Source organism: Enterobacter sp. LM3 (genome assembly GCF_046622475.1).
Lineage (GTDB): Bacteria > Pseudomonadota > Gammaproteobacteria > Enterobacterales > Enterobacteriaceae > Enterobacter > Enterobacter cloacae_P.
This window is the reverse complement of record NZ_JBJURN010000008.1, coordinates 1-57,671: the sequence shown is the minus strand read 5'-3', so window position 1 is coordinate 57,671 and position 57,671 is coordinate 1. Positions and strand designations below refer to the sequence as shown.

Here is a 57,671-nt window from a genome sequence, read left to right as displayed (position 1 = left end):
TTGAACAGACTTTATCCCTTGCGGGATTAGCGAAAAATGGGCAAAAATGAAAATGACTATTTACACATAGAAATAATCAGAGGGGAAAAGCGTGGATCAGTTAATGGCGATGCGCGCGTTTACACGCGTAGTGGAATCCGGGAGTTTTACCCGGGCAGCAGATTCCCTGAACATGCCGATAGCCACCCTGAGCAAACTGGTGAAATCGCTTGAAATTCATCTGGAGATAAGGCTATTACACCGAACCACCCGCCGCGTGGTCACGACGACGGAGGGCGCGGAATACTATGAAAAAGCGCTGCGCGTGCTGATTGACATCGAGGAAATTGATACCTCGTTTCGCGTATCGCGCAGTACACCAAAAGGTCATTTGCGCGTTGATGTTGGTGGCTCAACCGCCCGTGATGTGTTGATCCCTCTGCTCCCGGACTTTATGCAGCGTTATCCGGATATCCGCATTGATCTCGGCGTGGCCGACCGCCCCGTTGATTTGATCAGCGGTAATGTGGACTGCGTGATCCGTGGAGGTCCCCTTGATGACTCAACCCTTATTGCCCGACACATTGGTGACGCCGAAATGGTCACCTGTGCAACACTGGAATATCTGAAAAATCACGGCGTTCCGGCTTATCCACAGGAGCTACGCAACGGTCATAAGCTCGTTAGCTACCTTTCACCTGTGACAGGACGCGCTTTTCCTTTTCGCTTCAGAGAAAATGGCGAAGAACAGGAGATCCGTGTACCACACTATCTTGGCGTGAACGAAAGTAATGCCCACCTGGCTGCGGCGGTGGCGGGGTTAGGCATTATTCAGACGTTTGGTTACTCAATCCAGCACCACTTAACCGCAGGAACATTGGTTGAGATCCTTCATGACTGGCGTCCGAAGGCATACCCTTTTCATGTGGTCTATCCGCAGAACCGGCACCTGACGCATCGCCTGAGGGTGTTTATTGCATGGCTTGGAGAGGTATTCCCTGCCGGGCTTACACCCGGCGCTTGATGAGAGTCGCCCCTCATGGATCCGCCAGGTTACGGGCCAGTTCGTCAAGAAATACGCGCAGCGCGGCGGGCTGATATTCACGGGATTGATAAATACCATAAATAGCAAGGGACTTAGGTCTTAACGTCGTCAGCACGGGCACCAGTTCCCCTCGTTCAAGTGCAGTCTGTGCTTCCCGTTCCGGGAGCATGGCTATCCCGCAGTGATTCACCGCCGCCTCCATCAATAACGACGAGATACTGGCGCTGAGATTGCCACTCACGGCCACGCTCAGGTTCTCGCCCTCCGGCGTCAGGAAATGCCAGGACTGTCCGGCAAAAAAGCTGTAATGCAGGCAATTATGTTGCGCCAGATCGTCAGCACTGTCGGGGATACCGTGCGTTGCCAGATACGCAGGTGAGGCACACAAAACGGAGCGGCACTCCCCCAGCCTGCGGGCAATCATGCCGGGTTCCGGGTTATCGGTGATGCGAATCGCCACATCAATACGCTCGCCCACCAGGCTTACCGGATGGTTATTCACATCCAGCTCTACACGCAACTGCGGGTATCTGGAAAGCAGACCGGGCAGCACCGGGGCAATCATATGCATGGCAGTAAAATGCGCGCAGGCCACCCGCAGCGTGCCGGAGGGTAAATCTTTCGCCGACTGATCTTCAATTTCCTGCGAGATTTGTGAAAGCGTGCGTGTTTTTTGCAGCACTTTTTCCCCTGCGGCGGTCAGCGTCAGCTTGCGCGTCGAGCGGTTGACCAGCCGCGTCCCCGCCCACTTTTCCATTTGTTCCAGATAGCGACTGACCATTGGACGGGAGATCCCCAGCGCACGCGCGGCGGCACTCAAACTCCCCAGCTCACAAATACGGTTGTAGACCTGAGCGGCAATAACGCGATCCATATAAAGCTCCATTTGCTCGATTTATGAAACAAAGCATGTCTTGTTTCAGGAATTCTGGCAAATGAAGAGATCGGTACAATAGAGACTTTCCTGAAGAACAGAGACAACAGAATGAAAATCACCCGCCTTGCAGTGCTGTGTACCCTTTTTACCCCAGCCGTTTTTGCTGCACCGTTAACCATTGATACCTATAACCCACAGGAGAAAGGCATTTTTGCTGTCTCTTCCACGCTGGTTTCCGGGCCGAAAGAAGCCGTTCTGTTTGACGCGCAGTTCAGCGTAAAGGATGGTGAAGCGCTGGTGGAAAAAATCCGCCACAGCGGTAAAACGCTGAATAAGATTGTGATCACCTCCGGCGATCCAGATTTTTATTTTGGCCTGCAGCCACTGGTCAAAGCGTTCCCGAATGCCAAAGTCGTGGCCACTCAGCCGGTGGTTGACCACATCAAGGCCACCAAAGACGCCAAACTCGCATTCTGGGGACCGCAGATGAAAGACGGTGCGCCAACGGAGCTGGTTGTGCCGCAGGTTCTGGCCTCCACAACGTTCATGGTTGATGGCGAGAAAATTGATATCGAACAGGCGAACAGCTACGCCGCATACGTGTGGATCCCGTCGGCAAAAACAATCCTCGGCGGCACCGGCGTCTCCTGGGGTATTCACGTCTGGACGGCGGATACCCAGACCCAGGCAAGCCGCAAGCAGTGGCAGCAAACGCTGGATGACATGGCAGCCCACCAGCCAGAGCGCGTGATCCCGGGCCATTATCTCGGTACACCTCCGGCAGGAACCGGCGCTATCGACTTTACCCGCCAGTATCTGCAGCAGTTCGAACACGCGCTGGCTGAACATAAAGATTCTGCAGGGGTGATCGCCAGCATGAAAAAACAGTGGCCTAACCTTGCTGAAGCCAGCTCGCTGGAGCTGAGCGCCAAAGTGAATACCGGTGAAATGAAATGGTAAGCTGAAAACCTGCTACGCTTGATGGGCAACCTAAGGGGTTACATTTCGTTCACGAAAGTGAACTTGTCCTTAAAACTATCAACAGGATTGAGGAGTTAACATGAAATCGAACCGTCAGGCACGCCATATTCTGGGGCTGAACTACAAGCTTTCAAACCAGCGCAAAGTGGTGATTGAGGGCGACATCGAAACGCAGGTCACCCACGCTACCGGCAGAAAACGCCACGCAGGCAAGTAAGTTCCAGTAAAAGATCTGCAACACCATCGGCAAAACCGATGGTGTTTTTTTTATGTGTTGCGGTAATTAACATTTAGCTCCTTTATAATACCTCCCGACCGAACCCCGCAGCACAGGCCAGAAAGATGACAAACAGCAGTGTCAGGGACGGATCTTCAAAAAAAGAGTGAGTGACATGGACAACAAACTGAAAAAACATCGTTCCTTATATATCCCGTATGCCGGGCCGGTTTTACTTGAATTCCCCCTGCTGAACAAAGGCAGTGCCTTTAGCATGGAAGAGCGCAGCAGCTTTAACCTGCTTGGCCTGCTGCCAGAAGTGGTTGAAACCATCGAAGAACAGGCAGAACGAGCCTGGATCCAGTATCAGGGTTTCAAAACTGAAATCGATAAGCACATCTACCTGCGTAACATCCAGGACACCAACGAAACCCTCTTCTACCGCCTGGTGCAAAACCATCTCGAAGAGATGATGCCGGTGATCTACACCCCGACGGTCGGTGCGGCCTGTGAGCGTTTCTCTGAGATTTATCGTCGTTCCCGTGGCGTGTTCATCTCTTATCAGAACCGTCACAACATGGACGATATTCTGCAGAACGTGCCAAATCACAACATTAAAGTGATCGTGGTGACTGACGGCGAACGTATTCTGGGTCTCGGTGACCAGGGCATTGGCGGGATGGGGATCCCCATCGGTAAGCTTTCCCTCTACACCGCCTGCGGCGGTATCAGCCCGGCGTACACCCTGCCAGTGGTACTGGATGTTGGCACGAACAACCAACAGTTGCTGAACGATCCGCTGTACATGGGCTGGCGTCATCCGCGTATTACCGACGACGAGTACTATCAGTTTGTCGACGATTTCATTCAGGCCGTGAAACAGCGCTGGCCAGACGTGTTGCTGCAGTTTGAAGACTTTGCGCAGAAGAACGCGATGCCGCTGCTGAACCGCTATCGCGATGAGATCTGCTCGTTCAATGACGATATCCAGGGCACTGCAGCCGTGACGGTCGGTACGCTGATCGCTGCCAGCCGTGCGGCAGGTAGCCAGTTGAGCTACCAAAAAATCGTCTTCCTCGGTGCAGGCTCTGCGGGTTGCGGTATTGCCGAGCAGATTATTGCCCAGACGCAGCGCGAAGGCCTGAGCGAAGAACTGGCCCGCTCCCGCGTCTTTATGGTTGACCGTTTCGGTCTGTTGACCGACGGCATGCCAAATCTGCTGCCGTTCCAGACTAAGCTGGTGCAAAAGCGCGACAACCTGAAAAACTGGGATACCGACAACGAGGTGCTCTCCCTGCTGGACGTGGTGCGCAACGTGAAGCCGGATATTCTGATCGGCGTTTCCGGGCAGACCGGTCTCTTCACCGAAGAGATTATTCGCGAAATGCACAAGCACTGCGAACGCCCTATCGTGATGCCGCTGTCTAACCCAACCTCCCGCGTGGAAGCCACGCCGCAGGACATCATCGCCTGGACCGAAGGTAACGCGCTGGTTGCCACCGGCAGTCCGTTTGATCCGGTGGTGTGGAAAGACAAGACCTACCCCATTGCCCAGTGCAACAACTCCTATATCTTCCCGGGTATTGGACTGGGTGTTATCGCTTCCGGGGCGTCACGCATTACCGACGAAATGCTGATGTCCGCGAGTGAAACGCTGGCGAAATACTCTCCGTTGGTTAACAACGGTGAAGGTCTGGTATTGCCGGAGCTGAAGGACATCCACAAAGTGTCTCGCGCTATTGCGTTTGCAGTAGGCAAGATGGCGCAACAGCAAGGTGTGGCAATCAAAACCTCTGCCGATGCATTGCAGCAAGCCATTGATGATAACTTCTGGATGCCGGAATACCGCAGCTATCGTCGTACCTCGATTTAACTACGGTTACGGACGGCCCTCTCTCCGGGTTCCCCACAAATTACAGATTGGCACAGAATACCCCCTCTCCCTTGAGGGAGAGGGCTGGGGTGAGGGGGAACATAAGGCAGCGGTGGTCATTCCGTTCACTTTATGTTGATTGCTGCTCTGTAACGACGACACAGGTGAACGTGCCAGGGCGGTTCACCGCCACCGCCCTGGCAACCCGGGCTCCCGGCAAGAAAATCGCCGCTGCGCTATGGCTTGCATAAGAATTGCAAATGTCGCCATTTGTGGGGGCATCTTACGTCCGTGAATGAGTCGATCATCAACACGGCAATGAACCCTGTTTACCATCAATATATCCTTATTTATGTAGATTAATCTCTCTTGAAACGTTCAAACATTTCAATAATTAGAATATAGACATCCAATTTAATGTTCGTGACAGAGTTCAATAAGTAAATTATCAGAATGAGTGATATTTGTTGAGGGAATGATACTTTTTAGGATAAAAACAAGCCCACCAAGGGCTTGTTTTTATTATTTTAGAGATATTTTCAATATATTCATAGGTTAATATGATGAATAATTTTCATTAAAGCCAAACCCACAACTATAAGAATTGCTCCAATTATTGCAAGATAATGCTCTATTAAGAATGGTCTAATAAGATGTTTGGGTAATCCACGGATAAATTCTTTATCAACATCTGGCATGTGAATTGAATTCTTATTACTTAAGATTGGCATCATTATAAATTGTCTTTTTACTGCATATCCATAATTAAAATATAGTATATTCAACATGTTTTTATCAGAGTCTTTGAAAAGCGTAATAGCCTCTGGCAAACTACCGTGTTTTTCTTTATATAAAATACAAATTTCGTCATATCTTTTCCGATTCAATGCAGATAAGATAAAACTACAACAAATAAGAAAAAAGCCTAGTAAACTGAAGGTGATAAATATCAAATCGCTTACTTTAATCATCGTTTGTGATCTCATAAAGTCGTTTGCCTAATTTTTCTCCATCAGAGGATAAAACCGCCTCACTCCCCCAACCTATACCCCCTGCAACACCAATAGTACAGAGTAAAGCCCCTGCACCTCCAGCTTCAAACGTAGCTGCACCTAACACAAGGGAGCATATTGCTCCTGATGCCCCTCTTTCTACTATTTGTTCAGCTATGTATCCTCCAGCCAGGCTACCGGAAAATTCCCCAATAGATGTAAAGGCAGTTTTAGCACAATCTTTGCCCAGGGCACAGGCTTCTGTAATTTTCGATGCTGTATCTAATGCAGCCAGGCCAACGCCAATCTTCCCGGCAGTTTCCATTAACTTGACATACTTCGCCAGCTTCTCGATGTGAGTCGCATAACCTTCGATATCGCTTACCCCTGTTTCATTCCAGCGATGGGTAATTGCATGGGTTGAGAGTCCAAGTGATTTTTTGAGGTCGGTATATTCATTGAACATGAAACGGTGCTTTGAGAACATTTTAAGGACGCTATCAAGCTGACCAAGCAACTGACGGCGCTCAACGTAAAACTGCTCACTGATCAACGCGCCGCTGGTGATGTAGTGGTTTTGATAGGATTTCTCGATACTGACAAGGATATTTTCAACCTGCTGGAAATATCCCTTTGCTGCTTCTGTGACCTGTCCTGAGTACCCGTAAATTTCGCTGGTTTTACTGGCAGCGGCTGCAAACATTTCAATGGTATCTTTATTTTTAAACAGAAATCGCGCTTGCTGATGTGAAAGCGGGGCCAGGGCTGTATCAATTCGTTCCTTCGCAGCTTGCAAGTGCGCTATTTGTTTCTCGTCCTGCTTCTCCGGGTCAACAATGAGCAGGATAGAACCGGCTTTATACTGTTTATCTTCACCGTTCAATGAAAGATACAGTTCGCGCACGCCATTTGGTGGATTTAGAAACAGATAGGGGTCATATGCTCGGGTGTGGCTTCCATATGGGAGTATACAATACCCGGCATCTACTGATTCGCGCTGTTCTTTCTCTTTCATTGGCACAGGGGAAATTGGTTTTGGAGGTGTGGCTGCTGGTGGCTGAGGAGAGAAAGTTGGTTCTGACGTCGGTTTTGGTGCTATCGGGGTTGGTATGGACGATTGAAGTCTTTGAGGTCTGGATACAGGCTCATCACCATAGGACATCGAATAATCAGAGGGGATAAATTCACATTTACAATCACAACTTCCCCGACTATGCAAAGTACCTGCTGCTGCTACACCATCTATAGAATAGAACGGAATTCCGCCCAAAATGGTATGAACTTGTTTATCAACTCCACATATGTATTTATCTCCATTTCTGGCTGTACGTTGCCCTGATAATGAATGTCCCGCATAACCTGTAATGATTGAGCCACCACATGTTGTTTGACAGCCCACAGTCAAAAAATATCCTCTCGCCATGATATCATCCTTAATTAACAGTATTATTTAAATTTGACATTCTCCATGTATTCAATTCCCGTTAGCTGAGCCGCTAATAATTAAGTGCCATTTTAACTGTAAGATAATATACATTTTACATAAGAGAATTGAGGGGTGGATCACATTTATTGCGTGGGGAAAAGTAACGAAAAATTAAATTATCATCACCAGGAATTATATGTTGCATATCATTCTTGGTGATGATGATTACTGTTGAATAACTGATTTAGAACTTCATTAACTCATGTGGTTTATTTTCCCATTTAAAAAGCGCTTATTTTTTGCAAAACCAGTATTTCACAAGGACACTGCCCCCCGCAGAAAAAGATTAGCTGTATGAAAACAGCTACATCGGGATGAAAAAACATTCTGAGTTTCTTTCAACAGAAAAGCCAGTTCATCAAAACTAAGAAATCGTTCGCCTATATATGCTTCATCTTCTGAAATCTCTAACACCGGAATTGAAATCAACGTGTTTATACTTAAATTATCTCACTCTTTGTTCAATTTTTTTGACTTCCTCCCCTGTGGGAGAGGGTTGGAGTGAGGGCACCAGACTGCACCGTCTGGCCTTCTCCCTCTGGCTAAATCCTCTTTCCCCCGCTACACTCCTTTCATCCATTAACCCACTGAATATATAAGGAGGCCAATTATGCTGTACTGTGAAATTTTCAATGTTTCACATACACTTGGTGATCGCACCTGCTCAGGCGTTATCGATATCGTGCTGCGATAACTTCGGCTTGAGCGAAGACACCAACCCCTGAAATCCCTTCTCTCGGGCTTACTGAGTTATCGTCAGCGATGTTTGACGAGGCATAAACATGCCTGTAACTCCTGGGTAAGCAATAATGAGCACTTTACTCACTGCACAATCTTTACGTGTTGATACGGCGTTTGGCACGCTCTTCGACGCCCTCTCCTTTACGCTGAAAAAAGGCGACCGCATTGGTCTGCTGGGTGATAACGGCTGCGGTAAAAGTACGCTGTTAAAGATCCTGGACGGCACAAACTCGCCTGCTGCCGGAACGGTGGCGCTGGCCGGGCACTGCCTGATGGCGCGCGTTGAGCAACATCTGCCGGACACCATTTATCCACTGACCATGCTCGATGCCGTGCTGGCACAACTGCCCTCTGCTGAACGTGACAGCCTGCGCTGGAAAGCAGAAACACTGTTGGCGAGTATGGGCTTCACGCCGCAGGATATGGCTCTGCATTCCGCCACGCTCAGCGGCGGCCAGCACACGCGTCTGCTGCTGGCGAGGGCGCTTATTAGCGATCCCGATCTGCTCCTGCTTGATGAGCCGAGCAACCACCTCGATTTGCCAACGATGCTCTGGCTGGAACAGTTTTTACAGAACTGGTCTGGCAGCTTTGTGCTGGTCTCGCACGACAGACAACTGCTGGACGCCGTCACTAACGGTAGCTGGATCCTGCGCGATAAGACGCTGCACTACTTTGCGCTTCCCTGCTCGGCGGCGCGCAAGGCGCTGGTCGCAAAAGACGAAAGCGATGCGCAACGCCATAAGGCTGAACAAAAGGAAATCGACCGCATCACGACCAGCGCCAAACGGCTGGCAACCTGGGGCAAGGTCTACGACAACGAAGATCTGGCCCGCAAAGCCAAACAGATGGAAAAACAGGTCGAGCGGCTGAAAGAGAACCAGACGGAAGTCACCGTAGGCAGTCAGTGGACATTAACCCTGCGGGGCGACGCGCTGCGGGCCGACCGTCTGCTGGAGATGGAACGTCTCGGTGTTCCGCCCGCTCCTGGGCTACCGGATCTGTTTAATGTCGACATTGCCAGGCTGAAAAGTGGCGATCGGGTGGCGATCGTCGGGCGTAACGGCTGCGGTAAATCGTCGTTGATGAAACTTATCTGGCGACATTTTACCGATGCGCTAACGGACGCCAGGCTGAAAATCCATCCGCGTGTCTCGCCAGGTTATTACGATCAGACGCTGAACCAGCTGCCGGACGATACCTCGCTGTTTGATGCACTGGAGCCTTTTGCACCCGATCCGCAGAATCGCAAGATGGCGCTGATCGGTGCCGGGTTCCCGTGGGCGCGTCACGGACAAAAGGTCAACACGCTCAGCGGCGGCGAGCGTTCTCGCCTGCTGTTTGTTGGGCTGACGCTTGCCCGTTATAGCCTGCTGATGCTGGATGAACCGACCAACCATCTGGATATGGAGGGCAAAGAAGCGCTGGCCGACACTCTGCAACAGTTTGAAGGTGGTGTGCTGCTGGTCAGCCACGATCGTCAGTTGATTAGCCAAAGCTGTAACCGCTTCTGGTTGATTGAGGATGGCATGCTGAGCGAGTGGCATGATGCCGAAGCCGTATTCGAAAGGCTGCGTGAAAGTGCAGGCCTGACATACCAGGCTGAGTCATCACCGCCGGTGGAAAACGCCCCGGCACTGTCGGACGATCTGCTTGAACGGCTGATTGCACTGGAAACGCTGCTTGCGGAGGATGTCGCGCGTAAGCCGAAACATCAAAAGCCGCAGCTGCAGGCGCAATGGCGTAAAGAGATTGAGGCAATAGAAGCACAGCTTTAACGTCTGCGCCCGGCGGCAGTCTCCGCCGGGCCAGATCAGGCTAGCGCACGCGCGTTGGCCTGACGTTTTCTGGCGCTCAAATGGCCGTAAATCAACAGCGAAGTCATGGCGGAGAAAGACAAAATGGCCGCCGGTAACGTGATATAACTCCAGCTATATCCGAGCGTAATCATCATCCCGCCAAAATACGCGCCAATCGCACTGCCCAGATTAAACGCCATCTGTCCCCCGGCAGCTCCCAGCATCTCGCCCCCTTTGGCATTTTGCAGTAGCAAAATTTGCAGCGGTGCGGAGAGTGCAAACAGCCCGGCGCAGCAGATAAACCCCATCACCAGTGAGGCGGTTTTCTGTTCGCCAAAGGCGAAAAGCGACAACAGTGAGGCCACAATCACCAGATCGGTCGTTGCCGCAATGCGCAGTGGGCTAAAACGGCCAGACAATTTGCCGCTCAGCAGGTTACCCAGCACCATCCCGAGGCCCATCAGCATCATAATGACGGTCATCACCCCTTCGGAGAAACCAGAGACGTTAACCATAAACGGCTTAACGAAACTGAACCACGCAAACACACCGGCATTGCCAAACATGGTGGCGGCGAAAATCAGCCAGGGTTCCGGTTTCGTCAGAAAATGGAACTGCTCGGTCAATTTGGTTTCTGATTTATCGTGAATTTTCGGCACCCACATCAGCACCGAAAAGATCACCAGCGCATCAAATATGGCAATCAGCATAAAGGTATAGCGCCAGTTGAACTCATGCCCCAGCCACGTCCCCAGCGGAACACCCACCAGATTGGCTACGGTCATACCGGCAATCATGCCCGCAACGGCGACCGTTACCTTACCCGGCGGTGCAATTTTGGAAAGAATGATCGCCCCGACGCCAAAAATGGCTCCGTGCGGAAAACCCGAAATCAAACGTCCTGTTGCCAGCCAGAGATACGATGATGAGAAGGTAAAAATCGCATTTCCGACCGCGCACATGGCCACCAGGAACAGCAGCGTCGATTTTAGTGAGAACTTACTGGAAAACAGCGCCACAACCGGCGCACCTATTACGACACCGAAGGCGTAAAACGAAATCATATTCCCGGCGGAGGGAATTGAAATCCCGGTATCATGCGCCAGTTCCGTCAACACACCCATAATGCCAAATTCAGCCATCCCCAGGCCAAATGTGCCAAGTGCCAACGAAAAAATTGTCTTTTTCATACAACAACCACTTGTTAAACGTTCGCAACAGCCATTATTGAATAATCTTGTATGGTGAGCCAGTTCAAATCGCCTCTCTGACACGTTAATCCATTAATACAGATAGATTACACTTCAAATACAGCTCCTTCCCCGCGGCAGGACAACAAGAGGATGACAATTATGGTCAGTAAGAAGAAAGCCAGTGTCGTTGCTGATGTCGTTAAAAATGCCCCCCTGAAAACAAAAGTGTATGAGCAAGAGTTGCGCCGTCTTCATGTTGAACTGGTTAAGCTTCAGCAGTGGGTGGTCGCTAAAGGTTTGAAAGTGTGTATTGTGTTCGAAGGGCGTGACGGAGCCGGTAAAGGCGGAACCATCAAAGCGATAACCGAGCGTGTCAGCCCGCGCGTATTTCGCGTTGTGGCACTCCCCGCGCCCACCGAGAAAGAGAAAACCCAGCTCTATTTCCAGCGCTACGTTCCCCACCTGCCTGCAGCGGGAGAGATCGTCATTTTCGACCGCAGCTGGTACAACCGTGCAGGCGTCGAGCGGGTCATGGGATTCTGTACCCCGGAGCAGGTAGAAAAATTTCTCGACGGTACGCCTGTTATGGAGAAAGCAATGGTCGATGCGGGGATCATCCTGGTGAAGTACTGGCTTGAGGTCACGCCGAAAGAGCAGGAACGCCGACTGCGCGATCGTATCAACGACGGACGCAAAATCTGGAAACTGTCCCCGATGGACATTAAGTCTTTCAACATGTGGGACGAATATACCGTGGCACGAGACGCGATGTTTTCCGCCACTGACACCGCATGGGCACCGTGGTTTGTGGCGCGCTCGGAAGATAAAAAACGTGTGCGGCTGAATATTATCTCTCACCTGCTCACGCAGATCCCCTATAAAGCGATGCACGTTGAGCCCGTTGAATTACCGAAGCGAAAAATTGGCAAGGTAAAACCTACAAAATATCCGTTCCGCTATGTTGACGAGCGGTTCTGATATGGCCGGGAGTCTGCTGTATTGACGCGTTAATGGCCCACGCAAGCGAAGCGCCGTCGGTCAACGCCGACGGCGCAGGGCTTACTTTATACCTTCCGTACTGTCTTGTTTCGCTTCAAGACGTTCAACATCACGGTACCAGCGTGGATGGTGTTTCTGCGCCCAGCGGCGGCTCACCTTTCCTTCAATCATCCCTTTAATCGATCCTTTCACCCAGAACGCCATATACATATGGATCAGGATGGCGTGGATCAGAATAATGGCCGACGTCGCGTGGATCAGCAGCGCATAACGAATCACCTGAATCGGGAAATAGTGCGCAAAGTACGGACGCCAGATAATCACCCCGGTCACCAGCAGCACAAAAATCATGCTCATGATGCTCCAGAACATCATCTTCTGCCCGGCGTTGTATTTGCCCACTTTCGCAACGTTATGTTCGTTCCCTTTCAGGACTTCGACGATGCCTTTGACCCACGGAATATCCTGCTTATCCGGGATGTTGTGGTGCACGAAGCGCACAAACATAAACATCAGCACCACGAAAATCAGTACACCGAAGAACGGGTGCAGAATTCGTCCCATTTGCGGCGTACCAAACGTTTCAGTCAGCCACTGCAGCGTCGGGAAGAAGAACGAAATCCCCGAAACCGCCACCAGAAAGAAGCAGATCACCACCGTCCAGTGACAGGCGCGGTCGATAAACTTCGTGCGCACAATCATCTTCGACTTACTCATGATGCTCCTCCTCGTCGTCATCTACCTCTTTGTTTGGCCCGATACCGATGTAGTGATAAATCAACCCGGCAAAGGTGGCGATAAAGCCCGCCGCAGAGAGCGGTTTAAGCGCCCCTTTCCACAGGTTGATCGAGGTATCGATCGCCGGATCTTTCGGCAGATTGTGGTACAACTCCGGCTGGTCGTTATGGTGCAGTACATACATCACGTGCGTACCGCCCACGCCCTGCGGGTTATAAATGCCTGCATTTTCGTAACCGCGTGCTTTCAGTTTATCCACGCGCTGCTGCGCCACCTCCAGCATCTCCCTTTTGGTGCCGAAGTGAATGGCCCCGGTCGGACAGGTCTTCACACAGGCAGGCTCCTGTCCCACGCTGACGCGATCCACACACAGGGTGCATTTGTATACCCGGTTATCCTCTTTATTGAGTCGCGGAATGTTAAACGGACAGCCCGCGATGCAGTAGCCGCAGCCAATACAGTTGTCCTGCTGAAAATCGACAATCCCGTTGGCGTACTGAATAATTGCCCCGGCAGACGGACATGCCTTGAGGCAACCCGGGTCTTCACAGTGCATACAGCCGTCTTTGCGGATCAGCCATTCCAGCTTGCCGTTCTGGTCGGTTTCGCTAAAGCGCATCACCGTCCAGGATTTGGCGCTCAGATCCGCCGGGTTATCGTAAACCCCCACGCAGTGCCCCACGTCGTCGCGGATGTCATTCCACTCAGAACAGGCCACCTGGCAGGCCTTGCAGCCCACGCAGGAAGAGACATCGATTAGCTTTGCGACTTCAGCCTTGTCATCCCGCACACGAGGTGCGGGCGTGATCGGATTGGTCGCGGAGCGCTTAATAATGTCTTGTGTTTCCATCGCCATTTATTCGCTCCTTACGCTTTCTCGATGTTGACCAGAAACGCTTTATACTCCGGCGTCTGCGAGTTGGAATCGCCGACGTTTGGCGTCAGGGTATTGGCGATGTAGCCTTTCTGCGCCACACCTTCAAAGCCCCAGTGCAGCGGAATACCCACCGTTTCCACCTGCTGACCATGAACGTTCAGCGACTGCAGACGGCGGGTCACTACCGCAACCGCGCGAATAAAGCCGCGCTTGCTGCTGACCTTCACGCGGTCGCCGTTAGCAATCCCTTTCGCTTTCGCCAGCGTTTCGCTGATTTCCACAAACTGTTCCGGCTGGGCGATGGCGTTAAGCCGCGCGTGCTTGGTCCAGGTGTGGAAATGCTCGGTCAGGCGATAGGTCGTCCCCACATACGGGAACTTATCCTTCTTGCCTAAACGCAGCACGTCGTCCTCGTAGATACGCACCACCGGGCTGGAGATCACGTTCGGGTGCAGCGGGTTAGTGCCCAGTGGCGTTTCCATCGGTTCGTAGTGTTCCGGGAATGGCCCTTCCGCCAGCTTATCGAGAGCAAACAGACGCCCCAGCCCTTCCGGCTGCATGATAAACGGCCCGGTCGCACTGCCCGGCGCGGCGGTGTTGAAGTCCGGGATATCGTTACCCGCCCACTTCGACCCGTTCCACTGGATCAACATGCGTTTCGGATCCCACGGCTTACCGTTGATATCCGCTGAGGCGCGGTTGTACAGCACGCGGCGGTTCAGCGGCCACGCCCATGCCCAGCCCAGCGTATTGCCCAGACCTGACGGGTCAGCGTTGTCGCGGTTGGCCATCTGGTTACCCTGCTCCGTCCAGCTACCGGCGTAGATCCAGCAGGAAGACGCCGTCGTACCGTCATCGCGCAGCAGCGCGAAGCTGCTCAGCAACTGGCCTTTTTTCGCCACAAGGTTACCGCTGGCATCATAGAGATCCGCCAGCGCCACGCCGTTGTTCTCTTTGGCCACCTCTTCGGACTCCGGGTGATCAGGCTGTTTGTAGTCCCAGCTCATCTTCAGCAGTGGTTCAGCACCTTTGCCGCCTTCGGTGCGGTACATCTCGCGCAGACAATGGTAAATCCCGGCCAGGATCTCGCCGTCGTTACGCGCTTCACCCGGTGCATCCTGACCTTTCCAGTGCCACTGCAGCCAACGGCCAGAGTTAGCAATAGAACCGTCTTCTTCGGCAAAACAGGTCGACGGCAGACGGAACACTTCGGTCTGAATCGATGCCGGATCGACATCGTTTGATTCACCGTGGTTCTGCCAGAACGTGGAGGTTTCAGTCACCAGCGGGTCGATAACCACCATGTACTTCAGCTGACTCAGGCTGCGCACCACCTTGTTTTTGTCCGGGAACGAGGCCACCGGGTTAAAGCCCTGGCAGATATAGCCCGTGACGTTACCCTTATCCATCATGTTGAAATACTTGATGACGTCGTAAGACTGATCCCATTTTGGCAACCACTCAAAGCCCCAGTCGTTCTCTTTGCGCGCATCATCGCCGTAGAAAGATTTCATCAGGCTGACGGCGAACTTCGGATAGTTACTCCAGTAGTTCACCTGATCGGCCAGCGTGGCTTTTGGCGTATTCGCCGTGAGCCAGGTCTGGAAATCAGTCTGTTTTTCTGACGGCAGCGTCAGATAACCCGGCAAACTGGTGGAAAGCAGCCCCAGATCGGTCAATCCCTGGATGTTGGAGTGACCACGCAGCGCATTCACGCCACCACCCGCCATACCCATGTTGCCAAGCAGTAACTGGATCATCGCCATCGTACGGATGTTCTGCGCGCCCACGGTGTGCTGCGTCCAGCCCAGCGCATACAGGAACGTGGTGGTTCTGTCCGCCGCACTGGTGGAAGCCAGCACTTCACACACTTTGAGGAAGTCCGCTTTCGGCGTACCGCAGATGTTCTCCACCACATCCGGCGTGTAGCGGGAAACGTGCTGTTTCAGCAGGTTCCACACGCAGCGCGGATCGGTCAGGGTTTCATCGCGTTTCGCATAGCCGTTCTCATCGAACTGATAGTTCCAGGACGATTTATCGTACTGACGTTTTTGTGCGTCATAACCGCTGAACAGACCGTCATCGAAGGCAAAGTCATCCCGCACCAGCAGATTCGCGTTGGTGTAGTGTTTAACGTATTCCGCGTTAATTTTGTTATTTTCGATCAGGTACAACAACACGCCAGACAGGAACGTTATGTCCGTACCGGAGCGGATTGGTGCATAGATATCGGCCACCGATGCCGTACGCGTAAAGCGCGGATCGACGACGATAAGCGTCGCATCGTTGTTGTTTTTCGCTTCCATCGCCCAGCGGAATCCCACCGGATGTGCTTCAGCGGCGTTGCCGCCCATCACCATCACGACGTTGGCATTTTTGATATCAACCCAGTGGTTGGTCATCGCACCGCGACCAAATGTTGGAGCAAGACTTGCTACCGTTGGTCCGTGTCAGACGCGTGCCTGGTTGTCTACCGCCAGCATGCCGAGTGAGCGCACAAATTTTTGCGTCAGCATGCCGGTTTCATTACTTGCCGCAGAGGCACAGAGCATCCCGGTGGAAAGCCAGCGGTTAACCGTCACGCCCTGGGCGTTCTTCTCCATAAAGTTGGCATCGCGGTCGGCCTTCATCAGTTTGGCTATCCGGGAGAACGCGTCGTCCCAGGAGATTCGCTGCCACTTGTCAGAACCTGGCGCACGGTATTCCGGGTAACGCAGACGGTTTTCACTGTGGACGTAGTCCAGCAAACCGGCTCCTTTCGGGCATAACGCCCCACGGCTCACCGGATGATCCGGATCCCCTTCGATATGATAAATCGCTTCTCTGGCGTTCTTCGCGCCATCGCCCAGGCTATACATTAAAAGCCCACAACCTACGGAGCAGTATGTGCAGGTGTTACGGATCTCTTTGGCTCGCAGCAGTTTATAGTTGCGCGCCTGAGCCAGCGCCATTTTGGGAGCAAATCCCAGCATCGCGGCTGTGGTTCCGGCCATACCGCCCGCGCAGATTTTAAAAAATTGTCTGCGGCTGACGTCCATTGTTGTCCTCGTTATCTGATAAGACTTCGCGCCGCAAACTAACAGCAAAGCCCCTGATTTTTTTGCGTCAAATCAAGGTCGCCAGTCTTCGCCCCCTTAATAGTCACCCCTGGTGAATTTAAATACCCCTTTATGATTAAGCGGTTAACGGAATAATTCGCGATACATGGCGGATTAATGCTATACATTTTCCCTTTGATATTGATGGTGATGGCAAGGTAATGGACAGAAAAAGAGCAACGCTCATTGGTCTGGCAGCAATCCTGTTATGGAGCACAATGGTTGGACTCATTCGCAGCGTGAGTGAGGGACTGGGGCCAGTGGGCGGCGCGGCGATGATATACACCCTGAGCGGGTTATTGTGTCTGGTAACGGTTGGTTTTCCTGATATTCGACGTTTCTCTCCACGTTATCTTATTGCGGGTAGCGTCTTGTTTGTCACCTACGAAATTTGCCTTGCGCTGTCACTCGGATATGCCGCAACGCGTTCTCAGGCCATTGAGGTCGGGATGGTTAATTATCTGTGGCCTAGCCTGACCATTGTGTTTGCGATTTTGTTCAACGGTCAAAAATCAACCCTGTGGGTGATCCCCGGATTAGCTATCTCGCTACTTGGGGTGGGCTGGGTATTAGGGGGGGAGAACGGGCTCCACGTGGATGAAATAGTCCGCAACGTTATCTCTAATCCGCTCAGTTATGCGCTGGCGTTTGCCGGTGCATTTATCTGGGCGGCCTACTGCACCGTGACCAGCAAATTTGCCAAAGGGCAAAACGGTATCACCCTCTTTGTTTTGCTTACGGCGCTCAGTCTGTGGGTGAAATACGCGGTGAGCGATCAACCTGAAATGGTGTTCAGTATCCCGGTGGTTGTGAAGTTATTCATGTGTGGTGTGGCACTGGGGTTTGGCTATGCCTCGTGGAATATCGGTATTCTCCACGGCAACGTTACTGTACTGGCTGCTGTTTCTTATTTTACCCCGGTATTATCGGCCGCGCTGGCGAGTGTATTACTGAGCGCCCCACTGTCATTCGCCTTCTGGCAAGGTGCTCTGATGGTCTGCGCCGGGTCACTGCTGTGCTGGTTTGCCACGCGAAAATAACCCGTGCCGGGCGTGTTTCTGCCCGGCAAAAACTAACCTAAATTTAAAGTGTGATCGGGCGTCAGAATATTTATCAGGACGATGGAGGACGCCGGAAAATTTTGTTTATATTCCCTTGTCACGTAAATTCTGAAATGCATTAATTGACATAAATTGACAACGGAATGTGACTACTTCCCTGCAAATATTTACGATGTATATAGCACTTATTGCAATAGTTTATTTCTGGATATTTCAGTAAATCCGGAGAAGAATTACCCCGAAGATCACCGTAACACACTGTTTTAACGTCATCATTCTCATCTCAGCTATCACAAACCCCACGAAAACAACAATAATTACAAAGAAAAACTAAACCACTAAAAAACTATATTTTCATTAATTGTCATGTCTGTAAAACAATCATTATTTGGTTAAATGATAACCAAATCAGTGCATTTTTCGGCAATTTTTTCGATCCCGATCACACTAATTGAAATTATTGCTAATATTTTGAAACTTATTATTGAAAGGGAGATACAAGATTTTTAAAAATAGCATGCCATTGACGAACGGCCTCGTTTAAAAATCGTTCAATAATGGTTCAGGAATACCTAAAGAAAATTATAAGGATTATTTAAGATGAAACTTAAATTAGTTGCAGTGGCAGTAACTTCTATGCTGGCAGCTGGCGTTGTAAACGCTGCTGAAGTATTTAACAAAGACGGTAACAAGCTGGATCTGTACGGTAAAGTAACTGGTCTGCACTATTTCTCTGATGATGCTGACAAAGACGGCGACAAAACTTATGTTCGTCTGGGCTTCAAAGGTGAAACTCAGATCAACGACCAGATGACCGGTTACGGCCAGTGGGAATATGAGTTCAAAGGCAACCGTTCTGAATCTCAGGGTGCTGACGGCAACAAAACTCGTCTGGCATTCGCGGGTCTGAAATTCAACGAATTCGGTTCTATCGACTACGGTCGTAACTACGGTGTGGCTTACGACATCGGCGCATGGACTGACGTTCTGCCAGAATTCGGTGGCGATACCTGGACCCAGTCTGACGCCTTCATGACTCAGCGTACCACTGGCGTTGCAACCTACCGTAACAGCGATTTCTTCGGTCTGGTTGACGGTCTGAACATTGCCGCTCAGTACCAGGGTAAAAACGACCGTGGTAATGACATCACCGAATCGAACGGCGACGGCTGGGGTCTGTCTTCTACCTACGAAATGAACGGTTTCGGCGTGGGTGCAACCTATGCGAAATCTGACCGTACTGACAAGCAGGTTAGTGCTGGTCGCGTAGTTGACACCATGAACGCTGGTGGTGAGAACGCTGAAGTGTGGGCAACGGGCCTGAAATATGATGCGAACAGCATCTACCTGGCAACCACCTACTCTGAAACCCGCAACATGACCAACTTCGGTGACGGTTATATCGCGAACAAAGCTCAGAACTTCGAAGTGGTTGCACAGTACCAGTTCGACTTCGGTCTGCGTCCATCCATCGCTTACCTGAAATCCAAAGGTAAAGACATCGGTACTTACGGCGACCAGGATCTGGTTGAGTACATCGATCTGGGCACGACTTACTACTTCAACAAAAACATGTCCACCTATGTTGATTACAAAATCAACCTGCTTGATGACAACAAATTCACCAAAGCTGCTGGCGTGACTACCGACAACATCGTAGCTGTAGGCCTGACCTACCAGTTCTAAGATTTGTCAGTCTGAAAAGGCCAGCCCTCGTGGCTGGCTTTTTTTATACCAGTTTTACTGGCGTAATAAAGGAGAACGCCATGCATATTTTTAAAGGACGCTGCTTATGTGGGATGAGTCAGTTCAGCGTAAGCCTCAATGATTTCGACGTCTACGCCTGTCACTGCACGCTGTGCCAGAAATGGTCTGGTGGTATCGGTATGTACCTGGAAGCACAGGGAAAACCCCTTGTTGAGCAAGGCTCCATCGCACCTTCCCATTTCTCGTCATCCGCACGCGGTGAACGCTGGTTTTGCCCGGGATGTGGTTGCCCTTTGTGGCTCGAACTGACTTCAACGGCGCGGTACTTTATTCCCTGGACGTTGCTGGAAATGAGCGAAGATGAGAGACGACGTCTGGTACTGGCCGCTGAAATTTACACCGAAACGCAACCCGCGTTCTGGCGCTTGACCGGACAATATGCCCGTTTCAGCGGCACTGAGATTGAAGCGCTGGATAAAGGCTGCCTGCTTGCGTCGTAGGCAGTTATCCCTTTGCATGCGGCGTAGCCCGTTTTCAAAGGGCTCGTCGCCGGGCTTGTCTTTACTGCTTAGCCACTTTTGCCAGGCTAAACCAAATTCCGACCGCCAGTATCAACAACATGCCCCCTGCACTGCCCAACGCAATGCTGTGTGACGTGATAAACGCGGATTTTGCCGCCGCGATCAGTGCGTCTGCCGTGTCTGGAGCAAGATCCTGCGCCACCTTCACCGCTTCACCAATTGATGAGGACGCCTGGTCGACCAGCGATGTATCCAGCCCCTGTGGCAGCGCAATCGACGCTGAGAAACTGCGGGTTAACAGCAGACCGAAAATGGCGATCCCAAGCCCTGCCCCCAGCTCATAAGACATGGTTTCAATTGCCCCTGCGGCAGCGGCCTTCTCTTTTGGTGCGGCCGCCATAATTGCCGAGGTGGATGCCAGCAGCGCGCTGGCGGCGCTAAAGCCGAGCAGCACCATCAGGCTCCACGCCTGCCACTGTTGGGTGCTGAAATCGAGCATCGACAGCCCAATAAAGCTCACGGCACTCAGTCCCATCCCCCCGGCAGCGACGGTGCGCAACCCCAGATGCCCGACCAGCGCGCCAGCAATTGGGCCACTGAACCCACTCGCAACCATCAATGGCAACATAAACATCCCGGCTTCAAACGGCGTGAAACCATGAACGAACTGCAGCTCTTGTGCCATCAGCAGCTCAAACCCAACCAGCGCAATCATCGCGGTCATCGCCATCACCACGCCGCTTAAAATAATACGGTGACAGAACAGGCGCATATCGATCATCGGCACGCGGGCACGCAGTTGAATGCGCACGAAGATAAACAGCATCACCGCACCGGTGAGCAGCGTCCCCACCACCAGCCACGGAGAAAGTGCCCCCTTCAGCGCCGTTTTTGCGCTGTAGACCAGCAGCAAAATGGCCACAATCAGCATGATTGCATGGCTAATATTCAGTGGCTGTTCAGGCCGTCCTTGCTGGCGCGGAACAAAACGCGCGGCCAGCGAGACAACGACCAGTACGATCGGTACGTTGATCAAAAATACCGATCCCCAGTAAAAATGCTCCAGCAGCATACCGCCAATCAATGGACCAAAAGCAGCGCCACCAGAACCCACCGCCGCCCAGACGCCGAGCGCGATATTGCGATCCCGGGCGTTGACGAACAAGGTGCGGATCCCCGCAAGCGTAGCCGGGATGATCATGGCCGCACCAATCGCCAGCGAGGCGCGCGCCGCAATAAGCCAGCCCGCCGAGGGCGCTAATGCTGCCGCCAGCGATGATACGCCAAACAACGTGCTGCCAATCATTAACAGCCGCTTAAAACCAATGCGGTCGCCCAGCGCGCCCATTGGCAGCACCATTCCGGCCATGACCAGCGAATAAATATCGATGATCCACAATAATTCGTTACCGCTGGCTCCCAGCGTCATACTCAATGTCGGCACAGCAACATGCAGTACCGTCGCGTCAATCGCCACCGGAATATAAACCAGCACGATAATCACTAACGCTAACCACTGACGAAACATAAATTTCCTTTTCACTCAAACCTGGACACACGTCCAGAATGCGATCCTACGCGATGTTGAACACGTGTCCAGCTTTTTGTTACACTTGTTTCACCCCCATTGAGAGTGAGTAAAAATGCGTTATCTGAGCAAGGATGAGCGGCGGGAAGAGATCTTACAGGCGGCCATGCGCGTGGCACTGGTCGAAGGGCTGTCGGCAATGACGGTACGCCGCATTGCTGCCGAAGCGGGTGTCGCGACCGGGCAAGTCCACCACCATTTTACTTCCGGTGGCGAGTTAAAATCACTGGCCTTTGTCCGGTTGATCCGCGAACTGCTTGATGCCGAAGTGACCGGTGAAAACGTCAGCTGGCGGGAGCGCCTGCGTGCCATGCTTGGCAGCGATGAGGGTGGGTTTGAACCTTATATTCGCCTGTGGCGGGAGGCTCAAATTCTGGCGAGCCGGGATCATGACATTAAGGGTGCCTATGTGCTGACGATGGAAATGTGGCACCAGGAGACCGTCACGATTATCTGCGCAGGCAGAGAGGCCGGTGAGTTCACCCATACTGACCGGGCAGAAAATGTTGCGTGGCGGTTGATCGGGCTGGTGTGTGGCCTTGACGGAATTTATATTTTAAATATGCCCGAAATGGACGATGCGGCGTTTAATAAACATCTCGACAAGCTCATCTCACTGGAATTGTTTTAATACCTCCTACGGAGTATTAACTCCCGTCAAAAGTTACACTTAGTAACACATTAAGCGAATCCATGTTTCCACTCCACACTCGGGGGTTCGCTTTTTTATCTATCCTTTCAATGGTATCCCAAAACACCTAATAACTTTAACAATATTCAGGCAGTTATCTATCTGTTTTAACTTCACTTTTCTCTTTACCTGGTTAAGCAAGAGGGCGATATGTCACAACAAAGTGAGAAAAACAATCATCATCTGTTGAGTAACTGGAAACCGGAAAACGCCGACTTTTGGGAGAATAAAGGAAAACATATCGCACGACGAAATCTTTTGATTTCTGTGGCTTGTCTGCTACTGGCTTTTTGCGTATGGATGTTATTTAGTGCCATTACGGTCAATCTCAATAAAGTCGGATTTCATTTCACCACTGACCAGCTTTTTATGCTGACCGCATTGCCCTCTCTTTCCGGTGCGATATTGCGTGTCCCCTACTCTTTCATGGTACCGATATTTGGTGGGCGCTACTGGACGGTATTAAGTACGGTGATCCTGATTATTCCTTGCGTCTGGCTGGGGATCGCCATTCAGAATACGGCCACGCCGTACTGGGTATTTATCATCATCGCGCTGCTGTGCGGATTTGCCGGAGCCAACTTCGCCTCCAGCATGGGTAATATCAGCTTCTTTTTCCCGAAAGCAAAACAGGGCAGCGCGCTGGGCATCAACGGCGGGCTGGGCAATCTGGGCGTCAGCGTGATGCAGCTGGTTGCGCCACTGGTGATATTCCTGCCGATGTTTACCTTCCTCGGCGTAAAAGGCGTACCGCAGGAGGATGGCTCGTCAATGTGGCTGGCAAATGCGGCCTGGTTCTGGGCACCGCTTCTGCTGCTGGCGACCATTGCGGCCTTTTTTGGCATGAACGATATTGCCAGCTCAAAAGCCTCCATTGCCAGTCAGCTCCCGGTACTGAAGCGTTTTCATCTCTGGCTACTCAGCCTGCTCTATCTGGCAACATTCGGTTCTTTTATCGGTTTCTCGGCAGGTTTTGCCATGCTGTCGAAAACCCAGTTTCCTGACGTCAATATTCTCCATCTCGCCTTCTTTGGCCCGTTGATTGGTGCGCTGGCGCGTTCCGCTGGCGGGATGATCTCAGACAAGCTCGGCGGTGTGCGCGTCACGCTGATCAACTTTATCTTTATGGCCGTCTTCAGCGCCCTGCTTTTCCTGACGCTCCCCGGCTCCGGTTCAGGCAACTTTATCGCCTTCTATCTGGTCTTTATGGGGTTATTCCTCACCGCCGGACTGGGCAGTGGTTCCACCTTCCAGATGATTGCCATCATTTTCCGTCAGATAACCATTACCCGCGTGAAACAGCGCGGAGGAACCGACGAGCAGGCGCAGCATGAAGCGGTGACCGAAACCGCCGCCGCGCTCGGCTTTATCTCGGCGATTGGTGCCGTCGGCGGGTTCTTTATCCCAAAAGCCTTTGGCACCTCGCTGGCGATGACCGGCTCACCGGTTGGTGCGATGAAAGTTTTCCTCGTGTTTTACATCATCTGCGTGTTCGTCACCTGGCTGACGTATGGCCGTAAATCCTCACAAAAATAACGCATCGTCTTTCGCCGGATAGCGGTGCATCGCCGTCCGGCAATGTTATCGGAGCAGGAGAAATGTCATGAGTAAACTGTTGGATCGCTTCCGCTATTTCAAACAAAAGGGCGACAGTTTCGCCAATGGACACGGGCAGGTGTATAACACCAACCGTGACTGGGAGGACAGCTACCGTCAGCGCTGGCAGTTTGACAAGATTGTGCGCTCCACCCACGGCGTGAACTGTACCGGCTCCTGCAGCTGGAAGATTTATGTCAAAAACGGGCTAGTGACCTGGGAAACCCAACAGACCGACTACCCGCGCACCCGCCCTGACCTGCCCAACCATGAACCGCGCGGCTGCCCGCGTGGCGCGAGTTACTCCTGGTACCTCTACAGTGCCAACCGTCTGAAATACCCGCTGGTGCGCCGTAAACTGATTGAGCTGTGGCGCGAGGCACTGGCACAGCACAACGACCCGGTGCTGGCCTGGGACGCGATTCAGGGCGATCCGCAAAAGAGCCAAAGCTACAAGCAGGCGCGCGGGCGTGGCGGGTTTATCCGCTCCAGCTGGAAAGAGCTGAATCAGCTGATTGCCGCCGCCAACGTCTGGACTATCAAGAACTATGGCCCGGATCGCGTGGCCGGTTTCTCGCCTATTCCGGCGATGTCGATGGTTTCCTACGCCGCCGGTACGCGTTATCTCTCCCTGCTCGGCGGTACCTGCCTGAGCTTCTATGACTGGTACTGTGACTTACCCCCGGCTTCACCAATGACCTGGGGCGAACAGACCGACGTGCCGGAGTCTGCCGACTGGTACAACTCCAGTTACATCATTGCCTGGGGCTCGAACGTACCGCAGACGCGTACGCCCGACGCCCACTTCTTTACTGAAGTGCGTTACAAAGGCACCAAAACCGTCGCCATCACCCCGGATTTCTCCGAAGTGGCAAAGCTGAGTGACCAGTGGCTCGCGCCGAAACAAGGCACCGACAGCGCGCTGGCGATGGCCATGGGCCATGTGATCCTCAAAGAGTTCCACCTTGATAACCCAAGCGACTATTTCCTCAACTACTGCCGCCGCTACACTGACATGCCGATGCTGGTACTTCTCGACGAGCAAGAGGATGGCCGCGTGGTACCGGGGCGTATGCTACGCGCCTCGGACCTGGCCGAGGGTCTTGGCGAAACCAATAACCCGGAATGGAAAACCATCGCCTTTGATATCGCCGGTAATCTGGTGGTGCCAAATGGTTCTATTGGTTTCCGCTGGGGCGAAAAAGGAAAATGGAACCTTGAGCCACTGGCAGCAGGCCATGAAACCGAGCTGACGCTCTCTTTGCTGATTACGCATGACAACGTCGCTGACGTGGCCTTCCCTTACTTTGGCGGTAACGAAAACCCGCACTTCCGCAGTGTGAAACAGGAGCCGGTGCTGTATCGCCGCGTCCCGAGCAAAACCCTGACGCTTGCTGACGGTAGCCAAAAGCGTGTCGCCAGCGTGTACGATCTGATACTGGCTAATTACGGTCTCGATCGCGGTCTGGAAGACAGTAACGCGGCAGGAAGTTACGGCGAAATCAAAGCCTACACCCCGGCCTGGGGCGAGCAAATTACCGGCGTGCCTGCTTTTCTTATCGAAAAAATCGCCCGGGAGTTTGCCGACACCGCCCACAAAACTCACGGTCGTTCGATGATCATCCTCGGTGCCGGTGTGAACCACTGGTACCACATGGATATGAACTACCGTGGGATGATCAACATGCTGGTCTTCTGCGGTTGCGTCGGGCAAAGCGGCGGCGGCTGGTCGCACTATGTCGGCCAGGAGAAATTGCGCCCACAAACCGGCTGGCTGCCGCTGGCTTTCGCGCTGGACTGGAACCGTCCACCGCGTCAGATGAACAGCACCTCATACTTCTATAACCACGCCAGCCAGTGGCGTTACGAAAAACTGACGGCGCAGGAGTTGCTCTCCCCGCTGGCGGACGCCTCGAAATTCACCGGACATCTGATCGACTTTAACGTCCGCGCCGAACGCATGGGCTGGCTGCCTTCCGCTCCGCAGCTCAACCTCAATCCGCTGCACGTGAAAGCACGCGCCGACGCGGCAGGCATGACGCCGCAGGAGTACACCGTTCAGGCATTAAAATCGGGCGATATCCGCTTTGCCTGTGAACAACCGGACAACGGCAAAAACCACCCGCGTAACCTGTTTGTCTGGCGCTCGAACCTGCTCGGATCCTCCGGTAAAGGCCATGAATATATGCTGAAGTACCTGCTGGGTACCGAGAGCGGCATTCAGGGCGAGGATCTCGGTTCGACCGATGACGTCAAGCCTGAAGAAGTGGAGTGGCAGACCAAAGCCATTGAGGGCAAGCTCGACCTGCTGGTCACGCTGGATTTCCGCATGTCCAGCACCTGCCTGTTCTCCGATATCGTCCTGCCAACGGCCACCTGGTATGAAAAAGACGACATGAATACCTCGGATATGCATCCGTTTATTCACCCACTTTCTGCCGCCGTTGACCCGGCGTGGGAATCCCGCAGCGACTGGGAAATCTACAAAGAGATCGCCAAAGTGTTCTCGGAAGTGTGCGTCGGCCACCTGGGCACAGAAACGGACGTGGTGCTGCAGCCGTTACAGCATGACTCCCCGGGCGAGCTGTCGCAGCCGTTTGATATCCAGGACTGGCGCAAAGGTGAATGCGATTTAATCCCCGGCAAAACGGCTCCCAACATTGCCGTTGTCGAGCGTAACTATCCCGAAACCTGGGAGCGCTTCACGTCGCTTGGCCCGCTGATGGACAAACTCGGCAACGGCGGAAAAGGCATTTCGTGGAACACGCAGAACGAGGTCGATTTCCTCGGCAAGCTGAACTACGTCAAGCGTGATGGCCCGGCGAAAGGCCGACCGTTGATTGAAACGGCGATTGATGCGTCGGAAGTGATCCTCGCCCTTGCGCCGGAAACCAACGGCCAGGTGGCGGTAAAAGCCTGGGAGGCGCTCGGGCAACTGACCGGGCGCGACCATACCCACCTGGCGCTGAACAAAGAAGACGAGAAAATTCGTTTCCGCGATATCCAGGCCCAACCGCGAAAAATCATCTCCAGCCCGACCTGGTCCGGTCTTGAGAGCGAACATGTCTCCTACAACGCCGGGTACACCAACGTGCACGAGCTGATCCCGTGGCGCACGGTTTCTGGTCGCCAGCAGCTGTATCAGGATCACCCGTGGATGCGCGCTTTCGGGGAGAGCCTGGTGGCCTACCGTCCGCCGATTGATACCCGTAGCGTCACCCATATGCGGGAAATTCCGCCGAACGGTTTCCCGGAGAAAGCGCTCAACTTCCTGACACCGCACCAGAAATGGGGCATTCACTCCACCTACAGCGAAAACCTGCTGATGCAGACGCTGTCGCGCGGCGGGCCGATTGTCTGGATCAGCGAAGCCGATGCCAAAGAGCTCGGCATTGAGGACAACGACTGGATTGAAGTCTTCAACGCCAACGGCGCGCTCACTGCCCGTGCGGTGGTGAGCCAGCGTGTTCCACCGGGCATGACCATGATGTACCACGCCCAGGAGCGCATCCTGAACATTCCGGGTTCCGAAGTGACAGGACGCCGCGGTGGTATCCATAACTCGGTGACGCGCGTGTGTCCAAAACCGACGCACATGATTGGCGGTTACGCGCAGCTGGCCTACAGCTTCAACTATTACGGTACCGTCGGCTCCAACCGCGACGAGTTCATTATGATCCGCAAAATGAAAAACATTAACTGGCTGGATGGCGAAGGTCGGGATCAGGTACAGGAGGCGAAAAAATGAAAATACGCTCACAGGTTGGAATGGTACTGAATCTCGATAAGTGCATTGGCTGTCATACCTGCTCGGTCACCTGTAAGAACGTCTGGACCGGACGCGAAGGCATGGAATATGCGTGGTTTAACAACGTCGAAACGAAACCGGGTATTGGCTACCCGAAGAACTGGGAAGATCAGGAGGAGTGGCAAGGCGGCTGGGTGCGCGGTATTACTGGCAAACTCACGCCACGCCTCGGCAGCCGCGTGGGCGTACTGTCGAAAATCTTCGCTAACCCGTCCCTGCCCGGCATTGACGATTACTACGAGCCATTCACCTTTGATTACCAGGATCTGCACCGTGCGCCGGAGGGCGACCACCTGCCCACCGCCCGCCCGCGCTCGCTGATTAGCGGCAAGCGGATGGACAAAATCGTCGGCGGCCCAAACTGGGAAGAGCTGCTTGGGGGCGAGTTCGAAAAACGTGCCCGCGACCGCAACTTCCAGAAGATCCAGAAGGAGATGTACGGCCAGTTTGAAAACACCTTCATGATGTATCTCCCTCGCTTGTGCGAACACTGCCTGAACCCAAGCTGTGTCGCCACCTGCCCGAGCGGAGCCATCTACAAACGTGAAGAAGACGGTATTGTGCTGATCGACCAGGACAAATGCCGCGGCTGGCGCATGTGTATCAGCGGCTGCCCGTACAAAAAGATCTACTTCAACTGGAAAAGCGGGAAGTCAGAAAAATGCATCTTCTGCTATCCGCGCATTGAATCCGGCCAGCCGACGGTGTGCTCGGAAACCTGCGTCGGGCGCATCCGCTATCTCGGCGTGCTGTTGTACGACGCCGACCGCATTGAAGAAGCGGCCAGCACCGAGCATGAAACCGATCTGTATGAACGCCAGTGCGACGTGTTCCTCAACCCACACGATCCGGCGGTGATTGAAGAAGCGCTGAAACAGGGTATTCCGGCGAACGTGATTGAAGCTGCACAAAAATCACCGGTGTACAAAATGGCGATGGACTGGAAGCTCGCCCTGCCACTGCACCCGGAATACCGTACCCTGCCGATGGTCTGGTATGTACCGCCGCTGTCACCGATTCAGTCTTACGCCGACGCCGGTGGCCTGCCGATGAACGACGGTGTGCTGCCTGCGGTAGAGAACCTGCGTATTCCGGTACAGTACCTGGCGAACATGCTCAGTGCAGGCGATACCGGCCCGGTGCTGCGCGCCCTGAAACGCATGATGGCGATGCGTCACTACAAGCGTTCTCAGACCGTTGAGGGCGTGACCGATACCCGCGCCATCGAAGAAGTGGGCCTGAGCGTTGAACAGGTTGAGGAGATGTACCGCTACCTCGCTATCGCCAACTACGAAGACCGCTTCGTGATCCCGACCAGCCACCGCGAAATGGCGCAGGATGCCTTCCCGGAGAAAAATGGCTGCGGCTTTACCTTTGGTGACGGCTGCCACGGCTCCGACACCAAATTCAACCTCTTCAACAGCCACCGCATTGATGCCATCAACATCACTGAAGTACGCGAACATGGGGAGGGAGAATAATGCAAATCCTCAAGATCATCGCGTTACTGATTGAGTATCCCGATGAAACGTTATGGGAAAACCGCGAGGAAGCACTTTCCCTTGTAGAACAGGATGCCCCCATGCTGCTGCCGTTTGCCCGGCAGCACCTGGGGGCGGTACTGCTGGATAAACAAGCGGAGTGGTGCGAAGTGTTTGAACGGGGTCGCGCGACATCGCTGCTGCTGTTCGAGCATGTTCATGCTGAGTCCCGCGATCGCGGTCAGGCGATGGTCGATCTGATGAGCCAGTACGAGAAAGCCGGACTGCAGCTGGACTGTCGCGAGCTGCCAGACTATCTGCCGCTCTATCTGGAATATCTCAGCATCGTCACCGACGACGAAGCACGCGAAGGGCTGCAAAACGTTGCGCCGATCCTGGCGCTGATCGGTGGACGCCTGAAACAGCGCGGTGTGGCACATTATCAGCTGTTCGACGCCCTGCTTACCCTCGCCGGCAGTCGCCTTTCAAGTGACAGTGTCACCAAACAGGTTTCCGGTGAAAAACGTGATGACACCCGTCAGGCACTGGATGCCGTCTGGGAAGAGGAACAGGTCAAGTTTATCGAGGACAACGCCACATCGTGCGACAGCTCGCCGATGCAGCAATATCAACGACGCTTTAGCCAGGACGTCGCCCCGCAGTATGTCGACGTCAGCGCCGGAGGCCCAAAATGATCCAGTATCTGAACGTCTTTTTCTACGATATCTATCCCTACCTGTGCGGCACCGTTTTCCTGCTGGGAAGCTGGCTGCGCTACGACTACGGCCAGTACACCTGGCGCGCCTCCTCCAGCCAGATGCTGGATAAACGCGGGATGGTGCTGTGGTCGAATCTGTTCCACATCGGCATTCTGGGGATTTTCTTCGGGCATCTGTTCGGGATGTTGACCCCGCACTGGGTCTATTCCTGGTTCCTGCCGATGTCGCAGAAACAACAGATGGCGATGATCGCAGGTGGAGTGTGCGGCGTGCTGACGCTGGTGGGCGGTGCAGGTCTGTTGATTCGTCGTCTGACGAATCCGCGTATTCGCGCTACCTCCTCCACGGCGGATATCCTGATCCTCTGCGTGCTGCTGATACAGTGTATTCTGGGACTCACCACGATACCGTTCTCCGCCCAACATCCGGACGGCAGCGAAATGCTGAAACTGGTGGACTGGGCACAGGCGGTGGTCACGTTCCGGGGCGGTGCATCTGAACATCTGGACGGCGTGGCGTTTATCTTCCGCGTGCATCTGGTACTGGGGATGACCATCTTCCTGCTGTTCCCGTTCACGCGTCTGGTGCATGTGTGGAGCGCACCGGTGGAATATCTGACGCGCAGATACCAGGTGGTACGCTCGCGTAGGTAAACACACTGTTTTCTCTAAAGCCTGTTGCAAGCAACAGGCTTTTTTATTGTCTCAACAAAAAACAACCTTTGCATTCACTATGTGAATGAATTTGCGTTCCGTACAAATAAATAATGCGAGGAATGTCAAAATCCAATAATAAAGAATGGCAAAGAATCAACTTAATAGCGCCCTCGTATACACTTCATCTTTATGCATAGCCCAAAAAGGAACGTCAGAAATCACAGCAATTAAAAGAATATTCCTTAATAACCTTACTGTATTTTTCATAAAAATTTTATTACCCATCGTGGGAGTTAATCATGCCTTCGTATGTTATGTCCGTTCGTAAAGCCTCAAGAGGAAAATTCACCGCTGAAGTCGGCGAGACAACTTATCTGGTGGTTCCGGACGGTAAAGATCCCGACCCCAGCCATGCTATTCCTTCTCAGGACTGGTTTGATAAAGTCACTAAACTGGCACAGTGGCGCAACGATAAAGGTGAACAACGCGGGGATCTCCTGTTTTCAGTACATGGATACAACATGAGTGAAAGCGAAGTCATTGAACGACATCGACTTCTGGCCAACGGACTGAATGACGTTGGCTTTAAGGGGCTGGTGGTTTCATTCGACTGGCCGAGTGACGACAAAGCGCTCGCCTACCTTTCTGACAGACACAAAGCCAAACTTACCGCAATGCGGCTCATGTCTGAGGGGATTGCGTATCTTTCTGAAAAACAAAAACCGGACTGCCCGATGAATATCCATGTATTAGGACATTCCACCGGTGCTTATGTTTTAACTGAGGCATTTGATGATGCCGATGATACAAACCTCGCCAACAGTGCCTGGAAAGTGAGCCAGATTATTTTTATTGCCGGCGATGTTTCAAGTAATGTTATGTCTACTCCCGATCCACGAAGTGACTCTATATATCGGCACTGCATTCGCCTGACAAATTATTCCAGCAGACTCGATCAGGCTCTTGATATATCGAACGTTAAACGCGTGGGTATTGCACCACGCGTCGGGCGCATCGGATTACCGGACAATGTGCCAGCCAATGCCATTAATGTTGACTGCACACAATATTACGGGCTACTGGACAGTAGCGCTTCTGTTATGAAACAGGATGAACCGCATGGCATAAAAGGCATGCCAACCCACTCCTGGTATTTTGGGAATACCGTTTTCACCAAAGACCTTTTCAGCACGCTGATCGGTGTCGACCGTTATACCATGTCGACACGAGCGGTTGATGGCGAAGGGAAAACGGTTCTGATTCGCTAAGCCATCTCATTCTGGCCGGGCGGTGCTGTGCCTGCCCGGCTATTTCCCCGCCTGAGGGTGTGTTTCAAATCCCGCCATTATCGCCGTCAGCTCCTCCAGCGAAAAACCGTGTTTAGGATCGTCAACCCCCAGACCAAACCGCGCCTGCATCAGTGCGTACAGCGCTTCTGCATCCGGCAAATGGATCTGTTCTTCAGCATGGCCCCCCTGCCAGCGGGTAAAGTTGAAGTTGGTCAGGGTCAGCTTACCGCCGTCCGGCAGATGGCGGCACATCAGCAGATGATGACGGAAATGTGATTGTGACCAGTGTGCCGACCAGAAGTTGCCCATCACGTAATCGCTGAAATACTGCGTCGTGAGGTCAAAATGGTACATCGACTGCCAGTGCTCGTGGTGACGGAACTGCAGCACCCAGTCATTGCCCTCGCTCAACAGACGGTAAAGCCCGTGCGGCGTCTCCTGCTCCTCGTTGGCAATTAAACGAACCGGAGCCGTCAGCGTCTGGCCACCAAAGCCAACATCGGCAATCCAGCGCTCGCCGTTGAGCTCGACCAGCAGCAGACGGTGCGTACGCGGCGGCATTTGCGATGGACTGGATAACACCACACGCCCCAGAACGCTGCGCACCGTAAACCCGACTTCGCGTAATACGCGCTCAAACAGACCATTTTGCTCAAAGCAGTAGCCGCCACGCCGCGCGGTAACCAGCTTGTCGACCAGACACTGATCTTCCAGATGAATTTCTCGCGGCAGAACGACATCGATATTCTCGAAAGGGATCGCACAGTTGTGGTGTAAATGCAGCGCACGCAGGGTGTCGATATCAACCGATGTCGGTTGCTTCCAGCCGATGCGGGCAAAATAGGCAGTCAGAAATGGGGACATGCATCAGTTTCCTTTGATAGTGATGCTTTGTTTATAAACTAATTTTACGCGCCCACTTTGATTTACGTGCTTTTTCGCCATACTCAACGTTGTGTATATGAGGAAACCCTATGAGCCACTTTCGCCCTGTTGAATTACATCATGCCAGCCGCCTTCTGAATCACGGCCCAACCGTGCTCATCACCAGCCGGGATGAAACCATCGCCAGGCGCAACGTCATGGCTGCGGCCTGGTCAATGCCCGTCGAGTTTGATCCTCCGCGCATCGCGATTGTGGTGGACAAAAGCGCCTGGTCGCGGGAACTGATAGAGCGTAGCGGAAAATTCGGCATCGTTATTCCGGGTGTTGCGGCCGCCAACTGGACCTACGCCGTGGGCAGCGTCAGCGGACGCGACGAAGACAAATTCAACTGCTACGGGATCCCTGCAATCACTGGCCCGGTGTTGGGTTTGCCGGTAATCGAAGAAAAATGTCTGGCATGGATGGAGTGTCGATTATTGCCCGCGACCGCGGCGGCAGAGAAATACGACACGCTGTTTGGTGAAGTGGTTTTTGCCGCGGCGGATGAACGCGCGTTCGTGGACGGACGCTGGCAGTTTGACGGAGATAAACTGAACACCCTGCATCATCTGGGAGCCGGGACATTTGTCGCCAGCGGGAAGAGGGTGAAGGCACTGGAGTGAATACATTTCTGTGGTCAGAAAACTCAAAAAAGCGGTTGAGGTTTCTGACCACATACAATAAGGCTAAATTGCCACCCGCCGACCAATTTCGACGACCTGGTCACCCGGCAGACGGTAGTAATTGGTAATGTGGGTACTGTTTCTCACCATAAAAGCAAAACAATTGCGCTGCCATGAAGCCATTCCGTGCCCCTCACGGGCAATGATGGTCTCATGCCCCAGATACCAGGTTATCTCTTCTGGTACAAACGGCGCAGGCGGGCCAGAAACGCTCTGCAGTAGCTGCGGGATATGCGGTTGCTCCATAAAACCATAGCGCGCCACACCCTGCCAGTAGTCCGGAGCCCGTTCACTAAACACCAGTCGCTCACCCGCCTTCACATAAGGGACGTTCTGCACCTCAATTGTCAACGACACCACCCGCTGCTGCAACGCATGGTTACGAGCCACATGCCAGCGCATGACCGGGGGAACACCATTCTGAGCTCGGGTTAAAAACACAGCGGTACCCTGCACTCGTGGGATCTGCATCTCACTGATATGCTGGAATAACTCGTCAACATCGATCACCTTCTCATTGATGGCGCGCGACGTCGCCTTCACACCCCGATTCCAGATCAGCATAACGCCACAAATGATGGCCGCCAGCGTCAGCGGGATGTAGCCGCCATCCATCACTTTCACGATGTTGGCAATCAGGAAACTGCTGTCGATGACCAGAAAACAGGCGGCAACCAGGCCACTGGCGAGCAGACTCCAGCCCCAGATTTGCCGCATCGCCATGAACAACAGCCCGGATGTCATTAGCATGGTCAGTGACACCGCAATGCCGTAGGCTGCAGCAAGGTTTTCCGATGATTTGAACGATATCGCGAGGCCGACCGTGACCACCATCAGCAGCCAGTTAATCGTACCGATATAAATCTGTCCGTAACTTTCCGCTGTCGTTTGCTTAATACGTAAACGCGGGAGCCAGCCGAGTTGGATCGCCTGCCGGGTCATTGAAAACGCCCCGGTAATAATTGCCTGGCTGGCAATAATGGTGGCAAGCGTGGCAAGAATGACCAGCGGAATTTGCAGGAATGGCGGGCACAGGCGGAAGAAGACGTTCTGCGTGATGTCAGCACCCGACAGGATCATTGCTGACTGACCAGCGTAGTTGAGTAACAAAGCAGGAAACGCCAGGCCGAACCAGGCGAGCCAGACAGGCTTTTTGCCGAAATGCCCCATATCTGCGTACAGTGCCTCAGCACCGGTCACGCATAAAAAAACGCCTCCCAGAACCAGGAAACTGCTGAAGCCATTTGAGAATAAAAACATCACGCCGTAGGCCGGATTAATGGCCATCAACACCGACGGGTGTTTGATAATGCCGGACACACCGAGCACGGCAATCGCCACAAACCACAGCGTCATAACCGGGCCAAAGATTTTTCCTATTTTCGCGGTACCAAAGGGTTGAATGGCAAACAATGCCACCAGAATGAACACCGTGGCAGGCACGACAATAGACTGGGCTTCAGGGAAGATAATGTTAAGCCCTTCAAGTGCGGAAAGAACTGAAATGGCAGGTGTTATTGCCCCATCGCCGTATATCAACGCGGCACCGGGCAACGCGGCAAAGATTACCCATTTGCTGTGTTTTCCTTTATGCACCAGCAATGACATTAATGCCATGATGCCCCCCTCGCCATTGTTGTCGATACGCATGGCGAAGATGGCATATTTCACCGAAGTGACCAGAATAAGTGTCCAGAAGATAAGCGATAGTAACCCCAGAATCACCTCAGGAGTCGGGTTATCCCCGGACAACAGCAGTATCGTTTTTAGGGTATAAAGTGGACTGGTACCGATATCACCAAAAACCACGCCAAGTGCACCGCCCGTCAGCATGAGCCTTCCTGACGTACTGTGATTTGCTGCGTTATTATTGTCCATAATTTTTCCGTGCACTGAGTTGTTTTACTTAACGTCCGGGCACTGATGTTGGGCAAACTGTCGCGTTAATATATGCATACGTTCAGCCCGTTGCCGTATCAGATCCGTTAATTCATTACCCTTTATAAAAACTACAGGGATCACAGAGTTATAGCCCAAAGAATGGGCACTGTCGCGAATAACAGTGCCCTGTTTCACTTCACGTATTAACCTTTTGCGCGTCCCGCAATAATTTCATCCGCCACATTACGCGGTGCTTCTGCGAAATGATGGAACTCCATCGTGTAGGTTGCGCGCCCCTGCGACATCGAACGCAGCGTAGTGGCATAACCAAACATTTCTGCCAGCGGCACATCAGCCCGGATAATCTGGCTACCGTACTGCTCTTCCATGCCCTGCACCATCCCGCGGCGGGAAGAGAGATCGCCCATAATGTTCCCGGCATACTCTTCCGGCGTTTCCACCTCAACATGCATTACCGGCTCAAGGATCGCCGGGTCTGCTTTACGAGCTCCGTCTTTAAACCCGAGAATGGCCGCCATGCGGAACGCCATCTCCGAGGAGTCGACATCATGATATGAACCAAACGTCAGGGTCGCTTTGACATCGACAACCGGATAACCCGCCAGTACGCCAGTGTTCATGGCTTCACGCAGTCCTTTTTCGACGGACGGAATGTACTCACGCGGTACCACGCCGCCTTTGGTGGCATCTTCAAACTTAAAGCCACTGCCAGGCTCTAACGGCTCCAGGCTCAGCACCACATGACCGTACTGTCCTTTACCGCCGGACTGACGGACAAATTTGCCTTCGATATCCTTCACCGCTTTGCGCAGGGTTTCGCGGTAGGTTACCTGTGGACGCCCAATATTCGCCTCGACGCCAAACTCGCGCTTCATGCGGTCAACAATAATCTCCAGATGTAATTCCCCCATCCCGGAGATAATCGTCTGGCCGGACTCTTCGTCAGTGTGCAGACGGAACGAGGGATCTTCCGCGGCCAGTCGTTGCAACGCGATCCCCATTTTCTCCTGGTCAGCCTTTGTTTTTGGCTCGATGGCCAGCGAGATCACCGGGTCCGGGAACTCCATGCGTTCGAGCGTAATCACCGCATTCGGGTCAGTCAGGGTATCTCCCGTGGTGACATCTTTCAGCCCAACGCAGGCCGCGATATCCCCCGTTCGCAGTTCGTCCACTTCATGACGGTCGTTAGCATGCATCTGCACGATACGGCCAATACGCTCTTTCTTGCCTTTCACCGGGTTGTACACCGCATCGCCTTTTCTCAGCACGCCGGAGTAAACGCGGATAAAGGTCAGTTGCCCAACGTACGGGTCGCTCATCAGTTTGAACGCCAGCGCCGAGAATGGCTCCTGATCGCTTGGGTGACGCTCAGCGTGCTGCCCTTTTTCATCCACACCATCGATGGCTGGAATATCCAGTGGCGATGGCATCAGTTCGACAACCGCATCCAGCATGCGCTGTACCCCTTTGTTTTTAAAGGCACTGCCGCACAGCATTGGTTGGATCTCCCCGGAGATGGTACGAATACGCAGACCGTTGATGATTTCAGCTTCATCAAGATCGCCCGTCTCCAGGTATTTATCCATCAGCGCATCACTGGCCTCCGCCGCTGCAGAAACCATTTTTTCCCGCCACACCCGCGCAGTCTCCAGCAGGTCGTCTGGTACGGGTGCATAGCTAAACACCATGCCCTGGGTCGCGTCGTCCCACAGAATGGTACGCATCTTGATAAGATCCACCACGCCAGAGAAGTGATCTTCTGCACCCACCGGGATCACAATCGGTACCGGATTGGCTTTCAGGCGTTCCTGCATCATCCGCACGACGCGGAAGAAGTCGGCCCCCGGACGATCCATTTTATTGACGAACGCCAGACGCGGGACGTGGTATTTGTTCGCCTGACGCCAGACGGTTTCCGACTGTGGCTGAACGCCGCCAACGGAGTCATACACCATGACGGCACCGTCGAGCACACGCATGGAACGTTCCACCTCGATGGTGAAATCCACGTGCCCCGGGGTGTCGATGATGTTAATCCGGTGCGGTTCAAACCCTCTGTCCATACCCGGCCAGAAGCAACTTACGGCTGCCGAGGTAATGGTTATCCCTCGCTCCTGCTCCTGCGCCATCCAGTCGGTTGTTGCCGCGCCATCGTGAACTTCACCCAGTTTGTGGCTCATTCCGGTGTAGAACAGAATGCGCTCGGTGGTGGTCGTTTTACCGGCATCGATATGCGCGGAGATACCGATGTTGCGATAACGTTCGAGGGGGATGGGTCGGGGCATGATATTTCCTTAGTCATTAAGACATGTATGTGACGACCGGGATGGTCGTGTGTTTGTTCGTTTGCTATAATAGTCCTATTGTACGAGTATTATCGAACTATTTTTTAACGGTTGACCTATTGTTGATATAGCTCAATCTGACGTCATACGCAGGAAAACTATGATCCCAAACCACCCGGAACCTGAACAAATATTGCTGGAAAATGTGCTGTTTGCCCTCGGCAACCCGCTACGTTTATCGATTATCCGTCGCCTTGCCGATGGCAGCGAACTCAGCTGCAATGCCCTGCGGCCAGAGGAGGTGGTGAAATCCACCATGACGCACCACTGGCGCGTTCTGCGCGACAGTGGCGTGATCTGGCAACGCCCACAGGGAAGAGAGAATATGATTTCACTCAGACGTGAAGATCTGGACGCCCGTTTTCCGGGGCTGATGGACATACTGCTTCAGGCGAAGTAACCCGGAGTGAACCGGACATTATTCCTGGTTTATGACGCTGACATTACATCATCCAGCCGATAAACCGGGATGCGTCGGGTTGTATTCGTGAGCGTATCGAACACCTCAGTCTCTGATGTCACTATCCTCATCCCGGTTTTCCTTAACCTTTGCACATCAGCGGCAATGCGCTGAATACCGAACCAGAAAAGCCCGTCGAGTGCCGTCACAGCCAGCCCGTTTTCCAGCGCCAGTCTGAGCCGTTCCCGGGAAGGTTTAACCTGCTGTGCAATTTGTCGGTAGGGAACCTCATTACCGCCGGTGGTATCACTTCGCTGGATACGGGTCTTAAGATGATAGCTAAATTCGTCGGGTATCCCGTCCAGATTCATTTTAAGGCTATAGACGCAGCCGAATCGCTTTCCATTGAACAGAACATTTTTCTGGCTGAGCTGAAATTCATCCCTGATATCATCAATTAACTGTGGCGTACGGGTGAGGAGGAGTCTGAAGGGAAGCTCAAAGCTGGTCACATAATCCACATTAAGCAGCGCGTGACGCAACCTGTCTGCTGCGCCGGACTTTTGTTCACGACATTCTTCCATCACTTCTGCCCACTGGCGCGTGAGCCGCTCCGGCTCTGCCGCTTCAGTCAGGAGATATTTTTCGATGTGATAATCGACTCTTCCGGTCATATTTTGTATCCCGTCGCTGTGGATGTGGTGATTCTATCCAGAGACACAATTTTTATAAAGGCCTGAACCGTAACGGCAACCGGAAGGTGCCGTTACGGTTCACTCTTCCGGCTACGTTACATTATCCAGCCCATCAACAGCGTCGCGAAAATCACCGTCGACGCACCGCCAATACGGGTGGCGATCTGCGCGAAAGGCATTAACGACATCCGGTTGGATGCAGACAGAATTGCCACATCCCCGGTGCCACCCAGGCCGCTGTGACAGCAGGTAACAATGGCCGCTTCAACAGGGTACATATTCAGACGCGACGCAATAAAGTAGCCGCTTAACGCCATCGCAATAACGATCGAACCACACACCACAACGTAGCCGACGGAGAAGACCGACACCACGCTCTCCAGCGGAACATACAACATGCCCAGACCAATCATCAGTGGCCAGACCAGCGCTGCCGAGACGAATTTATAGCAGCTGTGCGCCCCCTGCTCCATTGAGTCCGGGATCAATTTGAAATACTTACACAGTACGGCAATCAGGATCATCAGTACCGGGCCTGGAATATGCACCAGTTTTTCAAACAGCCCACCGACAATGAAAAACGCACACACCATCAGCAGCCCACCGCCCATCAGGTGGAAATCGGTCGGTTGTACGCTCTGCGTGCTGGTAAACAAACTATGGTCGTCTTTGCTGCGGGTTAACATGCCATTCCCGGACAGAGAAGGGCGTTTCATCCCCAGACGCGCCAGCGTGCCTGCACAGATGATGGCGAAGATATTTCCCACCACGGCAGCCGGTGCCAGCTGCGCGACATACACATCAGGGGTTTGCCCCAGTATCGCCGAATAGGCCAGCGACAACGGCAAGATCCCCTCACCAATTCCACCGCCAATAATCGGTACGATGATGAAGAAGAACGTGTGATATGGGGTGTAGCCAAACAACGAACCGACAATAAGCCCACTCAACACCGCCATCAGCGTTCCCACCACCAGCGGCACGAACATACGGATCATCCCCTGGATCAGCAGGATGCGGTTCATCCCCAGAATACTCCCCACCACCAGACAGGCGATGACGAAATAGAGCAAATTCGCCTCTTTCATCAGCAGATGAACGGTATCCAGCGTGTGTTTCTCAAATACGCCGAAGTAAACCAGCACGGAGGGTAGCATCAGGCACAGTATTGCCGGGCCACCGATATCTTTCAGGACAGGGATCTGACGGCCAATTTTGGCAAACGCAAAACCGAGGGTCATGATCACCGCAAGTCCGCCAATCATGTTTTTTGGCAGTAGTCCTGCCCAGGCGGAAGTCGCCACAATGGTCGCAATGCCCACAAACAGCAACAGCGGGACAGTACCCACGTCGGTATTGCTCAGCCCGAAGGCAAAACGCGAGGATGGTGCAGGAGAGGTTTGTACAGGATTATCTTTCATATAATCACCTGATTAGTGAGTTCGGATATACAGATAAACAGGAATAAACACAGAGTATTCCTGATGATAAAATATTCTTAAATATGAAATACGTAATCAAAAGGCCATTTATAAAAACAGGCTCAGGGTGAAAATAGCATGATGGTGTTAAGGGAAATGTGAACGCTATGGGGGTTTTATTTTAAATAACTTAATTCATTATTAAGTAACTAAAGTAATTAAAAGTGAGATTGCGCCTGTCTCAACGCATTTTCTTGTCATTTATCAATTTATGACGCGCTCATTACTTATCCAACTAAAACAACCTTTTTGAAATTAATAAAACCAGGGAGAGTGTGACCGTTATCACTCCTGCCCTGTTTCCTAACCGCTAGATTGTGCGTCAACAAAACCCATAAAATACCCTACAGGAAATATTATGCCCTCATTACTGCTACAGTCACTGTTTCCGCTCGTCTTTATTATGTTACTCGGATGGCTAAGCGGGAAACTTGGATATACTCGTCGCGAAGATGCAAACGTCCTGGCGACGGTAGTCATCCGTTTCGCCCTGCCATTCCATCTTTTTATCGGCGCATTAAATACGGACCCAGGTAAAATTAAGAACATGACATTTATGGCTGTTCTGGTTGTCGGCTTAATGGGTTCGTATTTACTGACGTTATTTATTTCACGCTTTGTCTTTCGTCACGATATCAAAACCAGCGCCATTCAGTCACTGGTTTGTGCCTTCCCGGATATGGCCTACTTTGGTGCCCCCGTTCTTGCGGTATTGATTGGCCCGGAAGGATTTATCGGCGTGCTTATCGGCAACATTATTACCAGTGTCATCATGATCCCGTTGACTATCGTCTTGATTCGTATGGGTGATAAGAACGGTGACGACAGCCTTAATGCGCTACATCCGGGCGCTATGGTGATGCAAAACCTGATTAAAGCGGTACGCAACCCAATCGTCTGGATCCCGGTAACGGGGGTGTTATTAAGCCTGGCGGGTTTACAGATACCCCATATTCTTAGCATGCCGATTGAGATGGTAGGTAAAGTTTCCGGCGGTCTTTCACTGTTTGCTCTCGGCCTGTTGTTCTACGGCGAACGTCCAACATTGAATGTGCAGACGTTTACCAATATCGGGATTAAAAACCTTATTCAGCCTGCCATGATGGCAGCTGCAGGGCTGGCATTTGGTCTTAGCCATACATTACTGCAACAGGTCGTCATTATTGGCGCGACCCCTTCTGCTATCGCCGCAGGGATGTTTGCCTTGCGCAGCGATACGTATATTGATACTGCATCCTCTTCCATTTTAATTGGTACTGCCGTCGGCGTCGTGACCGAAGGCATCATGATTTATTTAATTTCTTAATCTGCCTTATTTTAAAAAATATTTCAGGAGTCAACCATGTCTCGTAAAGAAGTGCTCTACACGCCGTATAATGGCGCTGTTTTACTGGAAAATCCGTTATTAAATAAAGGGCTCGCATTCATTAAAGAAGAGCGTGATAACTTTAACCTGCATGGCTTATTACCACACAATGTAGAAACCATTGAAGAACAAACTGAACGTGCCTGGGTACAATTCTGCCATTTTAAAAGTGATATTTCTCGTCACGTGTACCTGCGCAACATTCAGGATACTAACGAGACCTTATTTTACAACCTGTTGCGTTCGCATCTGAAAGAGACATTACCCATTATCTATACCCCAACGGTCGGCGAAGCCTGTGAACATTTCTCCACTATTTATCGCCGCGCGCGTGGCCTGTTTATTTCATGGCCTAACCGTCATCGTATTGATGAGATGCTGCAGAGCTTCTCGCGCAATGATATTCGCGTGATCGTTGTGACAGACGGTGAGCGTATTCTGGGGCTTGGCGATCAGGGTATCGGCGGGATGGGCATTCCCATTGGCAAATTGTCATTGTATACCGCGTGCGGCGGTATTCATCCGGCTTCCACCCTGCCAATTATGCTGGATGTGGGTACCAATAATCAGCAGCATCTGGACGACCCAATGTATATGGGCTGGCGTCATCCGCGTATCAGCGACGATCAGTACGCTGAGTTTATGGATATGTTTATCAATACCGTCAAAAACCGCTGGCCTGATGTGCTGTTGCAGTTTGAAGATTTCGCGCAGAAAAACGCGACCAAACTGCTCCAGCGTTACCGCGACCAGCTCTGCTGTTTCAACGACGACATCCAGGGAACAGCGGCCGTCACCGCCGGTACGCTGATTGCTGCCGCCCACGCTGCCGGAACCCGCATTCGCGATCAGCGCGTGGTCTTCCTGGGCAGCGGTTCAGCCGGATGCGGTATCGCAGAAAAAATCGTGGCGCTGATGGTTGATGACGGGCTGACGGAGTCTGAAGCCCGCCGCCGGGTCTTTATGGTCGATCGCTTTGGCTTATTGACCGACGATATGACCAACCTGCTCGACTTCCAGAAAAAGCTGCTGACCGCGCGTGAAGACATTCGCGACTGGCAGGTGGAATCGAACAATATTTCGCTGATGGAAGTGGTAAAAAATGCGCATCCGACGGTGATGATTGGCGTCTCTGGGCAGCCAGGTCTGTTCAGCGAAGAGATTGTCAAAGAGATGCACCGCCACTGCCCGCGTCCGGTTATTATGCCGCTCTCGAACCCGACATCACGCGCAGAAGCACAGCCGCAGGATCTGATCGAATGGACGCAGGGTGCCGCGCTTGTGGCAACAGGAAGCCCGTTCGCCCCGGTGTTCTGGCAGAACGCACAGTATGACATTGCCCAGTGTAACAATGCCTATGTCTTCCCGGGGCTGGGTCTGGGGGTACTGGCCAGCAATGCCCGCCGGGTTACCGAGGAGATGTTGATGGTGGCAAGCCGCAGTCTGGCAGCACAATCGCCACTGGTCACCACCGAAAAAGGCGGATTGCTGCCACCGGTCGATCAGATTGAAACCGTGTCACGCAATATTGCGTTTGCCGTTGCCCGTGCTGCCATTGAGCAAGGCATTGCGCCAGCGATAAACGACGAGGAACTCATGGCGCGTATCGAGAAGACGTACTGGCAGGCGGATTATGCGCCGTATCGCAGGTCATCACTGTAACGTCTCAGGCCGGGTGAAGCGTCACGTCACCCGGCCCAAAATCACATCGAATACCCTGGCTTTTTAATCAACTCATCCAGCTTCGGGCCAATTTCCGTGTCCCAGACCTGCTCTTTCCAGTCCTCAGGCTGCACCTGGTTCAGCGCAACTGACACGGAACTGTCTTTACTGTTGAAATGGCGAATAATCACCTCAGCAATATCCGCCGCCAGTGCGGTTTTTTGTTCGTCATTGAGATCGCGGGGAAAACATTTGATATCTACGTGTGGCATGAGCAGGCTTCCGGTTGTGAGTCAGGGGTCCACGTTATCAGATAATCTCGTTCGCCTTTAACACCTTGTGCAGTTCAGGGAGCGAACAGACCACATCCGCAATGGCCGTTATCTTCGGTGTATTTTCCGCAAACCACTCGTGCCGTGGCCCCCAGGTGCGCATCACCGCAATATAGACATCAATCAGGGTCAACTGCTCACCAAACGTAAACGGTGCCGCCTGAAGATGGTTATCCAGCCACAGGTAGAGAAATTTACGGTATTCGAGGCAATTCTGCCTGAGCTGATCAGGGGCATCCGGAACCCAGCGATCAGGGTAATCGGCATAAGTGAACGTAGGATAAACGTTAGCGACCAGCCAAATCAGCAAACGCTGAAACTGCTGGCGTTCAGGCTGACCGACAGACGGAGCAAGATCGGGACATCGATCGAGCACCATCAGGGCAATCGCTGCCGTTTCGCTCATGATCGTGCCGTTTTCCAGCTCCAGCGTCGGCACCTGGCACAGTGGGTTAAGCTTTTCCAGCAAGTCGCGCTGCGGACCGGGCGTGTCAAACCCGTTCACGTTGATATAGCGGTAAGGAATGTCTGCCAGGGTCAGCATCACTTCACTGATTGCCGAGCCCCAGCCGGGTACGCCATAGAGTTTAATCATGTTGCCCCCTCAGGGTTCAAAACCCTAAGTGTAGAGCAGCATCAGTCAGTCACGGGTTCACCTACAGCACTTTTGACAGGAACTGGCGCGTTCGCGCGTGTGACGGACGGTTTAACACGTCGTCACTGCTGCCCTGCTCAACAATTTTACCGTCAACCATAAATACCACCTGATCCGCCACTTCCCGGGCAAAACCGATCTCATGGGTGACGACCACCAGTGTGGTGCCCGAACGGGCGAGTTTTTTAATCACGTCCAGCACTTCACCCACCCGTTCCGGATCGAGTGCCGAAGTCGGTTCATCAAACAAAATCACGCGGGGGCGCAGCGCCAGTGCGCGAGCAATCGCGATACGCTGCTGCTGACCGCCGGAGAGGTGACGCGACCACGCATCTGCTTTATCGCGCAACCCCACCATATCCAGCAGGCTGTATGCCCTTTCCACTGCCTCTTTTTTGCTGAGTTTTTTATGCGCAACAGGCGCTTCAATCAGGTTTTCCAGCACCGTCAGATGCGGAAAGAGATTAAAGTTCTGGAACACGTATCCCACATTGATGCGCTGTTTGAGGATCTCTTTCTCTTTCAGCTCGTAGAGTTTGTCACCCTGACGGCGATAACCAATGTAATCCCCGTCAATCTGGATAAACCCTTCGTCGACACGTTCCAGATGGTTAATGGTGCGCAGTAGTGTCGATTTACCGGAGCCTGACGGCCCAAGAATTACCGTAACGGAACCCGGCGGGATCTCAAGCGTGACGTTATCGAGCGCTTTATGGCGGCCAAAGAACTTACTGACGCCGGTGATTGAAATATGTCCTTCAGGAGAGGCTTGCATGGACAGGCTCCTGTACTGGTGTGGTGGTGACAGAACGGACGCGGTGGGTCACCCGGTTCTGATTAACGGCAGAGCGGCGTTCGCTGCGGGCGAGCCCGCGTTCGACAACGTGCTGAATAACAGACAATACGGTGGTAATCACCAGATACCAGACAGCGCCCACCATCAGCAGTGGAATGACCTCCTGCGTGCGGTTGTAGATCATCTGGATGGTGTAGAACAGTTCCGGCATCGCCAGGACGTACACCATCGCCGTCCCTTTGGCGAGGCTGATGATTTCGTTGAATCCGGACGGCAGAATGGTGCGCAACGCCTGAGGCAGGATAATGCGCACGGTACGACGCCAGGCGGGCAGCCCAAGCGCGGCGGCGGCTTCATACTGACCGTGATCGACACCAAGAAAGCCCCCGCGAATAATTTCAGCGGTATAGGCGCTCTGCACCAGCGTTAACCCCACCACGGCGGTGGAAAACTGCCCCAGCACGTTGATGGTTTCAAAACTGCCCCAGGTGATGCGGGTAAACGGCACCCCGAGGGAGAGTGTGTCGTAGAGGTATGAGAAGTTGTAGAGGATGATCAGAACCACAATCAACGGCAGAGAACGAAACAGCCAGATGTAACCCCAGGCCAGGCTGCTTAACAACCAGGAAGAGGACAATCTTGCCAGCGCCAGCATGCCGCCGATTATCACACTCAGCGCAGTACCAATCAGCGTCAACAGCAGCGTCTGCCCGACACCGTCCAGGATCGCCGGGTCAAAGAACCAGCGGGCGAATACCGCCCACTCCCAGCGAGGATTAAAGGCCACGGACTGTATCACGATCGCCAGCACAAACAGCGCCGCGACTGCACCGACGGCACGCAGCGGATATCGTGCCGGGACAACCTTAATGGTTTCAACGTTGCTCATCGTCGTTCCTCATGCAGTTTTACTGAACGCTTCGCGTACCAGCGTTTTGGTGAAACGCAGCCGGCCATCAAACGGCGGCTGGCTGTACTCTTCCGGATCGCGATTCAGATCAAACTGCGGCTGATACCCCTGGCTGATATAGAGCCTGACCGCCTCCGGCTGACGAAAACCGGTGGTGAGGTAAATCTGGCTGTAACCTGCCAGCACAGCCCGACGCTCCAGCTCCTGTACCACGCGGGCCGCAAGACCCTGTTGACGTAACGCCTTATGCGTCCAGATGCGTTTGATTTCGGCCGTATGTTCGTCAAAGGGTTTGTACGCGCCGGTAGCGATGATCTCTCCGTCACGCTCCAGCACAATAAACAGCCCCTGTGGCGCTAAGTACCACTCCGTCAGCTCCACTTCGGCGTCTTTAGAGAAGTAGTCCCCGTACCGGGCGGCGTATTCACCGAACAACCCATCGATGATGGGTTGAAGATCGGCATCTTCCGGCGAAACGTCACGAAATTGCTCGCTCATATCCTCTCCTTAATCACCCAGCCCGGCCGGGTTCACTTCTGAACCGGGAATACGCTCTACCCCTTCCCCCCAGCGGTTCAGCACTTTGTCGTAATCGCCGTTTTTGATCACCCCGTTAAGCGCGGTTTGTACCGGTTCAACCAGGCCGCTGCCTTTTTTCAGCGTCACTGCAATATGTGCCGCCTTCGGCCAGCCGCCGTCGACGCTGCCGACCAGCTTAGTTTTACCGGTCAATGCCGCTTTCCACGCACCAATCACGTTCGGGCCAAAGTACGCATCTGCACGTCCTGACTGGATAGCCAGGGTTTGCGCCGCATCGTCTTTGGTGTACACAGGGGTAAAGGGTTTGAGACCTTTTTTGAGGTTTTCAGCATTCCATGCCAGCAAAATGGCCTCCTGATTTGTACCGGAACCCACGATAATGCGCAGTCCGGCGATATCTTCCGCCTTCTGAAGCGAGGTGATCGGGCTGGTTGATTTCACGTAAAAGCCGAGTGAATCCTTCCGGTACGTCGCAAAATCAAACTTCTCTTTGCGCTCTCTGGTGACGGTGATATTGCTGATGGCGGCATCGTATTTCCCGGACGCCACGCCCAGCGGCCAGTCCTCCCAGGAGGTGGGCACCACGTTCAGCTCCAGCCCCAGACTGTCAGCCACCAGACGGGCGATGTCGACTTCACTCCCGAGCAGCGTTTTGTTGTCATCGGAGAAAACCGTCAGCGGCGGTTGATTCAGACCTGCCACCGCAACGGTAAATTTACCCGGTACGGCAAAACGATAATCTTTCGGTAACTGTGCGATCGCGTCGCCATTTTTAGCGGTATTGACGGGATTTTTATTGGCCTCAATGCTCACGCCAGTACCATTAATGTTCACATTCTCTGCCCAGACGGCAGGGGTAAAGGCCAGCGCAAGCGCCAGAATAAGCGATGTTTTTTGCATAGCGGTGTTCTCTTTTATTGTTGTGTGAAATGATTTTTAGGTTCGTCTAAACCCAGACTGTCGCGCAGCGTGGTGCCCGGGTATTCAGTACGGAACAGGCCACGAGCCTGCAAGACAGGCACCACCTGTTCCACAAAGCGCGGGAAGGTGTCCGGCGTACCGCCCTGAATGATGAAGCCGTCTGCCGCATATCCCTCAAACCAGGCCTGAAGGCCGTCTGCCACCTGTTCTGGCGTGCCGGAAAAACGTGGCCGCGGAGACGCCGCCTCCAGTGCCACCTGACGCAGGGTTAAGTGGCGTTCACGGGCATTACGCTTAATGTCATCGGTGGTACTGCGGAAGCTGTTTTTCCCCAGCTCGCCAATATCCGGGAACGGCTCGTCGAGCGGATACTGGCTAAAATCATGATGTTCGAAATAACGTCCGAGGTAATTCAGGGCATCGTTAACTGACACCAGTGCCGCCGTCGTTTGATATTGCTTCTCCACGTCCTCAGCATCTTCTCCAACAATTACGCTGACGCCCTGGAATATATGTAAATCGGACGCCCTGCGGCCATTTATTTCCAGCAACTGTTTCACATCGCGATAAAACACTTTCGCTTCGTCTAACGTGTCGTGATGAGTAAATATGGCGTCGGCGTGTTTCGCCGCCAGTTTTTTACCGTCATCTGATGCCCCGGCCTGAAATACAATGGGGCGACCCTGCGGCGTGCGGCCAATATTAAGCGGCCCGGCCACCTGGAAGAAATCACCGTGATGATCGAGGGTATGCAGTTTTGCCGGATCAAAGAACTGTCCGCTCTCTTTGTCGCGCACAAAAGCGTCTTCCTCCCAGGAGTCCCACAGCCCTTTCACCACCTCCAGATATTCGTCGGCAATACGGTAACGCAGGGCGTGCTCAGGGTGTTTTTCGCGGGAAAAATTCTTCGCCGAGCCTTCCAGCGGCGAGGTCACCACGTTCCAGCCTGCGCGGCCATTGCTCAGGTGATCCAGGCTGGCAAACTGACGCGCCACGGTAAAAGGCTCACTGTAGGAGGTGGATAACGTTCCTACCAGCCCCAGGCGTGAAGTCATACCCGCCAGTGCAGATAACACCGTTAACGGCTCAAAACGATTTAAAAAATGCGGGATCGATTTCTCGTTAATATAAAGGCCGTCAGCGACAAATAAAAAATCGAGCTTACCCTCCTCCGCTTTTAACGCCGTCGCTTTGACGAAATCAAAGTTAATACTGGCATCTGCGATCGCCGCAGGATGACGCCAGGCAGACATATTTCCGGAGGCACCATGTAAAATGGTTCCCAGCCGCAATTGACGCGTTGCAGACATATTCACCTCTGATAAATTAAATTTGATGCAGTGCTTTTTCCGCAAGCTGGGCAAAATAGCGAGCGGCGGGTTCAATGAGTGCTTCGTCCGGGTTAAATGCCGGGTGATGCAGACCAAACGGGCTGGCGCTGCCAATACTGACAAATGCCCCTGGTATCTGCTGCAAATAGACCGCGAAATCTTCCCCGCCCATATGCAGTTCGGCGTGCCGGGTTTCGTATCCTGCGTCTCTGGCAACAGATGTGGCGAATTCAGCCCAGCGTTCGTCGTTCACCAGCGCATCTGGCCCGGCATACCAGGTGATATCAATCTGCGCGCTAAACGCGCGGGCAAACCCGGAGGCAATTTCACCCACACGCGCTTTGACATTCTGCTGGACTTCGGTGCGATGTGTGCGCAGGGTGCCTTCCAGCTCGACGCTTTCCGGCAACACATTCCAGGTGTTTCCACCGGCGATACGCGTAACGCTCAGCACCACAGAATCCAGCGTATTGACGTTACGGCTGGCGACACTTTGCAGCGCCGTGACCAGCTGACTCGCCAGCACGATGGCATCGTTTCCTTCATGTGGGCGAGCGGCATGCGCACCTTTACCGGTAATGCGGATAACAAACCGATCGACACTGGCGTAGAACGGTCCTCCACGGGTGGCGAACTCACCTACCGGCAGACCCGGCTCGTTGTGCATGCCGAAGATGGCGCGGACATCACGCAAGGCTCCCGCCCGAACCATGCTCTTTGCACCGCCAAAGTTCTCTTCGGCGGGTTGAAACAGGATCCGCACGCGACCGTTGAGCGACGCTTCACGCTCTTTCAGTTTTAATGCTGCGCCGAGGATCACGCTGGTGTGGATATCGTGCCCGCAGGCATGCATCACCCCTGCACGTTGTGAGCTAAACGCAACTCCGCTGCGCTCTTCCACGGGTAACGCGTCAATATCGGCCCGCAGTGCAATCAGCTTTTTACCCGTGCCGATTTCCGCAACCAGCCCGGTAGGCAGTTCGTAAGGTAACGGGGTAATACCGGCATTCGTCAGCCACTGGCGCAGGCGGGCCGTCGTTTCGACCTCCTGACCAGACAGTTCAGGGTTCTGGTGCAGCTCACGACGCCAGGCAATCAGTTGTTCACCAAAACTCATGCCGTGACCTCCTTATCGGGACGAGCCTGCGCCAGCAGACGCAGGGACTGGACGCGCGTTGAGCCATCGGCAACCGGCGTGTCGATCATAAATTCGTCAATGCCCCATTTCTGGTGTAATGCATCTAACTGCTCCAGTACCGACTCAGCGGTACCCGCCAGCAGAGACTGCGCCCGACGGGCAATCCGCACCGGCTCACTTCCCGCCTGGCGTGCAAAGGCGTAGGCCTGCTCTTCGCTGGCCACGGTGACACGCTGGCCGTTTGCCAGCTCCACGCCCCACACTTCAACTTTTTGCGCCAGCGCGTCTGCCTCGGTCTGTGTCGGCGCAACAATCACCTGCACGGCAACAATCACCTCTCGGGTGCTGTTTTTGCGCCAGAACGTTACAACGTCATGCAAAAGCCCGGGATCGCCATTCAGGTGTGCGGCAAAGACAAAGTGCCAGTCAAGTGATGCCGCCAGCTGCGCGCTTTCCGTGCTCGCCCCCAGCAAAAAACCCTGTGCCGGTACCGGCGGTAACGGGGTGGCGCGTACGGCCTCTTCCCCTGACGGGTTTTCCGGATGGATCCAGCTGTCCAGTTGCGTCAGCTGTTCGGCAAAGCTGCCCTTTGCCTGTTGATTCAGACCGTGCTGTAACGCGCGGGTAGAGAGTGGCAAACCACCGGGGGCTTTCCCGACACCCAGATCCACGCGACCCGGCGCAAGCGCCGCTAATACATTGAAGTTTTCGGCAACTTTGTATGGGCTGTAATGTTGCAGCATCACGCCGCCCGACCCCACGCGAATACGTTTTGTTTGTCCCAGTATCCAGGCAATCAGCAGCTCCGGTGAGGGGCTCGCCAGCTGCGGGGTATTGTGGTGCTCGGCAATCCAGAAGCGGTGATAACCCAGTGTTTCCGCCTGTTGTGCCAGTGTTAAGGTTCGCGCCAGCGCATCGGCGGCCGTTTCATTTTCAGCTATGGGGCTTTTATCCAGAATGCTGATTCGCCAGGACATGTTGCGTTCTCGTTTGACTTAACATGTCGACATTATTAAAGGTGTATTTCACCGCTGAGAAACAATTAATTTACATTTAGATTGCCAGAAATCAGATATACAAAACCCTGCTATGCATAAGCCTTTAGTGAGCGCATGGCGTACTTGCCACCATACGTTGCCACCCTGTTAATCTAACGCTATTTCAATTTTTCAGTTTTACTGGAGGATATACGTCGCGCTCATAATTTGGTTTAGGTCAATCATTTGCATTGAGGTATAAAAATGAACCTGCAGTTATTTTCATATTTATTACAATATCCTCTTTAAACATGTAAAAAATAGTTAACTTAGGGTATTTAGAATATCTTCATTTTCGTGGAGAATACGCCGACAGCAAAACAACAGAATAAATTCTCAATCTAGCCTGCGTTTTATTGGGTGGTATTTCTTTTACTTATATATCATTATGGAGTTACTCATGCGGCGTAACACTCCCGTTACACAAAACGAGTATTTACTTAACGAAGGTTCGACGTTAATGTCGACTACCAATACGCATAGCCATATTACCTATGCAAATTCAGCCTTTATTGAAGCCAGTGGATATAAAGAAGAAAATCTTCTGGGTGAACCCCATAATGTCATTCGCCATCCCGATATGCCTGCCGAGGCATTTGGAGATATGTGGTTCACCCTGCAGCAGGGAGAGAGCTGGACGGGGCTGGTCAAGAACCGTCGTCACAACGGGGATCACTACTGGGTTCGCGCCAACGTCACCCCGGTGTATCAGAATGAATCGTTAACCGGCTATATTTCGGTACGTAATATTCCTACCCGCGAAGAGATCGCCACCAGTGAAAAGCTCTATGAAAAAGTCCGCAACAACGAATTAAAACAGCATCGCTTTTATAAAGGGTTAGTGGTTCGCAGAGGAATACTTGCCTTCACCTCTCTGTTTAAACGAATGAGTACCACAAAACGCATTAATAGCGGAATTACGGTTACCACCCTGCTCGCCTGCTTGCTGGTATTTTCATTCCCCCAAAGTATTACGCAGGTAAGTGGACTTGTTGCACTCTTTATTGCTCTGGCTCTTTATCTGCATGCACAAATATCTCGCCCGGTGAAAACCATTGTGCACCAAATGCAGCGCGTCGTTTCGGGTCGCAAAACCGACTATTACCATTTTGACAGAGTCGATGAAATTGGCCTGATGATGCGTCTGGTGAATCAGTCAGGGTTAAACCTTAATTCACTGGTAGACGATGTTGGCGCGCAAATTTCCGGTATTGGTACCATTAGCCAACAGGTAGCAAAAGAAGGCGTGGCATTACAGGCGCGCTCGGAAGAAACCGCAGATGACCTGCAGCAAACGGCCGCAGCAGTAGAAGAAATTGCCAGCGCCGTTCAACAGACGGCAGAAACGGCAAAAGAAGCGATCCAGATGGCGGATCGCACCAGCGCCAGCGCCAACAGCGGTGAAGCCATGATGAAACAGACCATCGGCATGATGCAGTCCATTTCACGTGATAACAGCCAAATCGTCGATATTATTGGTGTGATTGACCGTATCGCTTTTCAGACCAATATTCTGGCGCTAAACGCAGCCGTTGAAGCAGCACGTGCTGGTGAAGCCGGGCGTGGTTTTGCGGTGGTGGCAGCAGAAGTGCGCAACCTCGCGCAACACTCCGCGACAGCAGCCAAAGAGATCAAGCTGCTTATTGAGAAAAATGTCTCCAGCGTTAACTCTGGCGTGGAAATGGTTGAGCAAACCGAAACACAACTGACAGTGATGGTTGGTAACGTACTGCAGATGTCTTCCCTGATTAAGGAGATCGGTCATGCCACGCAGGAGCAGACTCAGGCGCTCGCACTTATCAACGAGTCCATCTCCCGCATCGGCGTGATGACGCATAACAATACAGGGATGGTGGATCACGTCACCCGCGCTGCAAATCACCTGACGCAGCGCACCACGCGTCTGCAGCAGGCGATTGCGGTCTTTGGCGGTTAACGGCCCTGATACTGCTCGTCGGTAACTTTTTCCAGCCACTCAACCGGGCTGCCGTTTACTGCCTCGGCGATGGCGATATGCGTCATCGCCGTTTGTGCGCTCGCACCGTGCCAGTGCTTCACGCCAGGCGGGATCCAGGCAATATCACCCTGATTCAACGGTTCCGCCTCTTTACCCCACTCCTGTAACCAGCCGCGTCCCTGGGTGACAATCAGCGTTTGTCCAAGAGGATGGGTATGCCAGGCAGTGCGTGCCCCCGGTTCAAAGGTTACCGTTGCGCCGCCCACTTTAGCGGGCTCCGTCGCCTGGAAAGGCGCGTCAATACGAACAGTACCGGTAAACCAGGCTTCTGGTCCCTGAATCGAAGGTAATGAACCACTACGGATAATTTTCATGATGTTCTCCTCATTTGCTGTTGTGCTAACAGTAGCGCAAGGGTGCCGTGAGTATTAGACTGCATAATAAGAAAGGAACCATGAATGTAATTCATAAATTGGGTAAGCCGTGATGTTAAAAGACAATTTCAACGATCTGATCTCTTTTATGGTCGTCGCCCGCGAGCGCAGTTTTACGCGGGCAGCGGCACAGCTTGGAGTTTCGCAATCTGCGCTGAGCCATGCCATGCGCAATCTGGAAACCCGGCTGGACGTTCGCCTGCTCACCCGCACCACGCGTAGCGTCGCCCCAACCGAGGCTGGCGAACAGCTTTTTATGCGCTTAAGCCCGCATCTGCTGGAAATCGAACAGGAACTGACTGCGCTGCGCGACACGCGCGACAGACCGGCAGGAAATATTCGCATCACCGCCGGTGAACACGCGATGAGCGCCGTGCTGTGGCCGGTACTGAAACCCTTTATGGTGAAATATCCCGACATCAATGTAGAAGTGACGGTGGATAACGGCCTGACCGATATCGTGGATGGCCGTTTTGATGCAGGGATTCGTCTGGGTGAACAGGTGGCGAAAGATATGATTGCGGTGCGGATCGCACCAGATATGCGGATGCTCGTGGTGGGTTCAGCTGATTATCTCCAGCGTTTTGGTGTACCGGAAACACCCGAGCAGCTTGAACAGCATCGCTGTATCAATATGCGCCTGCCAACGCGCGGGGGGTTATATGCCTGGGAATTTGAACGTGACGGACGCGAGTTACGCGTGCGGGTTGAGGGGCAACTGACGCTCAACAACCTACCGCAGCGTATCGACGCCGCTGAAAACGGACTGGGGCTGGCCTACGTGCCTGAAGACACCGTCCAGGAGGCCATCGCTCAGGGACGGTTAATCCCGGTATTGCAGGAGTGGTGCCCGACATTTGACGGCTATCATCTTTATTACCCTGGTCGCCGCCAGCACACCACTGCCTTTGCTTTACTGGTTGAAGCCCTGCGCAAACAGTAAGTTACTTCCCGACGCGTGCCTGCAGATGCTTCGGATAACGGTCACCGACAACATCAATCTGCATCAGCGCGTGGTTGATGTTATTAAGCGCTTTTTGTGACAACGTCACGTTAACGGCATCCAGATTCTCCTCCAGACGGTGAAGTTTGGTTGTCCCCGGGATCGGTACAATCCACGGTGCTTTTGCCAATAGCCAGGCCAGTGCGATTTGCGCAGGCGTGACCCCCTGCTCTGCGGCCAGCGCTTTCACCACGTCGATTAACCGCTGATTCGCCAGACGCGACGCTTCGCTAAAGCGCGGGACGATATTGCGGAAATCACTGCTGTCGAAGGTGGTACTGGAGTCAATTGCGCCGGTCAAAAAGCCCTTACCCAGCGGGCTGAAAGGAACAAAGCCGATGTTCAGCTCCGCCAGAAGCGGCAGGATCTCCTGTTCAGGCTGTCGCCACCATAATGAATATTCACTCTGCAACGCCGCGACCGGACACACTGCATGAGCGCGACGGATGGTTTCAGCACTCGCCTCTGAGAGACCGAAATGTTTCACCTTACCTTCTGCGATAAGATCGGCAATCGTACCGGCGACCTCTTCAACAGGGACATCCGGATCCACGCGATGCTGGTAATAGAGATCGATATAATCGGTTTTCAATCGCTTTAGCGAACCTTCTATTACCGCGCGTATGTGCTCAGGGCGGCTGTTAAGCATCTGACCGGGTTTATCGCAGTCAAAACCAAATTTAGTGGCGATCACCACCTTATCGCGAACGGGTGCAAGTGCCTCGCCCACCACATCTTCATTGATAAAAGGGCCATAAATTTCTGCGGTATCAAAAAAGGTCACACCGCGTTCGACCGCAGCACGAATAAGCGCAATGGCCTGTTGTTTTTCCGTGGCCGGACCATAGCCATAGCTCAACCCCATACAGCCAAGTCCCAGTGCGGATACCGTTAACCCCTGTCGTCCTAATTGTCGCTGCTGCATTGTTTACCTCATACATCTGCTTTTGATGTATTAACTCTATGCACTTTCTTTTATGAGCACTATAGAGAATAAAAGCTTGTCGTTATGAATTAAAATCATCAATGCCGCTGCGTAACTATTAAGCTAATCTGATGATTAAATCAGCGCATCTCTGAATGTTATGACTAAAAAATCACCACGATTCAGCGTGTTGTGATCCCCGTCTGCTCTGACCACACAATTTCCTTCGACGTGCATCACTTTCGGCACGGTTATATTTTGCGTCGCTTATCAATTGCGGGTAGGATGCCTCGCCATGTTTCGCCTTATCCATACGCAGAATGACTGGAAAGGCAACATGTGTCTGCGCAGAAGCAATCGTTTGTTTCGCTCCCTGCCAGGTACGACTATCACGATAATGGTTCAGACAGGCAAACAGGTAACTCAATGAAAACAAGCAATAAAAGCGCAGCCGATCATCATGCTGCGAGACGTCGCTGGTTGAACTCCCACGAAGAGGGCTACCACAAAGCGATGGGCAACCGTCAGGTTCAAATGATCGCCATCGGTGGCGCTATCGGCACAGGTCTGTTTTTAGGTGCTGGTGCTCGTCTGCAGATGGCGGGTCCGGCTCTCGCCCTGGTCTATCTGGTGTGTGGGATCTTCTCCTTCTTTATTCTCCGTGCGCTGGGCGAACTGGTACTGCATCGCCCTTCCAGCGGCAGTTTTGTCTCTTATGCCCGTGAGTTTCTCGGCGAAAAAGCCGCCTATGTTGCAGGCTGGATGTACTTCGTTAACTGGGCGATGACCGGTATCGTCGATATCACCGCCGTTGCGCTGTATATGCACTACTGGGGCGCGTTTGGCGATGTGCCGCAATGGGTGTTTGCCCTCGGTGCGCTGGCCATTGTCGGCACGATGAACATGATCGGCGTGAAGTGGTTCGCGGAGATGGAGTTCTGGTTTGCGCTGGTAAAAGTGCTGGCGATCGTGGTGTTCCTGGTGGTTGGTACGGTATTCCTCGGCAGCGGTAAGCCGCTGGACGGTAATGCCACGGGCTTCCACCTGATAACCGATAACGGCGGTTTCTTCCCGCACGGTCTGCTGCCTGCGCTGGTTCTGGTTCAGGGCGTGGTGTTTGCCTTTGCCTCTATTGAACTGGTGGGGACGGCGGCGGGCGAATGTAAAGATCCGCAGACGATGGTTCCAAAAGCGATCAACAGCGTTATCTGGCGCATTGGCCTGTTTTATGTTGGTTCCGTGGTACTGCTGGTTCTGCTGCTGCCGTGGAATGCCTACCAGGCAGGTCAGAGTCCGTTCGTGACCTTCTTCTCTAAGCTTGGCGTGCCTTACGTTGGCAGCGTGATGAACATCGTGGTACTAACTGCGGCGCTCTCCAGCCTGAACTCCGGTCTTTACTCTACCGGTCGTATTCTGCGCTCCATGTCGATGGGTGGCTCTGCACCGAAATTCATGTCGAAGATGAGCAAGCAGCATGTCCCTTACGCGGGCATTCTGGCAACGCTGGTGGTGTATGTTTTCGGTGTGTTCCTGAACTATCTGGTACCGTCTCAGGTGTTTGAGATCGTGCTGAACGTTGCCGCACTCGGCATTATCGCCTCCTGGGCCTTTATCGTGGTCTGTCAGATGCGTCTGCGTAAAGCGATTAAAGAAGGCAAAGCCGCTGACGTCAGCTTTAAGTTGCCAGGCGCACCGGTGACCTCATGGCTCACCCTGCTGTTCCTGTTCAGCGTGCTGGTACTGATGGCGTTTGACTACCCGAACGGCACCTACACCATTGCCACCATCCCACTGCTGGCAGTGCTGTTGATTGCAGGCTGGTTTGGCGTACGTAAACGCGTTCACGAAATTCACAGCACCGCGCCGGTTCATCCTGATGATGAAAAGCAAGACGGCCCGCTGGTTGAAGAGACCTCGCGTTAATTATCAAAAAAGGGAAGGCATCTGCCTTGATGCTTGTCAGTTAAACCTGGTGGATAATTCCGTTCACCTTAATATCCGCAGAAAATAATACGCTCACAATCTGTGAACGGGACAAGGGGGCCACCGCGGCCCCCTTATCAATCCCCGCGGCCCCGCAGAGAAATCGGTGCTTCGCACTGCGCTCACCTCCCGACCCGCTGCCTGCGGTCGGCTCGACTCAAGTGAAGTGGTTTAATAGTTTTAGACACGTTCAGAGGTTATAAATTAAATAACTGATGAGGTGCAAAAAATGAATTCAC

45 protein-coding genes and 1 pseudogene are annotated in these 57,671 nt (G+C 53.0%); 23 read left to right on the top strand and 23 right to left on the bottom strand.

The features are described from left to right. Positions 1 to 91: 91 nt before the first annotated feature. Positions 92 to 1,003, top strand: a complete 912-nt coding sequence (locus ACJ9N4_RS11180; RefSeq protein WP_411500485.1) for a LysR family transcriptional regulator — start codon at positions 92 to 94, stop codon at positions 1,001 to 1,003. A 13-nt stretch (positions 1,004 to 1,016) separates the two neighbouring features. Here the strand turns inward: ACJ9N4_RS11180 and ACJ9N4_RS11175 are convergent, their stop codons facing one another. Continuing rightward, complete coding sequence (locus ACJ9N4_RS11175; protein WP_182918428.1) at positions 1,017 to 1,898, bottom strand: LysR family transcriptional regulator; 882 nt, start codon at positions 1,896 to 1,898, stop codon at positions 1,017 to 1,019. A gap of 111 nt (positions 1,899 to 2,009) precedes the next feature. On the opposite strand from ACJ9N4_RS11175, the gene ACJ9N4_RS11170 reads away from it, so the two are divergent. The 3 genes from ACJ9N4_RS11170 to ACJ9N4_RS11160 all read left to right on the top strand — a co-directional run bounded on the left by ACJ9N4_RS11170 (position 2,010) and on the right by ACJ9N4_RS11160 (position 4,972). Further along, positions 2,010 to 2,861, top strand: coding sequence for a Vmh family MBL fold metallo-hydrolase (locus ACJ9N4_RS11170; protein WP_182271477.1), 852 nt, complete (start codon positions 2,010 to 2,012; stop codon positions 2,859 to 2,861). A gap of 100 nt (positions 2,862 to 2,961) precedes the next feature. Then, entirely contained in the window at positions 2,962 to 3,099 is a 138-nt protein-coding gene (gene sra / locus ACJ9N4_RS11165; protein WP_182271478.1) for a stationary-phase-induced ribosome-associated protein, read from the top strand. Positions 3,100 to 3,274: 175 nt separating this feature from the next. Then, a complete protein-coding gene (locus ACJ9N4_RS11160; RefSeq protein ID WP_182271479.1) occupies positions 3,275 to 4,972 on the top strand; it encodes an NAD-dependent malic enzyme in 1,698 nt (565 codons plus the stop codon). Between the two features lie 548 nt (positions 4,973 to 5,520). Here ACJ9N4_RS11160 and ACJ9N4_RS11155 read toward each other — a convergent pair. After that, positions 5,521 to 5,943 (bottom strand): hypothetical protein, encoded by a 423-nt coding sequence (locus tag ACJ9N4_RS11155; protein WP_182271480.1) that lies wholly within the window; start codon positions 5,941 to 5,943, stop codon positions 5,521 to 5,523. Continuing rightward, positions 5,936 to 7,387: a PAAR domain-containing protein gene (locus ACJ9N4_RS11150; RefSeq protein WP_182918429.1), complete on the bottom strand. Its 1,452-nt coding sequence runs from the start codon at positions 7,385 to 7,387 to the stop codon at positions 5,936 to 5,938. The genes ACJ9N4_RS11155 and ACJ9N4_RS11150 overlap by 8 nt, the downstream gene beginning before the upstream one ends. 872 nt (positions 7,388 to 8,259) lie before the next feature. Here ACJ9N4_RS11150 and ACJ9N4_RS11145 point away from each other — a divergent pair. Then, positions 8,260 to 9,969: an ABC-F family ATP-binding cassette domain-containing protein gene (locus tag ACJ9N4_RS11145; RefSeq protein WP_411500484.1), complete on the top strand. Its 1,710-nt coding sequence runs from the start codon at positions 8,260 to 8,262 to the stop codon at positions 9,967 to 9,969. A gap of 35 nt (positions 9,970 to 10,004) precedes the next feature. Here ACJ9N4_RS11145 and araJ read toward each other — a convergent pair whose 3' ends face one another. After that, complete coding sequence (gene araJ / locus ACJ9N4_RS11140) at positions 10,005 to 11,180, bottom strand: MFS transporter AraJ (RefSeq protein ID WP_182918431.1); 1,176 nt, start codon at positions 11,178 to 11,180, stop codon at positions 10,005 to 10,007. Positions 11,181 to 11,342: 162 nt separating this feature from the next. Between araJ and ppk2 the strand changes: the two genes are divergently transcribed. Further along, positions 11,343 to 12,161, top strand: coding sequence for a polyphosphate kinase 2 (gene ppk2 / locus ACJ9N4_RS11135; protein WP_182274516.1), 819 nt, complete (start codon positions 11,343 to 11,345; stop codon positions 12,159 to 12,161). An 81-nt stretch (positions 12,162 to 12,242) separates the two neighbouring features. Here the strand turns inward: ppk2 and fdnI are convergent, their stop codons facing one another. The 3 genes from fdnI to fdnG are packed head-to-tail and all read right to left on the bottom strand — an operon-like array spanning position 12,243 to position 16,835. Then, positions 12,243 to 12,899 (bottom strand): formate dehydrogenase-N subunit gamma, encoded by a 657-nt coding sequence (fdnI, locus tag ACJ9N4_RS11130; RefSeq protein WP_182271484.1) that lies wholly within the window; start codon positions 12,897 to 12,899, stop codon positions 12,243 to 12,245. Further along, positions 12,892 to 13,776, bottom strand: a complete 885-nt coding sequence (gene fdxH / locus ACJ9N4_RS11125; protein ID WP_182271485.1) for a formate dehydrogenase subunit beta — start codon at positions 13,774 to 13,776, stop codon at positions 12,892 to 12,894. The genes fdnI and fdxH overlap by 8 nt, the downstream gene beginning before the upstream one ends. Before the next feature lie 11 nt (positions 13,777 to 13,787). Then, positions 13,788 to 16,835 (bottom strand): formate dehydrogenase-N subunit alpha, encoded by a 3,048-nt coding sequence (fdnG, locus tag ACJ9N4_RS11120; RefSeq protein WP_411500483.1) that lies wholly within the window; start codon positions 16,833 to 16,835, stop codon positions 13,788 to 13,790. 221 nt (positions 16,836 to 17,056) lie between these two features. On the opposite strand from fdnG, the gene yddG reads away from it, so the two are divergent. The 3 genes from yddG (at position 17,057) to ACJ9N4_RS11105 (ending at position 20,163) form a co-directional block, all read left to right on the top strand. Beyond that, the gene (yddG, locus tag ACJ9N4_RS11115; protein ID WP_182271487.1) at positions 17,057 to 17,935 is read left to right on the top strand and encodes an aromatic amino acid DMT transporter YddG; all 879 of its coding nucleotides are present in this window, start codon (positions 17,057 to 17,059) and stop codon (positions 17,933 to 17,935) included. Positions 17,936 to 18,556: 621 nt separating this feature from the next. Beyond that, positions 18,557 to 19,642, top strand: a complete 1,086-nt coding sequence (gene ompC, locus ACJ9N4_RS11110) for a porin OmpC (protein WP_182918433.1) — start codon at positions 18,557 to 18,559, stop codon at positions 19,640 to 19,642. A gap of 80 nt (positions 19,643 to 19,722) precedes the next feature. Further along, a complete protein-coding gene (locus ACJ9N4_RS11105; RefSeq protein WP_395122705.1) occupies positions 19,723 to 20,163 on the top strand; it encodes a GFA family protein in 441 nt (146 codons plus the stop codon). A gap of 61 nt (positions 20,164 to 20,224) precedes the next feature. On the opposite strand, the gene ACJ9N4_RS11100 is transcribed toward ACJ9N4_RS11105, so the two are convergent. Further along, complete coding sequence (locus tag ACJ9N4_RS11100) at positions 20,225 to 21,712, bottom strand: MFS transporter (RefSeq protein ID WP_182271489.1); 1,488 nt, start codon at positions 21,710 to 21,712, stop codon at positions 20,225 to 20,227. A gap of 115 nt (positions 21,713 to 21,827) precedes the next feature. On the opposite strand from ACJ9N4_RS11100, the gene ACJ9N4_RS11095 reads away from it, so the two are divergent. From ACJ9N4_RS11095 to ACJ9N4_RS11065, 7 genes are all read left to right on the top strand, one after another. After that, positions 21,828 to 22,403 carry a TetR family transcriptional regulator gene (locus ACJ9N4_RS11095; RefSeq protein WP_182918434.1) on the top strand — a complete coding sequence of 192 codons (576 nt, stop codon included), beginning with the start codon at positions 21,828 to 21,830 and terminating at the stop codon, positions 22,401 to 22,403. 210 nt (positions 22,404 to 22,613) lie between these two features. Continuing rightward, complete coding sequence (locus ACJ9N4_RS11090) at positions 22,614 to 23,999, top strand: NarK family nitrate/nitrite MFS transporter (protein WP_182271491.1); 1,386 nt, start codon at positions 22,614 to 22,616, stop codon at positions 23,997 to 23,999. A gap of 67 nt (positions 24,000 to 24,066) precedes the next feature. Then, the gene (locus tag ACJ9N4_RS11085) at positions 24,067 to 27,807 is read left to right on the top strand and encodes a nitrate reductase subunit alpha (RefSeq protein WP_182918435.1); all 3,741 of its coding nucleotides are present in this window, start codon (positions 24,067 to 24,069) and stop codon (positions 27,805 to 27,807) included. After that, positions 27,804 to 29,348: a nitrate reductase subunit beta gene (gene narH / locus ACJ9N4_RS11080; protein ID WP_182918436.1), complete on the top strand. Its 1,545-nt coding sequence runs from the start codon at positions 27,804 to 27,806 to the stop codon at positions 29,346 to 29,348. Before ACJ9N4_RS11085 ends, narH begins: the two co-directional genes overlap by 4 nt. Further along, complete coding sequence (gene narW, locus ACJ9N4_RS11075; protein WP_182271494.1) at positions 29,348 to 30,043, top strand: nitrate reductase molybdenum cofactor assembly chaperone; 696 nt, start codon at positions 29,348 to 29,350, stop codon at positions 30,041 to 30,043. The genes narH and narW overlap by 1 nt, the downstream gene beginning before the upstream one ends. Next, entirely contained in the window at positions 30,040 to 30,720 is a 681-nt protein-coding gene (narI, locus tag ACJ9N4_RS11070; RefSeq protein WP_182271495.1) for a respiratory nitrate reductase subunit gamma, read from the top strand. Before narW ends, narI begins: the two co-directional genes overlap by 4 nt. 302 nt (positions 30,721 to 31,022) lie before the next feature. Then, positions 31,023 to 31,991 carry an alpha/beta hydrolase gene (locus tag ACJ9N4_RS11065; RefSeq protein WP_197972221.1) on the top strand — a complete coding sequence of 323 codons (969 nt, stop codon included), beginning with the start codon at positions 31,023 to 31,025 and terminating at the stop codon, positions 31,989 to 31,991. A 39-nt stretch (positions 31,992 to 32,030) separates the two neighbouring features. Here ACJ9N4_RS11065 and nhoA read toward each other — a convergent pair whose 3' ends face one another. Continuing rightward, positions 32,031 to 32,876, bottom strand: a complete 846-nt coding sequence (gene nhoA, locus ACJ9N4_RS11060) for an N-hydroxyarylamine O-acetyltransferase (RefSeq protein WP_182918437.1) — start codon at positions 32,874 to 32,876, stop codon at positions 32,031 to 32,033. Positions 32,877 to 32,986: 110 nt separating this feature from the next. On the opposite strand from nhoA, the gene ACJ9N4_RS11055 reads away from it, so the two are divergent. Beyond that, entirely contained in the window at positions 32,987 to 33,559 is a 573-nt protein-coding gene (locus tag ACJ9N4_RS11055; protein ID WP_182271497.1) for a flavin reductase family protein, read from the top strand. 63 nt (positions 33,560 to 33,622) lie between these two features. On the opposite strand, the gene ACJ9N4_RS11050 is transcribed toward ACJ9N4_RS11055, so the two are convergent. After that, on the bottom strand, positions 33,623 to 35,452 hold the full coding sequence (locus tag ACJ9N4_RS11050; protein WP_411500482.1) for a potassium transporter Kup: 1,830 nt from the start codon (positions 35,450 to 35,452) through the stop codon (positions 33,623 to 33,625). 251 nt (positions 35,453 to 35,703) lie between these two features. Next, positions 35,704 to 37,806 (bottom strand): elongation factor G, encoded by a 2,103-nt coding sequence (fusA, locus tag ACJ9N4_RS11045; protein WP_182271499.1) that lies wholly within the window; start codon positions 37,804 to 37,806, stop codon positions 35,704 to 35,706. A gap of 160 nt (positions 37,807 to 37,966) precedes the next feature. Here fusA and ACJ9N4_RS11040 point away from each other — a divergent pair, with 160 nt between their 5' ends. Continuing rightward, on the top strand, positions 37,967 to 38,266 hold the full coding sequence (locus ACJ9N4_RS11040) for an ArsR/SmtB family transcription factor (protein WP_182271500.1): 300 nt from the start codon (positions 37,967 to 37,969) through the stop codon (positions 38,264 to 38,266). A gap of 29 nt (positions 38,267 to 38,295) precedes the next feature. On the opposite strand, the gene ACJ9N4_RS11035 is transcribed toward ACJ9N4_RS11040, so the two are convergent. Both ACJ9N4_RS11035 and ACJ9N4_RS11030 read right to left on the bottom strand, forming a co-directional pair. Then, on the bottom strand, positions 38,296 to 38,940 hold the full coding sequence (locus ACJ9N4_RS11035) for a helix-turn-helix domain-containing protein (RefSeq protein WP_182271501.1): 645 nt from the start codon (positions 38,938 to 38,940) through the stop codon (positions 38,296 to 38,298). A gap of 116 nt (positions 38,941 to 39,056) precedes the next feature. Next, positions 39,057 to 40,382, bottom strand: coding sequence for a 2-hydroxycarboxylate transporter family protein (locus tag ACJ9N4_RS11030; RefSeq protein WP_196390035.1), 1,326 nt, complete (start codon positions 40,380 to 40,382; stop codon positions 39,057 to 39,059). 418 nt (positions 40,383 to 40,800) lie between these two features. Here ACJ9N4_RS11030 and ACJ9N4_RS11025 point away from each other — a divergent pair, with 418 nt between their 5' ends. Then, positions 40,801 to 41,748 (top strand): AEC family transporter, encoded by a 948-nt coding sequence (locus tag ACJ9N4_RS11025; protein ID WP_182271503.1) that lies wholly within the window; start codon positions 40,801 to 40,803, stop codon positions 41,746 to 41,748. A gap of 36 nt (positions 41,749 to 41,784) precedes the next feature. After that, on the top strand, positions 41,785 to 43,470 hold the full coding sequence (locus ACJ9N4_RS11020; protein ID WP_196390036.1) for an NAD-dependent malic enzyme: 1,686 nt from the start codon (positions 41,785 to 41,787) through the stop codon (positions 43,468 to 43,470). Between the two features lie 41 nt (positions 43,471 to 43,511). Here ACJ9N4_RS11020 and pptA read toward each other — a convergent pair whose 3' ends face one another. The 8 genes and pseudogenes from pptA to ACJ9N4_RS10980 all read right to left on the bottom strand — a co-directional run bounded on the left by pptA (position 43,512) and on the right by ACJ9N4_RS10980 (position 51,070). Then, positions 43,512 to 43,742: a tautomerase PptA gene (pptA, locus tag ACJ9N4_RS11015; protein ID WP_182271507.1), complete on the bottom strand. Its 231-nt coding sequence runs from the start codon at positions 43,740 to 43,742 to the stop codon at positions 43,512 to 43,514. A gap of 37 nt (positions 43,743 to 43,779) precedes the next feature. Then, positions 43,780 to 44,397 carry a glutathione S-transferase family protein gene (locus ACJ9N4_RS11010; protein WP_182271508.1) on the bottom strand — a complete coding sequence of 206 codons (618 nt, stop codon included), beginning with the start codon at positions 44,395 to 44,397 and terminating at the stop codon, positions 43,780 to 43,782. Between the two features lie 61 nt (positions 44,398 to 44,458). Next, complete coding sequence (locus ACJ9N4_RS11005; protein WP_182918440.1) at positions 44,459 to 45,232, bottom strand: amino acid ABC transporter ATP-binding protein; 774 nt, start codon at positions 45,230 to 45,232, stop codon at positions 44,459 to 44,461. Continuing rightward, positions 45,216 to 46,142, bottom strand: coding sequence for an amino acid ABC transporter permease (locus ACJ9N4_RS11000; protein ID WP_182271510.1), 927 nt, complete (start codon positions 46,140 to 46,142; stop codon positions 45,216 to 45,218). Before ACJ9N4_RS11000 ends, ACJ9N4_RS11005 begins: the two co-directional genes overlap by 17 nt. Positions 46,143 to 46,151: 9 nt before the next feature. Next, entirely contained in the window at positions 46,152 to 46,661 is a 510-nt protein-coding gene (locus tag ACJ9N4_RS10995) for a GNAT family N-acetyltransferase (protein WP_411500481.1), read from the bottom strand. 9 nt (positions 46,662 to 46,670) lie between these two features. Further along, positions 46,671 to 48,934: pseudogene (locus tag ACJ9N4_RS10990) on the bottom strand (NtaA/DmoA family FMN-dependent monooxygenase). 16 nt (positions 48,935 to 48,950) lie between these two features. Further along, a complete protein-coding gene (locus ACJ9N4_RS10985; RefSeq protein WP_182271514.1) occupies positions 48,951 to 50,072 on the bottom strand; it encodes a M20 peptidase aminoacylase family protein in 1,122 nt (373 codons plus the stop codon). Then, the gene (locus tag ACJ9N4_RS10980) at positions 50,069 to 51,070 is read right to left on the bottom strand and encodes an LLM class flavin-dependent oxidoreductase (protein WP_411500480.1); all 1,002 of its coding nucleotides are present in this window, start codon (positions 51,068 to 51,070) and stop codon (positions 50,069 to 50,071) included. Before ACJ9N4_RS10980 ends, ACJ9N4_RS10985 begins: the two co-directional genes overlap by 4 nt. Before the next feature lie 460 nt (positions 51,071 to 51,530). Here ACJ9N4_RS10980 and ACJ9N4_RS10975 point away from each other — a divergent pair, with 460 nt between their 5' ends. Then, the gene (locus tag ACJ9N4_RS10975; RefSeq protein ID WP_411500479.1) at positions 51,531 to 53,066 is read left to right on the top strand and encodes a methyl-accepting chemotaxis protein; all 1,536 of its coding nucleotides are present in this window, start codon (positions 51,531 to 51,533) and stop codon (positions 53,064 to 53,066) included. On the opposite strand, the gene ACJ9N4_RS10970 is transcribed toward ACJ9N4_RS10975, so the two are convergent. Then, entirely contained in the window at positions 53,063 to 53,461 is a 399-nt protein-coding gene (locus tag ACJ9N4_RS10970) for a cupin domain-containing protein (protein ID WP_182918445.1), read from the bottom strand. The genes ACJ9N4_RS10975 and ACJ9N4_RS10970 overlap by 4 nt on opposite strands. A gap of 112 nt (positions 53,462 to 53,573) precedes the next feature. Between ACJ9N4_RS10970 and ACJ9N4_RS10965 the strand changes: the two genes are divergently transcribed. Then, entirely contained in the window at positions 53,574 to 54,464 is an 891-nt protein-coding gene (locus ACJ9N4_RS10965; protein ID WP_411500478.1) for a LysR family transcriptional regulator, read from the top strand. A 1-nt stretch (position 54,465) separates the two neighbouring features. Here the strand turns inward: ACJ9N4_RS10965 and ACJ9N4_RS10960 are convergent, their stop codons facing one another. Beyond that, positions 54,466 to 55,449 (bottom strand): aldo/keto reductase, encoded by a 984-nt coding sequence (locus ACJ9N4_RS10960; RefSeq protein WP_411500477.1) that lies wholly within the window; start codon positions 55,447 to 55,449, stop codon positions 54,466 to 54,468. Between the two features lie 426 nt (positions 55,450 to 55,875). Here ACJ9N4_RS10960 and ansP point away from each other — a divergent pair, with 426 nt between their 5' ends. Continuing rightward, positions 55,876 to 57,372 (top strand): L-asparagine permease, encoded by a 1,497-nt coding sequence (gene ansP / locus ACJ9N4_RS10955; protein ID WP_411500476.1) that lies wholly within the window; start codon positions 55,876 to 55,878, stop codon positions 57,370 to 57,372. Positions 57,373 to 57,671 lie beyond the last annotated feature (299 nt).

What these genes read in the sequence shown, in the direction of transcription:
- ACJ9N4_RS11175 (WP_182918428.1), bottom strand. Translation starts at nt 1,898, where the DNA reads ATGGATCGCGTTATTGCCGCTCAGGTCTACAACCGTATTTGTGAGCTG.
- ACJ9N4_RS11170 (WP_182271477.1), top strand. Translation starts at nt 2,010, where the DNA reads ATGAAAATCACCCGCCTTGCAGTGCTGTGTACCCTTTTTACCCCAGCC.
- sra (WP_182271478.1), top strand. Translation starts at nt 2,962, where the DNA reads ATGAAATCGAACCGTCAGGCACGCCATATTCTGGGGCTGAACTACAAG.
- ACJ9N4_RS11160 (WP_182271479.1), top strand. Translation starts at nt 3,275, where the DNA reads ATGGACAACAAACTGAAAAAACATCGTTCCTTATATATCCCGTATGCC.
- ACJ9N4_RS11155 (WP_182271480.1), bottom strand. Translation starts at nt 5,943, where the DNA reads ATGATTAAAGTAAGCGATTTGATATTTATCACCTTCAGTTTACTAGGC.
- ACJ9N4_RS11150 (WP_182918429.1), bottom strand. Translation starts at nt 7,387, where the DNA reads ATGGCGAGAGGATATTTTTTGACTGTGGGCTGTCAAACAACATGTGGT.
- ACJ9N4_RS11145 (WP_411500484.1), top strand. Translation starts at nt 8,260, where the DNA reads ATGAGCACTTTACTCACTGCACAATCTTTACGTGTTGATACGGCGTTT.
- araJ (WP_182918431.1), bottom strand. Translation starts at nt 11,180, where the DNA reads ATGAAAAAGACAATTTTTTCGTTGGCACTTGGCACATTTGGCCTGGGG.
- ppk2 (WP_182274516.1), top strand. Translation starts at nt 11,343, where the DNA reads ATGGTCAGTAAGAAGAAAGCCAGTGTCGTTGCTGATGTCGTTAAAAAT.
- fdnI (WP_182271484.1), bottom strand. Translation starts at nt 12,899, where the DNA reads ATGAGTAAGTCGAAGATGATTGTGCGCACGAAGTTTATCGACCGCGCC.
- fdxH (WP_182271485.1), bottom strand. Translation starts at nt 13,776, where the DNA reads ATGGCGATGGAAACACAAGACATTATTAAGCGCTCCGCGACCAATCCG.
- yddG (WP_182271487.1), top strand. Translation starts at nt 17,057, where the DNA reads ATGGACAGAAAAAGAGCAACGCTCATTGGTCTGGCAGCAATCCTGTTA.
- ompC (WP_182918433.1), top strand. Translation starts at nt 18,557, where the DNA reads ATGAAACTTAAATTAGTTGCAGTGGCAGTAACTTCTATGCTGGCAGCT.
- ACJ9N4_RS11105 (WP_395122705.1), top strand. Translation starts at nt 19,723, where the DNA reads ATGCATATTTTTAAAGGACGCTGCTTATGTGGGATGAGTCAGTTCAGC.
- ACJ9N4_RS11100 (WP_182271489.1), bottom strand. Translation starts at nt 21,712, where the DNA reads ATGTTTCGTCAGTGGTTAGCGTTAGTGATTATCGTGCTGGTTTATATT.
- ACJ9N4_RS11095 (WP_182918434.1), top strand. Translation starts at nt 21,828, where the DNA reads ATGCGTTATCTGAGCAAGGATGAGCGGCGGGAAGAGATCTTACAGGCG.
- ACJ9N4_RS11090 (WP_182271491.1), top strand. Translation starts at nt 22,614, where the DNA reads ATGTCACAACAAAGTGAGAAAAACAATCATCATCTGTTGAGTAACTGG.
- ACJ9N4_RS11085 (WP_182918435.1), top strand. Translation starts at nt 24,067, where the DNA reads ATGAGTAAACTGTTGGATCGCTTCCGCTATTTCAAACAAAAGGGCGAC.
- narH (WP_182918436.1), top strand. Translation starts at nt 27,804, where the DNA reads ATGAAAATACGCTCACAGGTTGGAATGGTACTGAATCTCGATAAGTGC.
- narW (WP_182271494.1), top strand. Translation starts at nt 29,348, where the DNA reads ATGCAAATCCTCAAGATCATCGCGTTACTGATTGAGTATCCCGATGAA.
- narI (WP_182271495.1), top strand. Translation starts at nt 30,040, where the DNA reads ATGATCCAGTATCTGAACGTCTTTTTCTACGATATCTATCCCTACCTG.
- ACJ9N4_RS11065 (WP_197972221.1), top strand. Translation starts at nt 31,023, where the DNA reads ATGCCTTCGTATGTTATGTCCGTTCGTAAAGCCTCAAGAGGAAAATTC.
- nhoA (WP_182918437.1), bottom strand. Translation starts at nt 32,876, where the DNA reads ATGTCCCCATTTCTGACTGCCTATTTTGCCCGCATCGGCTGGAAGCAA.
- ACJ9N4_RS11055 (WP_182271497.1), top strand. Translation starts at nt 32,987, where the DNA reads ATGAGCCACTTTCGCCCTGTTGAATTACATCATGCCAGCCGCCTTCTG.
- ACJ9N4_RS11050 (WP_411500482.1), bottom strand. Translation starts at nt 35,452, where the DNA reads ATGCTGACGGGCGGTGCACTTGGCGTGGTTTTTGGTGATATCGGTACC.
- fusA (WP_182271499.1), bottom strand. Translation starts at nt 37,806, where the DNA reads ATGCCCCGACCCATCCCCCTCGAACGTTATCGCAACATCGGTATCTCC.
- ACJ9N4_RS11040 (WP_182271500.1), top strand. Translation starts at nt 37,967, where the DNA reads ATGATCCCAAACCACCCGGAACCTGAACAAATATTGCTGGAAAATGTG.
- ACJ9N4_RS11035 (WP_182271501.1), bottom strand. Translation starts at nt 38,940, where the DNA reads ATGACCGGAAGAGTCGATTATCACATCGAAAAATATCTCCTGACTGAA.
- ACJ9N4_RS11030 (WP_196390035.1), bottom strand. Translation starts at nt 40,382, where the DNA reads ATGAAAGATAATCCTGTACAAACCTCTCCTGCACCATCCTCGCGTTTT.
- ACJ9N4_RS11025 (WP_182271503.1), top strand. Translation starts at nt 40,801, where the DNA reads ATGCCCTCATTACTGCTACAGTCACTGTTTCCGCTCGTCTTTATTATG.
- ACJ9N4_RS11020 (WP_196390036.1), top strand. Translation starts at nt 41,785, where the DNA reads ATGTCTCGTAAAGAAGTGCTCTACACGCCGTATAATGGCGCTGTTTTA.
- pptA (WP_182271507.1), bottom strand. Translation starts at nt 43,742, where the DNA reads ATGCCACACGTAGATATCAAATGTTTTCCCCGCGATCTCAATGACGAA.
- ACJ9N4_RS11010 (WP_182271508.1), bottom strand. Translation starts at nt 44,397, where the DNA reads ATGATTAAACTCTATGGCGTACCCGGCTGGGGCTCGGCAATCAGTGAA.
- ACJ9N4_RS11005 (WP_182918440.1), bottom strand. Translation starts at nt 45,232, where the DNA reads ATGCAAGCCTCTCCTGAAGGACATATTTCAATCACCGGCGTCAGTAAG.
- ACJ9N4_RS11000 (WP_182271510.1), bottom strand. Translation starts at nt 46,142, where the DNA reads ATGAGCAACGTTGAAACCATTAAGGTTGTCCCGGCACGATATCCGCTG.
- ACJ9N4_RS10995 (WP_411500481.1), bottom strand. Translation starts at nt 46,661, where the DNA reads ATGAGCGAGCAATTTCGTGACGTTTCGCCGGAAGATGCCGATCTTCAA.
- ACJ9N4_RS10985 (WP_182271514.1), bottom strand. Translation starts at nt 50,072, where the DNA reads ATGAGTTTTGGTGAACAACTGATTGCCTGGCGTCGTGAGCTGCACCAG.
- ACJ9N4_RS10980 (WP_411500480.1), bottom strand. Translation starts at nt 51,070, where the DNA reads ATGTCCTGGCGAATCAGCATTCTGGATAAAAGCCCCATAGCTGAAAAT.
- ACJ9N4_RS10975 (WP_411500479.1), top strand. Translation starts at nt 51,531, where the DNA reads ATGCGGCGTAACACTCCCGTTACACAAAACGAGTATTTACTTAACGAA.
- ACJ9N4_RS10970 (WP_182918445.1), bottom strand. Translation starts at nt 53,461, where the DNA reads ATGAAAATTATCCGTAGTGGTTCATTACCTTCGATTCAGGGACCAGAA.
- ACJ9N4_RS10965 (WP_411500478.1), top strand. Translation starts at nt 53,574, where the DNA reads ATGTTAAAAGACAATTTCAACGATCTGATCTCTTTTATGGTCGTCGCC.
- ACJ9N4_RS10960 (WP_411500477.1), bottom strand. Translation starts at nt 55,449, where the DNA reads ATGCAGCAGCGACAATTAGGACGACAGGGGTTAACGGTATCCGCACTG.
- ansP (WP_411500476.1), top strand. Translation starts at nt 55,876, where the DNA reads ATGAAAACAAGCAATAAAAGCGCAGCCGATCATCATGCTGCGAGACGT.